Origin of the sequence: Methylobacter sp. S3L5C, assembly GCF_022788635.1 — a bacterium.
Taxonomy (GTDB): Bacteria; Pseudomonadota; Gammaproteobacteria; order Methylococcales; family Methylomonadaceae; genus Methylobacter_C.
Genome location: NZ_CP076024.1, coordinates 2,766,308 through 2,823,978 on the forward strand (window position 1 = coordinate 2,766,308; position 57,671 = coordinate 2,823,978).

At 45.6% G+C, this 57,671-nt stretch carries 48 protein-coding genes, 1 tRNA gene, 7 pseudogenes and 1 riboswitch (2 of these 57 running past the window's edge); of the genes and pseudogenes, 30 read left to right on the top strand and 26 right to left on the bottom strand.

Features of this window, described 5'->3' with window-relative positions; translation table 11 throughout:
• The 13 genes from cobJ to KKZ03_RS12410 form a co-directional block, all read right to left on the bottom strand.
• Window positions 1–1,198: the 5' portion of a precorrin-3B C(17)-methyltransferase gene (gene cobJ, locus KKZ03_RS12350; RefSeq protein ID WP_243217146.1), read on the bottom strand. 350 nt of this gene lie to the left of the window's left edge; 1,198 of the gene's 1,548 nt are visible here — the first part of the coding sequence; it begins with the start codon at window positions 1,196–1,198; the stop codon falls past the left edge of the window.
• A 189-nt stretch (window positions 1,199–1,387) separates the two neighbouring features.
• Window positions 1,388–2,134, bottom strand: a complete 747-nt coding sequence (locus KKZ03_RS12355; protein WP_243217147.1) for a cobalamin biosynthesis protein — start codon at window positions 2,132–2,134, stop codon at window positions 1,388–1,390.
• Window positions 2,131–2,913: a precorrin-4 C(11)-methyltransferase gene (gene cobM / locus KKZ03_RS12360; protein ID WP_243217148.1), complete on the bottom strand. Its 783-nt coding sequence runs from the start codon at window positions 2,911–2,913 to the stop codon at window positions 2,131–2,133. The genes KKZ03_RS12355 and cobM overlap by 4 nt, the downstream gene beginning before the upstream one ends.
• Window positions 2,910–3,644, bottom strand: coding sequence for a precorrin-2 C(20)-methyltransferase (gene cobI, locus KKZ03_RS12365; protein ID WP_243217149.1), 735 nt, complete (start codon window positions 3,642–3,644; stop codon window positions 2,910–2,912). Before cobI ends, cobM begins: the two co-directional genes overlap by 4 nt.
• On the bottom strand, window positions 3,641–4,786 hold the full coding sequence (gene cbiD, locus KKZ03_RS12370) for a cobalt-precorrin-5B (C(1))-methyltransferase CbiD (RefSeq protein ID WP_243217150.1): 1,146 nt from the start codon (window positions 4,784–4,786) through the stop codon (window positions 3,641–3,643). Before cbiD ends, cobI begins: the two co-directional genes overlap by 4 nt.
• Window positions 4,787–4,805: 19 nt before the next feature.
• Complete coding sequence (locus tag KKZ03_RS12375) at window positions 4,806–6,437, bottom strand: precorrin-8X methylmutase (protein WP_243217151.1); 1,632 nt, start codon at window positions 6,435–6,437, stop codon at window positions 4,806–4,808.
• 3 nt (window positions 6,438–6,440) lie between these two features.
• Entirely contained in the window at window positions 6,441–7,181 is a 741-nt protein-coding gene (locus KKZ03_RS12380) for a cobalt-precorrin-7 (C(5))-methyltransferase (protein ID WP_243217152.1), read from the bottom strand.
• Between the two features lie 89 nt (window positions 7,182–7,270).
• Complete coding sequence (locus KKZ03_RS12385) at window positions 7,271–7,876, bottom strand: HupE/UreJ family protein (RefSeq protein ID WP_243217153.1); 606 nt, start codon at window positions 7,874–7,876, stop codon at window positions 7,271–7,273.
• Window positions 7,877–7,958: 82 nt separating this feature from the next.
• Window positions 7,959–9,848 (bottom strand): magnesium chelatase subunit D family protein, encoded by a 1,890-nt coding sequence (locus KKZ03_RS12390; RefSeq protein ID WP_243217154.1) that lies wholly within the window; start codon window positions 9,846–9,848, stop codon window positions 7,959–7,961.
• Between the two features lie 7 nt (window positions 9,849–9,855).
• Complete coding sequence (locus tag KKZ03_RS12395) at window positions 9,856–13,905, bottom strand: cobaltochelatase subunit CobN (protein ID WP_243217155.1); 4,050 nt, start codon at window positions 13,903–13,905, stop codon at window positions 9,856–9,858.
• Window positions 13,898–14,209 carry a ferredoxin gene (locus KKZ03_RS12400; protein ID WP_243217156.1) on the bottom strand — a complete coding sequence of 104 codons (312 nt, stop codon included), beginning with the start codon at window positions 14,207–14,209 and terminating at the stop codon, window positions 13,898–13,900. The genes KKZ03_RS12395 and KKZ03_RS12400 overlap by 8 nt, the downstream gene beginning before the upstream one ends.
• Window positions 14,209–14,976 carry a CbtA family protein gene (locus tag KKZ03_RS12405; protein WP_243217157.1) on the bottom strand — a complete coding sequence of 256 codons (768 nt, stop codon included), beginning with the start codon at window positions 14,974–14,976 and terminating at the stop codon, window positions 14,209–14,211. Before KKZ03_RS12405 ends, KKZ03_RS12400 begins: the two co-directional genes overlap by 1 nt.
• Window positions 14,939–15,136, bottom strand: coding sequence for a CbtB domain-containing protein (locus tag KKZ03_RS12410; protein WP_243217158.1), 198 nt, complete (start codon window positions 15,134–15,136; stop codon window positions 14,939–14,941). The genes KKZ03_RS12405 and KKZ03_RS12410 overlap by 38 nt, the downstream gene beginning before the upstream one ends.
• 132 nt (window positions 15,137–15,268) lie before the next feature.
• Window positions 15,269–15,490: riboswitch (cobalamin riboswitch) on the bottom strand.
• 656 nt (window positions 15,491–16,146) lie between these two features.
• Here KKZ03_RS12410 and KKZ03_RS22050 point away from each other — a divergent pair.
• Window positions 16,147–16,314 (top strand): annotated as a pseudogene (locus KKZ03_RS22050) (ISAzo13 family transposase); the annotation flags it as partial.
• Here KKZ03_RS22050 and KKZ03_RS22055 read toward each other — a convergent pair.
• Complete coding sequence (locus KKZ03_RS22055) at window positions 16,315–16,494, bottom strand: Arm DNA-binding domain-containing protein (RefSeq protein ID WP_371744899.1); 180 nt, start codon at window positions 16,492–16,494, stop codon at window positions 16,315–16,317.
• Window positions 16,495–17,463: 969 nt separating this feature from the next.
• On the opposite strand from KKZ03_RS22055, the gene KKZ03_RS12420 reads away from it, so the two are divergent.
• The 5 genes from KKZ03_RS12420 to KKZ03_RS12440 all read left to right on the top strand — a co-directional run bounded on the left by KKZ03_RS12420 (window position 17,464) and on the right by KKZ03_RS12440 (window position 22,146).
• Window positions 17,464–18,492 carry a hypothetical protein gene (locus KKZ03_RS12420; protein WP_243217160.1) on the top strand — a complete coding sequence of 343 codons (1,029 nt, stop codon included), beginning with the start codon at window positions 17,464–17,466 and terminating at the stop codon, window positions 18,490–18,492.
• A gap of 24 nt (window positions 18,493–18,516) precedes the next feature.
• Window positions 18,517–18,804 carry a hypothetical protein gene (locus KKZ03_RS12425; RefSeq protein WP_243217161.1) on the top strand — a complete coding sequence of 96 codons (288 nt, stop codon included), beginning with the start codon at window positions 18,517–18,519 and terminating at the stop codon, window positions 18,802–18,804.
• A 104-nt stretch (window positions 18,805–18,908) separates the two neighbouring features.
• Window positions 18,909–20,651, top strand: a complete 1,743-nt coding sequence (locus KKZ03_RS12430) for a DUF262 domain-containing protein (RefSeq protein ID WP_243217162.1) — start codon at window positions 18,909–18,911, stop codon at window positions 20,649–20,651.
• Window positions 20,652–20,896: 245 nt separating this feature from the next.
• Entirely contained in the window at window positions 20,897–21,211 is a 315-nt protein-coding gene (locus KKZ03_RS12435) for a hypothetical protein (protein ID WP_243217163.1), read from the top strand.
• Window positions 21,212–21,417: 206 nt separating this feature from the next.
• Entirely contained in the window at window positions 21,418–22,146 is a 729-nt protein-coding gene (locus tag KKZ03_RS12440; protein ID WP_243217164.1) for a hypothetical protein, read from the top strand.
• 248 nt (window positions 22,147–22,394) lie between these two features.
• Here the strand turns inward: KKZ03_RS12440 and KKZ03_RS12445 are convergent.
• A pseudogene (locus KKZ03_RS12445) lies at window positions 22,395–23,550 on the bottom strand (IS630 family transposase).
• A gap of 633 nt (window positions 23,551–24,183) precedes the next feature.
• Between KKZ03_RS12445 and KKZ03_RS12450 the strand changes: the two are divergent.
• From KKZ03_RS12450 to KKZ03_RS12485, 8 genes are all read left to right on the top strand, one after another.
• Window positions 24,184–24,666, top strand: coding sequence for an MSMEG_0572/Sll0783 family nitrogen starvation response protein (locus KKZ03_RS12450; RefSeq protein WP_243217165.1), 483 nt, complete (start codon window positions 24,184–24,186; stop codon window positions 24,664–24,666).
• Window positions 24,667–24,740: 74 nt separating this feature from the next.
• Window positions 24,741–25,745: a Nit6803 family nitrilase gene (locus KKZ03_RS12455; RefSeq protein WP_243217166.1), complete on the top strand. Its 1,005-nt coding sequence runs from the start codon at window positions 24,741–24,743 to the stop codon at window positions 25,743–25,745.
• A gap of 7 nt (window positions 25,746–25,752) precedes the next feature.
• Window positions 25,753–26,865 carry an MSMEG_0568 family radical SAM protein gene (locus KKZ03_RS12460; protein ID WP_243217167.1) on the top strand — a complete coding sequence of 371 codons (1,113 nt, stop codon included), beginning with the start codon at window positions 25,753–25,755 and terminating at the stop codon, window positions 26,863–26,865.
• A 1-nt stretch (window position 26,866) separates the two neighbouring features.
• The gene (locus KKZ03_RS12465; RefSeq protein ID WP_243217168.1) at window positions 26,867–27,409 is read left to right on the top strand and encodes an MSMEG_0567/Sll0786 family nitrogen starvation N-acetyltransferase; all 543 of its coding nucleotides are present in this window, start codon (window positions 26,867–26,869) and stop codon (window positions 27,407–27,409) included.
• Window positions 27,406–28,392: a sll0787 family AIR synthase-like protein gene (locus KKZ03_RS12470; protein ID WP_243217169.1), complete on the top strand. Its 987-nt coding sequence runs from the start codon at window positions 27,406–27,408 to the stop codon at window positions 28,390–28,392. Before KKZ03_RS12465 ends, KKZ03_RS12470 begins: the two co-directional genes overlap by 4 nt.
• A gap of 3 nt (window positions 28,393–28,395) precedes the next feature.
• Entirely contained in the window at window positions 28,396–29,571 is a 1,176-nt protein-coding gene (locus KKZ03_RS12475; RefSeq protein ID WP_243217170.1) for an MSMEG_0565 family glycosyltransferase, read from the top strand.
• A complete protein-coding gene (locus tag KKZ03_RS12480) occupies window positions 29,564–29,851 on the top strand; it encodes an MSMEG_0570 family nitrogen starvation response protein (RefSeq protein WP_243217171.1) in 288 nt (95 codons plus the stop codon). The genes KKZ03_RS12475 and KKZ03_RS12480 overlap by 8 nt, the downstream gene beginning before the upstream one ends.
• Before the next feature lie 83 nt (window positions 29,852–29,934).
• Complete coding sequence (locus KKZ03_RS12485; protein ID WP_243217172.1) at window positions 29,935–31,212, top strand: MSMEG_0569 family flavin-dependent oxidoreductase; 1,278 nt, start codon at window positions 29,935–29,937, stop codon at window positions 31,210–31,212.
• 206 nt (window positions 31,213–31,418) lie between these two features.
• On the opposite strand, the gene KKZ03_RS12490 is transcribed toward KKZ03_RS12485, so the two are convergent.
• Window positions 31,419–32,852, bottom strand: a complete 1,434-nt coding sequence (locus tag KKZ03_RS12490) for a PLP-dependent aminotransferase family protein (RefSeq protein ID WP_243217173.1) — start codon at window positions 32,850–32,852, stop codon at window positions 31,419–31,421.
• Window positions 32,853–33,619: 767 nt separating this feature from the next.
• On the opposite strand from KKZ03_RS12490, the pseudogene KKZ03_RS22060 reads away from it, so the two are divergent.
• Window positions 33,620–34,296 (top strand): annotated as a pseudogene (locus KKZ03_RS22060) (hypothetical protein).
• Window positions 34,297–34,325: 29 nt separating this feature from the next.
• On the opposite strand, the gene KKZ03_RS12505 reads toward KKZ03_RS22060, so the two are convergent.
• Window positions 34,326–34,904 carry a tyrosine-type recombinase/integrase gene (locus KKZ03_RS12505; RefSeq protein WP_243217176.1) on the bottom strand — a complete coding sequence of 193 codons (579 nt, stop codon included), beginning with the start codon at window positions 34,902–34,904 and terminating at the stop codon, window positions 34,326–34,328.
• Window positions 34,905–35,493: 589 nt separating this feature from the next.
• Between KKZ03_RS12505 and KKZ03_RS12510 the strand changes: the two genes are divergently transcribed.
• From KKZ03_RS12510 to KKZ03_RS12535, 7 genes and pseudogenes are all read left to right on the top strand, one after another.
• Complete coding sequence (locus KKZ03_RS12510; RefSeq protein ID WP_243217177.1) at window positions 35,494–35,754, top strand: type II toxin-antitoxin system RelB/DinJ family antitoxin; 261 nt, start codon at window positions 35,494–35,496, stop codon at window positions 35,752–35,754.
• Window positions 35,754–35,909, top strand: coding sequence for a type II toxin-antitoxin system YafQ family toxin (locus KKZ03_RS21915; protein WP_305852349.1), 156 nt, complete (start codon window positions 35,754–35,756; stop codon window positions 35,907–35,909). Before KKZ03_RS12510 ends, KKZ03_RS21915 begins: the two co-directional genes overlap by 1 nt.
• Window positions 35,887–36,030, top strand: coding sequence for a type II toxin-antitoxin system YafQ family toxin (locus KKZ03_RS21920; protein ID WP_305852350.1), 144 nt, complete (start codon window positions 35,887–35,889; stop codon window positions 36,028–36,030). Before KKZ03_RS21915 ends, KKZ03_RS21920 begins: the two co-directional genes overlap by 23 nt.
• Before the next feature lie 156 nt (window positions 36,031–36,186).
• Window positions 36,187–36,768 carry a hypothetical protein gene (locus KKZ03_RS12520; protein WP_243217178.1) on the top strand — a complete coding sequence of 194 codons (582 nt, stop codon included), beginning with the start codon at window positions 36,187–36,189 and terminating at the stop codon, window positions 36,766–36,768.
• A gap of 143 nt (window positions 36,769–36,911) precedes the next feature.
• Window positions 36,912–37,544 (top strand): annotated as a pseudogene (locus tag KKZ03_RS12525) (transposase); the annotation flags it as partial.
• A 64-nt stretch (window positions 37,545–37,608) separates the two neighbouring features.
• Window positions 37,609–38,775: pseudogene (locus KKZ03_RS12530) on the top strand (IS3 family transposase); the annotation flags it as partial.
• Window positions 38,776–39,276: 501 nt separating this feature from the next.
• Window positions 39,277–39,441 (top strand): WGR domain-containing protein, encoded by a 165-nt coding sequence (locus KKZ03_RS12535; RefSeq protein WP_243217179.1) that lies wholly within the window; start codon window positions 39,277–39,279, stop codon window positions 39,439–39,441.
• Window positions 39,442–39,743: 302 nt separating this feature from the next.
• On the opposite strand, the gene KKZ03_RS12540 is transcribed toward KKZ03_RS12535, so the two are convergent.
• Window positions 39,744–40,397, bottom strand: a complete 654-nt coding sequence (locus tag KKZ03_RS12540) for a metalloregulator ArsR/SmtB family transcription factor (RefSeq protein WP_243217180.1) — start codon at window positions 40,395–40,397, stop codon at window positions 39,744–39,746.
• A gap of 106 nt (window positions 40,398–40,503) precedes the next feature.
• Between KKZ03_RS12540 and KKZ03_RS12545 the strand changes: the two genes are divergently transcribed.
• Window positions 40,504–42,009 (top strand): MFS transporter, encoded by a 1,506-nt coding sequence (locus KKZ03_RS12545; protein ID WP_243217181.1) that lies wholly within the window; start codon window positions 40,504–40,506, stop codon window positions 42,007–42,009.
• 817 nt (window positions 42,010–42,826) lie between these two features.
• Here KKZ03_RS12545 and ltrA read toward each other — a convergent pair.
• The 3 genes and pseudogenes from ltrA to KKZ03_RS12565 form a co-directional block, all read right to left on the bottom strand.
• Window positions 42,827–44,535 (bottom strand): annotated as a pseudogene (ltrA, locus tag KKZ03_RS12555) (group II intron reverse transcriptase/maturase).
• An 867-nt stretch (window positions 44,536–45,402) separates the two neighbouring features.
• Entirely contained in the window at window positions 45,403–45,582 is a 180-nt protein-coding gene (locus KKZ03_RS12560; protein WP_243217182.1) for a hypothetical protein, read from the bottom strand.
• A gap of 229 nt (window positions 45,583–45,811) precedes the next feature.
• Window positions 45,812–46,891: a DUF3047 domain-containing protein gene (locus KKZ03_RS12565; RefSeq protein ID WP_243217183.1), complete on the bottom strand. Its 1,080-nt coding sequence runs from the start codon at window positions 46,889–46,891 to the stop codon at window positions 45,812–45,814.
• A 94-nt stretch (window positions 46,892–46,985) separates the two neighbouring features.
• Between KKZ03_RS12565 and KKZ03_RS12570 the strand changes: the two genes are divergently transcribed.
• Complete coding sequence (locus KKZ03_RS12570) at window positions 46,986–47,750, top strand: helix-turn-helix domain-containing protein (protein ID WP_243217184.1); 765 nt, start codon at window positions 46,986–46,988, stop codon at window positions 47,748–47,750.
• Between the two features lie 278 nt (window positions 47,751–48,028).
• Here KKZ03_RS12570 and KKZ03_RS12575 read toward each other — a convergent pair whose 3' ends face one another.
• From KKZ03_RS12575 to KKZ03_RS12585, 3 genes and pseudogenes are all read right to left on the bottom strand, one after another.
• Window positions 48,029–49,234, bottom strand: coding sequence for a 2-isopropylmalate synthase (locus tag KKZ03_RS12575; RefSeq protein ID WP_256452027.1), 1,206 nt, complete (start codon window positions 49,232–49,234; stop codon window positions 48,029–48,031).
• Between the two features lie 77 nt (window positions 49,235–49,311).
• Window positions 49,312–50,837: pseudogene (locus tag KKZ03_RS12580) on the bottom strand (IS3 family transposase).
• Between the two features lie 15 nt (window positions 50,838–50,852).
• Window positions 50,853–51,410 carry a hypothetical protein gene (locus KKZ03_RS12585; protein WP_243217186.1) on the bottom strand — a complete coding sequence of 186 codons (558 nt, stop codon included), beginning with the start codon at window positions 51,408–51,410 and terminating at the stop codon, window positions 50,853–50,855.
• Window positions 51,411–51,581: 171 nt separating this feature from the next.
• On the opposite strand from KKZ03_RS12585, the gene KKZ03_RS12590 reads away from it, so the two are divergent.
• The 3 genes from KKZ03_RS12590 to KKZ03_RS12600 all read left to right on the top strand — a co-directional run bounded on the left by KKZ03_RS12590 (window position 51,582) and on the right by KKZ03_RS12600 (window position 53,397).
• Window positions 51,582–52,052 (top strand): Lrp/AsnC family transcriptional regulator, encoded by a 471-nt coding sequence (locus KKZ03_RS12590; RefSeq protein ID WP_371744726.1) that lies wholly within the window; start codon window positions 51,582–51,584, stop codon window positions 52,050–52,052.
• A gap of 296 nt (window positions 52,053–52,348) precedes the next feature.
• Window positions 52,349–53,104 carry an IS5 family transposase gene (locus KKZ03_RS12595; RefSeq protein ID WP_243217187.1) on the top strand — a complete coding sequence of 252 codons (756 nt, stop codon included), beginning with the start codon at window positions 52,349–52,351 and terminating at the stop codon, window positions 53,102–53,104.
• Complete coding sequence (locus tag KKZ03_RS12600) at window positions 53,092–53,397, top strand: hypothetical protein (protein WP_243217188.1); 306 nt, start codon at window positions 53,092–53,094, stop codon at window positions 53,395–53,397. The genes KKZ03_RS12595 and KKZ03_RS12600 overlap by 13 nt, the downstream gene beginning before the upstream one ends.
• A 629-nt stretch (window positions 53,398–54,026) precedes the next feature.
• On the opposite strand, the gene KKZ03_RS12605 is transcribed toward KKZ03_RS12600, so the two are convergent.
• Both KKZ03_RS12605 and KKZ03_RS12610 read right to left on the bottom strand, forming a co-directional pair.
• A complete protein-coding gene (locus KKZ03_RS12605) occupies window positions 54,027–54,815 on the bottom strand; it encodes an integrase arm-type DNA-binding domain-containing protein (protein WP_243217189.1) in 789 nt (262 codons plus the stop codon).
• A 181-nt stretch (window positions 54,816–54,996) separates the two neighbouring features.
• A tRNA-Leu gene (locus KKZ03_RS12610) sits at window positions 54,997–55,083 on the bottom strand.
• Window positions 55,084–55,174: 91 nt separating this feature from the next.
• On the opposite strand from KKZ03_RS12610, the gene queA reads away from it, so the two are divergent.
• From queA to mfd, 3 genes are all read left to right on the top strand, one after another.
• Complete coding sequence (gene queA / locus KKZ03_RS12615) at window positions 55,175–56,206, top strand: tRNA preQ1(34) S-adenosylmethionine ribosyltransferase-isomerase QueA (protein ID WP_243217190.1); 1,032 nt, start codon at window positions 55,175–55,177, stop codon at window positions 56,204–56,206.
• Window positions 56,207–56,265: 59 nt separating this feature from the next.
• Window positions 56,266–57,021: an IS5 family transposase gene (locus KKZ03_RS12620; protein ID WP_243217187.1), complete on the top strand. Its 756-nt coding sequence runs from the start codon at window positions 56,266–56,268 to the stop codon at window positions 57,019–57,021.
• 104 nt (window positions 57,022–57,125) lie between these two features.
• On the top strand, window positions 57,126–57,671 hold the 5' end (the start) of the coding sequence (gene mfd / locus KKZ03_RS12625) for a transcription-repair coupling factor (protein ID WP_243217191.1). Its footprint extends 2,925 nt past the window's final position; only the first 546 of its 3,471 coding nucleotides appear in the window; its start codon is at window positions 57,126–57,128; its stop codon lies off the right edge, out of view.

Sequence of the window (57,671 nt, forward strand, 5' to 3'; positions counted from 1 at the left end):
ACGTCGCCAAATCCTTGGAACCCGTAGACAGAAAAATGCGCCGACCCAGAGCCATGACTTGCTCAGCAGCCTGTTCCGTGGAGCTGCACAATAGTCCGGAATCTGTTGAAAAGGAACTGGCTCGTTCATAGCGCAAATAGGGAATGCCAAGAGTTTTCGACAGCCCCATCAATTGTTCCGACATTAAGCTGGCATAAGGATGGGTCGCATCGATTAATCCCCGCGCCTGATGTTGCTGCAATGCCTGCTTGCGCGCTTCAACGCCTTGCTGTCCGGCCCAGACGGATACGCCAGGACAATTCTGTGCCGCTATCTCACCACCATAGCCGGTGGCCGTGGACACCACAACGGGATAACCTTGATCGGCCAACTGACTGGCAAGCGCATTTCCATCACTGGTTCCGGAAAAAACCCACAGTGCCTGCTTTGGTAAATCCTCGGCAACCGGTTTTGCGGTAGTGGATTCCCAAGCGTTATAGCCGCGTGGTGTGAATATAAATCCCCGTTTACGTTGGGTAAAGCGATTGCCGATTACGATGGTGGTGAGCATATCAAACTGCAAGGACGGCAGATCCTCTAAATGATGAATGCTGACTTCCTGACCGGGGCGATAAGCGTTACGCACTACGCCGCACAGCGTTTTCGGTGATTTCGATTCCAGCATGATAGCCAGGATGCGATAAACGCCTTCCTGCCTAACCGCACTCTGCACGTTATAAAGTACGCAGGCCAAATCGGCCTGGGCAATATGCCTGCCGCGTTGCTCAATCCAGTCCCATGGACATAACAAATCGGATAAGCTCAGTGTGGCAAAGTCGTGTGACAACGGCGAGCCCAATAATGAGGCACAGGCATTGGCGGAGGTAATGCCTGGGATCACATTGACGTCGTATTCGTCATCCTCCCGCATTTCATCAAACGCCAGCGCCGCCATGGCATAAATGCCAATATCGCCACTGGAAATTAAGGCTACTTTTGCACCGCTACGGGCTTTTTCAATGGCCAGCAAGGCTCGCTCGCGTTCCTGAGTCAGTGGTGGCGTGTGAATTTCCTTGTCTTTTATCCAAGGTTCAATCCAGCGTAAATACAGATCATAAGCTACGATCACATCACTGTCCCGCAATGCCGCTTCAGCACGGGGTACGATCAAATCGCTAAATCCCGGTCCTACCGAAACCAAATTTAAAACACCTTTCATTCTTTTATCCACTAATTGTTAATCTGTAATATTTAAAAGCTATCACCACGAAAGACACGAAGAAAAAATATAAAACTTCGTGATCTTCGTGTCTTTGTGGTGAATTATTCCAGCCGGGTAGGGTGTGCCATGCGCGCCTTTTTCGATTCATGAATCCCTTGGCGCGCGAGGGACGCCCTACTCAACCATTTACTGATTATCTTCAATCACTGCCACGGCGACGCCGTTTAGAGCCATTTTAGGTACGATCAACTTGCCGCGCGGACTGGCAATCAACGCGCAAGGTTCGCATACTCCGGGCAAGCCGACATTCTGCTGCACCCAGTCTGAAGCTTTGGTTACCCACGGCCGTGCCGCCACGGTTGCACTTGCCAAGACGCGTAACGGCAAATCGTGCTGTTCGCAAAACTCCAGCAGACCGGGTTCATTTGCCTTTAAGTCTATGGTGACCAACTCACGCACTTCGATTAACTGCCGCTCACCCAACGCCTGTTTTACGGCTGCGGCAATTTGTTCGACTGATACGTTTTTACGGCAACCTATACCGACAACCAAGGGTTTCAAGGCTTCGGTTGCCGTAGTGATCACCGGCACCGCTCCGATAGCATTGGCGACACGATAAGCCAGGCGATTGGCGCCGCCTTCATGACCTGCCAGCAGCGAAACGGCAAAACGTCCGGCTTCATCCAGCACTACCACCGCCGGATCGGTGTGTTTGTCCTGCGCCAAACCATCAAGGAAACGTACCGCAATGCCGCTAGCCGCTATCATAATCCACTGTTTGTGTAATCGGTAGACAGCGGCGAACTGGTCTTTCTGCGTGACAGCCGGATTCAGCCAAGGCCGATAAAGCATACCCCCCAATTGGTTTTGTAGTACAGTTACAAGCGTTTCACTTTCCGGGCGGACTAGCCAAATTCCAAGTCGTGGATTCATTCCTCTGTCGTCGTTTTCTGCTTCTTTACTACCCGAAAAATATGTGTGTAATCCTTCGCATATAAGCGGGATTCTGAAGGTACATGATCACTCAGCGCTTCGCCTACCAGCAACATAGTCGTGAGATTCCAGTCACTGTTTTTGATCTCGGCAAGCAGTTGGCCTAGCGTGCTTTGGTGAGATTTTTCCTCCGGCCAGGTAGCCCGATAAACCAGGGCGACCGGCGTATCATCGGGGTAATGCAGACGCAGATCGGCAACTATCTTATTTAAATGCGGACCCGACAAAAAGATACACATGGTTGCACGGTGTTCGGCCAGCAGCGCAATCGATTCGCTGTCCGGCACGGCTGAGGCACGTCCTGAAACACGCGTTAGAATAATGGTTTGTGATACTTCCGGTTTGGTCAGTTCGGCTTTGATGGCCGCCGCTGCCGCAGTAAACGACGACACTCCTGGGATGATTTCATAATCAATAGCCAACGCATCCAACCGACGCATTTGTTCGGCGGTAGCGCCATAAATAGCGGGATCTCCGGAATGCAGGCGTGCGACATCGATGTCTTGTTCCAGTGCGCGTCGATAACAGGCTTCCTGTTGCTCAAGATCGAGCTGGGCGGTATCGATGATTTCGGCATCGGCGTGGCAATGCACCAACATGTCTTTCGATACCAATGAACCCGCATACAGAACCATGTTGACCCGGCCCAGAATGGCAGCGCCACGCAAGGTGATCAAATCTGCGGCACCGGGTCCGGCGCCGATAAAATAAACTTTCATGAATGTCTTTTCTCTCTGGGTGTTTTACGAATCAGTAACGTGGCAAGATAACCCATCGCGTCGGTTGCGTTTAAACCGCCTACATCGGTGGACAGCAGTTCATCCTCCAGGCCTATGCGACGGGCAAAAGCGCAGTGTTCGGCAATGCCCATGTTGCACAATAAATCCAGTACCCAAGGCAGACGTTTGCCTATTTTCATCAGTACGATAATATCATGGGTTTCGATGTCGCGGCGCAGACTGGCTGCATCCTCCGGACATGGTAAAATCAGCGTGCGCTCCTTGCCTTCGCCTAACGGCCAACTCATTGCTGCCGCTGCTGCCGCATAACTGGTGATACCCGGAAAGGTACGCTGCGGCAAGGTCGGCAACAGTTCTTGTAAAGCCGCCAGGATATAGCTATAGGTGGAGTAGGTCAGCGTATCGCCGATGGTCAGATAGGCAACATTAAGTCCGGCGCGTAACTCGACCGCTATCGTTTCAGCTAATTGAGCGTAATGCTCACTAAGCACCGAACGATCGGTATCCATGTGAAACTCAATTTCCCGTATCCGCTCCGGCGCAATGGCGATGCCTGTAAGACACCGCAACGCGACCGAGCTTTCGGAGGTTGTAGCGCGCGGTACAAAGACCAGGTCGGCCTGATGCAAGGCTTCAACCGCTGCCAAAGGAATGTAACCCACTGGCCCCGGTCCTACGCCGATGCCCCAAAATGTACCCAGTTTACTCATTGTGCTCCCAAGGTCTTGCCATTCAAATTAAATAAGCGCACTTCAACACGGCTTACTGCCGGAGTGCGTTGGTGTACAAGCACGGCGATACGCCGTTCAATTTCCAGCCATAACGCCTGCGCGCCGGATTCGTGCTGTGATCTTTCTATTGCCGCTTCCACGGTATTGGCTTGCGCTATAGCTTGTTCGAAATTGCTGTTAAATCCCAGCTCTGCTGCAACATCCGCTACCACACTCATGGCCATGTTGCTTTTGCTGGAATGCGTGTCCCAATCGCCTGCCAATACTTTGGCCAGTTTGCCCGGATGTCCCAGCAACCAAAGCACGTCCAAACCACGCTGTTCTTCTGACAAGGCTTGCTGCAGAAAATCCAACGCGTCACCCAGAAAATTGGCGATTTGCACGGCTCGCTGCGTAGGCAGTCCGAGCATTTCTTTGGCGTATGTACGGCCAATTTTCCCCGGAAGGAAGGCAATGCTTGGTGCATCACTACCCAGCGCAACACGCACATAGACTTCGATGGAGGCAATCCACGAGGCCAACGACAACGGCTCGACTATGCCCGACGTGCCAAGAATCGAAATGCCACCGACGATGCCGAGCCGGGGATTAAACGTTTTTTTCGCGATAATTTCACCGTTTTCGCAACCGATGGTGAGATCAAAACCGGTGTTCAGGTCGGCTGGCGCTTCATGTTCCAGCATTTCAGCGACGGCTGTTTGCATCATCAGACGCGGAACCGGATTGATGGCAGGCTCACCGACAGCTACTCTTAAACCCGGTTGTGTCGCAGTACCGACACCTTTTCCCGCAAAAAAACGAATCTGGCCAAGCTTGTTTTTTCGCACAATGGCAAAAATAATTGAGCCATGCGTGTTGTCGGGATCATCGCCGCCGTCTTTGATCACTTCGGCGCGTACTGAATGATCATCCAGCCAACGCACGGCCTGAACCGGGATTACTAAATAGTGATGATTATCGGGTAAAGTGACCGGCACCAGATTGGGGTATTCGCTACGCAGCATTAGATAGAGTGCGGCTTTAACTGCCGCTGTGGCGCAACTGCCGGTCGTGCGGCCGCGACGTAAACCGTTAGGCGCTAGCACATCAAGATCGAATTTTTCCGGTTCAATTTTATCCATAGATTACTTGCAGGCCGGGTTAGAGCAGCGTAATCAGGCTATCCCTGTCACTTTGTTTGGATAGCCTCTGGGGCACAAGCAAATCCGCACTTACAGAGGCCAGCTGATTCACCGCATCGATCATCAAACCGTTAATCACGCTGGCCGCCCAGGGCGAACCGCCGCGCGTGCCGCTATTGGTGATGCGCGGCACTTGCAAACAGCGTTTTAGTTCGGCTTTCGCTTCGCAGGTACCGACAAAGCCAACAGGCAAACCGATCACCAGTTGGGGTCGCCAGCCATGTTCGCGGATCAGACGTGTCGTCTCCATAATAGCGGTTGGAGCATCACCGATAGAGAGTACTATGTCGTTGCCAAACTTTTCCCAGGCACGGCGTATTCCGGCTGCGGAACGGGTGATACCTTGTGCCTCAGCCATCAGTGCGGTTTCGTTGTCATGCACACCGCACCAAGTTTCGATACCCAGTTGTTCCAACAGCGCCCGTTTCAGTCCAGTCTGCACCATCGTCACATCGGTCACAATCATTTTGCAACGTAACAGGGCGCGAATTCCGGTTTCAACAGCACCGGCTGAAAAATAGATGTCATCGACGGCATTAAAATCGCCGCTGGTATGCACCAGCCGTTGCAGAATGGTCAAATGGGCGGCAGGGAAAGTCGACCAATCACGTCCGGCCGCGATAATGCGGAAGCTTTCAGCTTCAATCGAATGCGGCACGTAAGGAGCAAATTCAGGATTAACATTGCCCGGCGTCACGTCTTTCTCCAGCAGACCTCGCACCTTAAGATGATGCGCGCGTTGCGGTTCGCCGACCTGTTCTTCAAATCCGACAATTTGCACCCGATATTTGCACAGGGCACAGTTCATCGCCGCACGACCTTCTACCGCTTCTTGTGCCCGTGCGATGAGTACATCAGCAACGAAAGGATGGACGCCCAGATAACCGGCTTTAAGGACTTCCAATGCTGGTTCCCGCTCCCGTAGAGCATCGGCGGCGGCATAAATCCGTTTAACCAAAACGCCATCAAACAAAAAGAAGGGGACAACAATCAATCGTGCATAGCCCAATTGAGCGGCGGCGCGCAAGCCATCGGCGACCAGCGGTTTAGCAGTGCCGGAGTAACACACAAAGGCAGTGCCAAAGCCCATGCCTTCTTCGATCATACGGGCGAATTTTGAGACTTCACCATTGGCATCGGGATCCGTTGTGCCGCGCCCAACCAGCACCAAACAGGTATCGTCACGACGAATCGTATGCGGCGATAGGGCTTCAACAGCGACAATGCGCTCCTGAACGACTTGCAACAACAGCGGATGCAGTCCCAGCGGTGCGCCAAAATGAAAGTCAATGTCGGGATGGGTTTGTGCAAAAGCCAGCAACTCGCTCGGCATGTCATTCTTGGCATGGCTTGCTGCCAGCAACACCGCAGGCACCATCACTACTTGTTGTGTACCTGCGTCAAGTTGAGCGATAATCGCTTGATCGATGGTCGGGCTGGCGAACTCCAGATAGCCATGACTGACGATATGTTGTGGCGCGCGTTTTTTGATCAACTCAACCAGTTGCTCAAACTCTTGAATGCCATCGGGATCCCGACTGCCATGTCCTGCGATCACGATACCGAAGGTGTTTTTATTATCTGCTGGCATTATTTAAGGTTCAATTTGGCTGGACATGGGACTCAAGGTGCGAATTAACATAATGCTCATATCGCTGAATTCTTTGTCTGCACAATCGGCCAGCGAGCCGTGCCATTCCGCCTCGGCAATTGCTCCCTGCATTGCTCTACCTCCTGCATCCATGCAGTCGTCGGCTCGGGTCAGGTTTTCCCAGACTTCGGTCGGATGCTCAGGCGGTACGCCCTGTTCCAACAGATAAGTGGCAATATGACGCGGCATGAAGGAACGCGCGGCATCCCACGGACAGGGAATCACGATAGCATTGCGCTGGTCTTGCAACACATGCACCAGATGACGCTTGAAAGGGCCAAGGTCACCACGACGATGAAAGGTAATAAAAGTAGTTTCATCAAAACAGACTTTGGCGCGCGAGGCGAGTATTTGCGCAGAAGATATGCCCGGTAATGTTTCCACCGGATGACCACAAGCCCGCTCGACCCGCTCCAGGTATTGAAAGCCGCTAAAATGGATATCGCCCATAAAAACCACCACACAGCGCTTGCCGGCATGATGTGCTTCGGCCACTGTTGCCAACTGTGCGGTCTGGTCGCGGTAATTCATCAGGACGGTTTGCGCCGTAACCGGAATCAGGCTTTGAATGACGTTAACCACAGCATCAAATCCGGCTACCACCTCGGCATTGCGAATTAACTCTGCACCGCGCAGGGTTAAATACCCAACATCACCAGGGCCTGCGCCTATGCAGATAATCATGGTTGGCCTTTAATATTTTTCTTTAAACTGTTGATCATAATTTCTTAAATAATTTTGTACACAGAGCTCGATGATTTTTAAAGATAGAGTTAATTGTTAATATGTTGGGTAGGCAGGCGGCGTAACAAGCTGTACAACATGGATTGGTGTGTAGCTGGTTTTAGCTGTATTTTTTCAGCAATCTTGGTACTTAACAAACCTGTCAAAATACCGAGACTATGCAAAATAGCGGTGCTTAACAAAAACCCGGAGGTATAACCCAATTGATCTGCGCCGGTTGCTATTTCAGAAGCATGTGCATAACCATGACACACTGCAAATGCAGACACTAAGCTTATCGCCATAACCGCTGATGCGCGAAGGTTAAACACGGTGATAATTGCAAATATAATCACTGATAAAGCAACTCCTTGTTCTGTAAAACTCAGCGTAAAACCTGCAAAATGTAGACCTGCGCCTGCGGACATTAGCATTAAAAAACTCAATGGCAGTTGCCACAATAGCTTGCCAGCCAACATACAGCCCCATAAACCAATGGCGAACATCACTAGAAGATGATCAAAACCTTGCCATGGATGAGCCAAACCAGTAACAAAATCATGGGTTGTACCCATGCCGGTATGTGCCAATGCAGGTGTCGCTAAGCCCAATAGCGTGACTGCCAGCGCTGTGTTTTTTAAACGTGATGTCTTCATGATTACCCCGGTTCTTATAATGTTGAATAAATTTATTTGATTAAAATTACCGACTTTGGTCGGTTAGCGTTAGCCGTCCTGTTTAGTTTGATTTAAAGCAGCCACGTATTGTTATCGCCAAATTTTCTGCTGACAACTCTTCCAATGTTAAGTATTCTGCCCTAAGTGCTTCTGCCAATTGACGGGCTTTTCCCAAGCGTAAATAACCGGTTTCGGTATCCAACACTAATGCAGGAATGCCCTGGTCGGTGAATAATTCAGCAAACTGTAGTGATTGTTGCCAAGGATCGCCACCCTCGTTTAAGGAAACATTGGCTTTGCCATCAGTTAACAATACCAGTAACGGTGGCAGTTCGTGAGCTTTACTTAATGTTTCCAAAGCCAGTTCCAGTGCGTGAGGCAACGGCGTTCGACCACCTGTCGGTAATTCACGTAACTGCTGTTCGGCAAGATCAACGCTACGGGTGGGTGGTAGTAACAACTGTGCCGAATCACCCCGAAATGAGATAACGGCAACTTGATCACGTTGCTGGTAGGCATCGGTCAGTAATGTTAGTACTGCACCTTTGACGGCTTCCATGCGCCGTTGTGCAGCCATAGAACCTGAGGCGTCAACTACGAACAATATCAAATTAGCACTTTTACCACTGCGAATTTGTTGATGTAAATCGTGTTTCGTTACCTTAAAATTGGCATCGCGTAATGCTGCACTGCGTAGTGTTGCACTAATTGCAAGGCTGCTTGGATTTTGATCCGGTACAACTTGTATAACCTGTCCACGGGGTGCTGCCATTGCCGCGTTGCGTTTACCAACAACGGCGTATTGACTATGAGTATCCACTAAAATTCGCGGTGCATTACCTGCGGCAGTTGCAACAAATACCTGCGGTTCTGTTGGGTTAGCATCCGGTTGAGGTGCTTCATCGTCCTGATCGACATTCGACTCCAAACCCGGTTCATTCGGTGCCTGAAGTGCTTGTTGCATCAATTCATCAAGACGCTCCTGATCCAGTCCAGGCTGTTCAAAAGGTTTTCGGCGGCGTCGGTGTGGTAACGCCAGCTCTGCCGCGCCACGCACGTCATCAGGGGTTACTTTTAAGCGTCCGGCTAAGGCAGCGAGGGCACGTGATGCTTTATGTATAACAATGTCGGCACGCAGGCTGGCGACTTCAAATTCACAACACAAATGACTGATGAGATCGAGTAAGGCATCATCTAATATGACTTTGGGTAATAAAGTTTGCGCAGTGGCAAGCTGCTCACATAGCGCCTCTTGTTCTTGACACCAGTTGGCGGCATAGCCTGCCGAATCGGCTTCGAAAGCGATACGGCGACGCACAACCTCAGCGCGTAAAGTTTTATCGCGCGGAGCGGTCACTTCAACCATCAAGCCAAAACGATCCAACAGTTGTGGACGTAAATCGCCTTCTTCAAGGTTCATCGTGCCGATTAAGGTAAAACGAGCCGGATGCACAACCGACAAGCCTTCTCGTTGTACCGAGTTGACGCCCATGGCTGCTGCATCAAGTAGTACATCCACCAGATGATCGGGGAGCAAATTGACTTCGTCAATATACAGTATGCCGCGATGTGCGGCTGCCAGTAAGCCGGGTTGAAAAACGCGTTTGGCACCTTTCAATGCTTGTTCCAAATCCAGTGTTCCCACTACACGGTCTTCTGTTGCACCTAAGGGCAAGGTGATAAAGGGAACGGGGCTGGCGAGTAACAGTGCATTTTCAGCACTACATATTTCGCAATGTTCAGAGGGCGCACCGGGAGCGCAATTAAACGCACACCCCGTCACTTTTTCTATAAATGGAAGAATCCCTGTTAGCGCCCTGGCAGCCGTACTTTTTGCCGAACCTTTGTCACCGCGTATTAATACACCGCCTAATGATGGATCAACCGCACACAGTAATAGCGCCGTTTTTAATTGCGGTTGTTCAACGATTGCAGAAAAGGGAAAAGTCATGGCTGTCTCAAGCAAGTCGCGGTGTTTCGCCGCGTGCTTCCAATAACGTTTCGCTCTGCAAATAAATAGCTTGCAATGCGTCCAGCGTTTGTTGTTGAGGTTCTGCCCACATGCCTCGACTGGCGGCTTCCAGAAGGCGTTCGGCAATGGCATTCTGCGCCCATGGATTCGCCTCTTGCAGAAAGCTCTGCATTTCGGGATCCATCGCATAAGTTTCGGCAACTTGTTCGTACATCCAGTCATCCATGACTTGCGCTGTGGCATCATAGCCAAACAGATAATCGACCGTTGCAGTTAGCTCCAAGCCACCTTTATAACCATGACGCTGAATACTCGCCAACCACTTTGGATTGACTACCCGCGAACGGAAAACGCGCAAGGTTTCTTCTTTTAAATCCCTGACCTGAGGATGGGACGGATCATGGCTGTCACCGAAATAGTGACGTGGCTGTTGACCCGTTAAGGCACGGATAGTCGCGATCATGCCGCCATGAAATTGCAGATAATCATCACTATCAAAAATATCGTGCTCGCGATTGTCCTGATTGTGTAACGCAACTTGAACGCCGGATAAACGAGTGCGAAACGCCTCGCGCTCATCTTTTCCTTGTTCACGGCGGCTATAGGCATAGCCACCCCAATTAATATAACTTTCTGCAAAGTCGGCATCAGTTTGCCAGTTCTTTTCCTGAATTAGCGGCAAGATGCCTGCGCCGTAACTGCCTGGTTTCGCACCGAAAATACGGTAACCAGCCCGCTGTGAAGCAGCCTCCTCCGTTAACCCGTTACCGATCAACTTATCCAATTCTGCCAGATAATGTTTACGGACAAAATTTTGTGATAGCGGTTCGTCCAGCGCAATAACCGCATTAACCGCATCATCGATTAAATCAATTAATTGCGGAAAAGCATCACGAAAAAATCCGCTGATGCGCGTCGTAACATCAATACGCGGTCGTTTGAGCTCCTCCAGTGGAATGACTTCAACACCGATCAACTGACGATTTTCGGGACGCCAAAGTGGACGAACACCCAATAAGGCCAAAATTTGTGCGACATCATCACCATGGGTACGCATTGCACTGGTTCCCCAGATACTGATGGCGACACTCTCCGGATAATCACCGGCTTCAATTTGATAGCGATTAAGCACTTCATGGGCAAGTTGCTGACCGACTCGCCATGCTGATTGGGACGGTACGCTACGTGGGTCAACCGAATAAAAATTGCGTCCTGTTGGCAGAATGTGCGCCATGCCGCGTGTCGGTGAACCGCTGGGGCCTGCCGGTATATAGCCGCCGGACAAGCCGCGCAACAGATTATCAATTTCATCTGAGGCACGCGCAAGATTAGGCACTAATTGATGGCAGGCAAAGCCAAGTACCTGCTGAATTGCGCTGAAGTCATTTGTGCAATGGATAAATATTTTCTTTAAAATAGCGTCGATAGCGGTTGCGTTATAAGCGTATTGTTTCAACTCACTAAACAAGTTCCGGCTAAAGGTTTCAATCATTTCCAGTGCGTCCGCATTGGTTACGATGGCTCGCCCTGCAAGTTGTTCAAGAAGGCTGCATGGTTTATCCAGACGACGTCCCGGATGTTCTAGCAGACTATAAATATCCAAATTGAACAGCGTGGCGATTTCCATTTGTAACCCCGGAATAGCCTGATTGGGCAAACGCGTGAGGGAAACCAGCATGTCAACCAGCTGTTCGTTCTCGGGCGATTGCCCCAAGATATGCAAACCATCGCGAATTTGTGCCGCACCCAGTTCGCACAGATAACCATCCAAATCTTCGATCAAATGGGCAATGTCTGACCCTGCCATTTTGGTTAAGACAGTAGGCAGCTTGTTTTGATCATGATCATGCGTGTGGGTATGAACCTGCTTTAAAGGTTGATTAAAAATACTTTTTCCGGTCTGAATCGGCTTAAAAATAGCGGGTTTTAAAGCGCCGGTTACTGGCGTATTCTTGGGAGAAAGAGGGGCGTGTGAATGCGAGTGCTCATGGTCATGATGGCTGTGCTCATGCTCGTCATGTGAGTGGTCGTGATCATGATGCAATAACCGGGCTTGCAAATCCGCATTCAGATTAGTCTCTTTCACCAACTCCCATATTTGCTGCTGCAATAGCGGCAGTTTTGCGGGATCGAGTATTTCTACCTGATAGTATTCATCCACCAGTTGCGTCAATTGCGCCAATGCGCCATAAGTATCAGCAGTAGTCATCGGTGGCGTCAGATGATCAACTACAACGGCATGGGCCCGGCGTTTGGCCTGCGCGCCTTCGCCAGGATCATTGATAATAAAAGGATAAAATAACGGCAGGTCGGCTAATAGCGCATCAGGAAAGCACTGCTCCGACAGTCCCACCCCTTTACCCGGCAACCATTCCAGCGTACCGTGTTTACCAACATGCACAATGGCATCTGCTTGCCATTCATCTTTTAACCAGCGATATAAAGCGTAGTAGTGATGCGTCGGTGGCAAGTCTGGCTGATGATAAATAGCATCTGGATCCATGCCATAACCGCGCGGCGGTTGTAGCATAACGATGGCATTTCCCAACTCAAGCCCGGCTAAAGCCAGTTGACCGTTATGCACATAAGCTTCACCCGGGGGCGCCCCCCATTGTGCAATTATTTTCTCCTGCATTTCACCAGGTAAATCAGCAAACCACTCGGCATATTGCAATGTGGAAACACGGCCGACCGCATTTGCCAACTGTTCGCCGGTGAGGTAGGTATTATCGTAAGCACAACGGTCTATCAATGCGTGGATAAGCGCAGTGCCGTTATCCGGAAGATTAGCTATGCAATAACCATCGGCTTGCATGGCGTTTAAGATGTGCATTAGCGAGGCAGGCGCATCCAACCCGACGGCATTGCCGATTTGCGAGGCTTTGCTGTTCGAATTGGTAAACACAAAAGCAATGCGTTTATTGGCATTATTGAGTCGTTTAAGTCGTGCAAACCGCGCGGCAATGCCTGCAATTCTGGTGACGCGATCCGGTATGGGCGCGTATTCAATCAGCTCATTCGGCAATCCGCTGGCACTGGCTTTAAACGATAGCGGGACTGTAATAATGCGTCCGTCGAATTCCGGCAAGACCACGTTCATGGCGGCATCCAGTGGATTTAATCCGCGCGGGGATAACTGCCACTGTAATTCTGTCATGCCGCTGGTAATTGCTTGCAACACGGGGACATTAAGCTGTTCCAATACCGACACTGACCAACCTGCGGGAGTTATTCCACCGGCTGTAATCTCACCCATGGCAAACGCGGTGGTATTAATCAACACGTCGATATGCGTGCCTTGTTCATTACTGAAATAGCGCAAGGCGGTCGGCAAGGTATAGCTACCGCCACCCGCACGCAAGGATGAAGTAAATACAGGCAAGACAGCCAGACCGAGCTTTTCCAGTGAGGTAATTAAGGCATCGACAAAGCGGGTATTACCACTCATCCAATGTGCACGATAGAAAACTATGCCGACACTGGGACATTCGATATTGCGGATAGTTAACCAGTCGTTAATGTCGGCATTTTGCGGTAAATCAGGGTGATAAATACCGTGTTCCGGTAACGCTATCGCAGGTTCAAATCCCAGACCTGTCAACAAAAAATGATCGGACAGATAGCGTAGAAGCTGCGCCATATTAATACTGCCACCGGCTTGAAAATAAGTGAGTACCTGATGCAGCACATCCATTGATACGGTTGAAGCTGCCGCTAATTCAGGATCAGGCTCGCCCGTGCCGCTGATGATAATTAAGTGCTGTCCACTGCTTTGCACTTGTTTTAGCAACTCCGGAAAGCCCGGTACGCTACCCAGTCCGCCTAATACGCGCAACACAATGATTCGCGCTGAAGCCAGTTGAGGGATAAGTGCCGCCGGTTGTTGCGCTTCACTTTCCAATGTCTGTAGGTTAAAACCGCTCACTTGCGCAAAATCTTCAGGCAGTTGCCCTAGCGCATTGTGTAACACGGTTAAATCATTGGCGGTATGGGTCAATAATGCAATTGATGCGCTCATCGCTTTAAGCTCAGACATCACCCACACCCAAGCGGTGGATAATATGCTCACTCACTTCGTTACTACCTTGCAGGTGTTCTTCGACTATACGCTCCAGCACCGACTCATTCGTGCAGCTATACCAAACCCCCTCAGGATAAACAACTAATATTGGACCGTTTTTGCAAACAGCAAAACAGTTCGAGCGAGTTCGTTTCACTTTTAATTCAGGGCGACTATCGATTTTTTCACCCAGCTTTTTAAACATTGCTTCGCTTTGCTTGCCGTCTTGCGTGCAGCGTGAACCGGTGCACATCAATACATGTTTGGAATAGGTACGCATTATTTGTTAGAGACCTGATGTTTGCTTGAAAAAAATGCCATTAAGCTACCCAGAACCAACCAAAATACCACGTTGGCAAAAGCAGTTGCCGCTATAAAGAGATGAGCCAACTCAGCGGGTGCGGCACTACTGTGAACGTCGGGTTGCGGTGCGCCTATCCAATGCGGCGATACCAGCAATACGAACCCCAGTAGTTTATTTAACCTGGTTTTAGAAAAAAACAACAGCCACAGTCCAACGGTAGTCATTAAAACAGTCATCAACCACCAAAGCTGTCGATCATGTAAATTAGCAGATTCAGTACCGGGAACTTCCGGAGGCAAGCCCAACGAGGGCGCGACAAAAAAAACAGTGTAACCCGCCAATCCCCACAGCAAACCGTTACGCCAATGACTAACCGGGCCGCGTAGATTAATGGTAGCGCCCAGCAATAGCGCAAAACCGACAGCCAAACTAATATTGGTCACTGCCGTATAAACTGTTCGCTCCCAACCATTTTCGGGTTGCCATTCTACGGCTTCATGATGATCATGTATTTTGGTCTCTTTACTATCATCATGAGTATGAGTAGTAATAACTGTGACCGTTGCTTGCTTTTCATAAGCTTCAGCTTGGATTAATACTGGAATAACTTGAATACTCTGAAGAGCCGTCAATAATAAACCTGTCCAGAACCCTGACCATAGCGCAGAGACTACAAGTATCTTGAAGGTAGACAGGTTAAGCACATTAATGGCACGGAAAACTGGCGGAATGACGACCGTCATGCGCTGCATTGTGAAATTGTATCGTTTCAGAAAAACCTGCACCATACAGAAGCGCCAAGCCTAATATGCCGGCAAGCAGGCTAGGTAAGATGCTATCTTTTAAAGCATTTGAAAGGGATGGTGTATCGACGTTAGCAGTTAATAAAGGTACTAAAGACATATTTTTCTCCTGTGAAAGGCAATAATAAGTAAATAACACAATATTGATCGTGTTAAAAAAATAATTTGCAGAAGGAGAAAACAAAAAGATGGACACGGGAACAGCAATCCATCTGAACGCCCTCCGCGTACAAATCTGACGATCACCTTAGGCCGGTCTCCGGGCTTACAAGCGGAAATTATTCCAAAAATTTACGCCTTCCCATGAATGACACAGTGGCTTATGCAAATTTTCTACTTGTTTACCGTTGCGGGGGCAGCGTAGGTTTTGTTAGCCTTTAAAGCAATCTCACCTACTTCCCGTTTAAATTCTAAAGACAGACTGTCCCAGAATACCTAATGCGATTTTTACAACCGGTAGTATAGGCACTGAATAAAAAACTAGCAAGATTAGTTCATTATTTCAACAGGTATTAGCTCAATGAATCAGAATTATCAGAATCATTGAACCACTTTAATTGTGTCCGTAAAATTACCACATTCCCAACAATAATAAGAGTTGGCGTCTGAATCGTAAGTGATTTTTATTATTTCAAACAGCGTAGTTAATGTTCCCGTAAATATTCTTTGTTGCACCATTGTCCCTCGCTCTATCAATGCGATTGGTAAATCCTTATCAGCCCCATGTAATATTAAGTTAGGCGATTTGCGAAGAAAATATTACCCTTTCAATGTAGGATGTCTTCTTTATTTTTCCACTGAGTACAATTACGCAATCCACTCCCAAGCCAATTCTATTGCTCTTAAGCGCATCTCAAATCGAAGATTTGAAGTTGGCGAGTACTAAAATGTCAGGTGCGGAGCGCAGGGCTTTTCAGGCGCTTATGACATTAAAATATTACACAGGTAACACCCGATTAGCGGAGGATATTTGGTTGGGGTCGTTATACCGTTCAGTTAGGACTTAATGATCAAAGCACCTGAATTATTTGTCAGGGAGTGCAAGCGACTTGCAGTGGAAATAAATTAGGGGAAGAAAAGCATCCTGATGTGGCCCAGGCACTATAGGCAATGGCAGATTCTTACAGCCAGCAAGATCCGACCTTTCATACTTCACTGTTATATACGCGACTGACCGCAGCGAAAGCTTTGGAACAGTTAACTACCCAAGGCTTCCAAGCGGATCAACTACCATCACCCAGCACCATGGCGGAGGTTTTGAACCGCAATAGTTACCGACTACAAACTACCAAGGGCCAGTTTTTGCCTTGTCTTATTAAACGTATAAATAAACCGCCACAACTTAGCGCCATTTTTGCCCACAAACAAAAACAGTCCATCACCATCATTAATCATGTAATTTTTTTCTTTAGACTTGGCTGCCTTGTAGGTCACGTCTTTATTGATATTCTTAGCCATAGTGTGTCCTTTATTGTGTCTTTTTTTTGACACTATAGCAAAGGACACAATAAAGGACACACTTTTAGGTGAATACGGTTGTATCTGGTACCATTTCGTTGGACAATAAAAAACCCGCTAAGCCTTACGACTTGCGGGTTTATGTATTTCTTTGCACGGTAATAAATCCTCGAATGGTACCGAGGGCCGGTATTGAATTTATCCATAACTAATTGTTTATAATTAAGATATTATTTGAAATTTATAAAAGGTAACGATTAAGGTAACGTTTTTATTTTTTACCCCTCCCATCAAATTGTCTAAATTTGTTTCCAGATTTGGATATGAATTTGATATATCCATATTCTTAATTTTATTTATTTTCAGACTTAATCTGACGATTTAAGAGCTAAACCTAACTTTACCCGTTTTTGACTGCCTGTTATCGACCCAGACCAGCCATAGGACTTTAGTTTTTCACTCCCCTAAACCTGCCATTCGCGAAGATCAGTAAACGACCTACGAGAGTCAATCTTTCCAGATTTTTCAAATATAGACTTTCAGAAATTAAATTTCCAACTTATGTCGCTGTAAGCCCATACAGATAACATCCCTTGAAGGGATGGTATCTGTCAACATTGAAATTATTTATCTGAAAATCTATAGCAACATAACACCAGAAAGCCGACAATCGATTCTAGAAAACCCTTTAATACATATCATATAGAGGCCTTCGCAATTACGCTACATAAAACTGCTTGCCAATTAGCTCATACGTTTGCGGTGTCGTTTAATCAAATAGTCTTCTATTAAATAGTTTTCTCTCACTACTAATCTCTATTAAAAAGCATCAGAGAAGGTAAAAATAATGCCAACTCAAACTTTTCGGGATAAATTGATAAATAAGTTCCCTACAAAGAAAGAATAGTGATATACTTCTTTTCGTCGGGACATATTTAATCCTGCGTTCATTTATAGGCGAGGTGAGTTATGGTAGATTTGGCAAAAATAACAAAAGATGATGCAAAAGAAGCCGCAATAAAGTTTTTGGGTATTTTAGCTATGTGGACAGATTGTCTTTTTGATGGGAAGGCAGGTGCTCGACTATTAAATATTGATCAACTGGGTTATGAGGGTGGAGATATTCATTACGATGGATCTACAGAAGCTCTTGAGTCGTATATATTGAGTAGCAATTTAGCTGAAGCTGTTTTTGTAACAAAAATCGAACAGATTTTTGAATTTGCAAAATGGGGGACTGGGTCAATAAAAAATGAACTTGGTGATCACTTAATAGATGGAAATCACTTAATAGATTTATTAACAGAATTTGGATCGTTCCGTAATGTTTTTGAGCGTAAATCTGGCCGTAGATTAGGACAAACGACTCTCCCGTTTCTACCTTTTAAAGATGATGGAGTGAATAATCTTGAAGTATTTAATATCAAAGGGAATTTGATTTTAGATATTTTGCTGACCATTACCGATGCCGCCTATGCAAGGTGGAAGCTTACAGATTATCATCAATTGACACTCGAGGAAATAGCATTACTTGCAGGAGTAGGTATAAAAACTGTTAGAAATGCAGTGAGCTCTAAAGGACATGATCGATTAGTAATAGCAGCAGGCGAAAAATACATTGATCATGACGAGGCTTATAGGTGGTTGCTCACTAAGAAAGGTTTTACAGGTCCATTTTCATACGATGCGGAACCAAGTTATGAGTCTTATGAAACATTGGGGCAATTTAGACACCACTGTTTTGTTTTACGAAAGCTAGCAAATCTTGAAATTACGGATTTATCTAAGAGCATGGGTTGGGATGAATTGTTAACAGATGCCTACACAAACCTTGAAAATCTAGTCGCAACGGAATCGCTAGAGTTATTAACACCAGTATTACTAATGGCGCTGGGAAATTTTTATCAATCCCTATACCTAACGACCTTTGTGGTTGAAGGAAGCAAAATATTAGCATCAGTAGTCGCTGAACTTCGCGCTAAAACATTATTTAACTGACCTAAATAAATTAAGGGAACTGTCATGATTTTAACAAAACACACAGAAGTCCGAATACAACAACGTTGTATACCAGAGCTCGTTTTGGATTTACTCCTTCAATATGGAGAAGTTGAACATCAGCATGGAGGGACGGATTTGGTTTATTTTAAATCTAAAAGCTTTACCAAGGCACGCAAACACTTAGAAAATATGCTGAAGGAATTCGATAAAATGAAAGACACTTATTTGGTCAGGAGCAAGCAAGATGAAAACAATATCATTATTACGTCAGGTTATCTAAAGGGCAGTCCGAGGACAAAAACCAAGTGAATGTTAAAAATCTTGTTATCAGAATAACCTTAATTTAATCAAGTAGCATATATTTATTCTGCTATCCAAAAATCTAATTTTGTAGTAACAATAAGGAAGATATAGTGTCGTACGATTCAACAACAATAGCTAATGTACTTGGAAAACTTAACAAATCATATTTTTTACCTGATATACAACGTCCATTTGTTTGGGATACCGATCAAATTACTCGTCTATTTGATTCATTGATGCAGAATTATCCGATCAGTTCTTTCTTATTTTGGGATGTGAATGAAAAAAATACAGAAGAGCGAGAAATCTATAAATTTATAATAGATTTTAGGTGTGGCGAAAATCAAGATGAAAAAATAGATTTGCTAAAAAATGACAATATAACTTTAGTTATGGATGGGCAGCAGCGACTAACCTCACTGATGATCGGTTTAATAGGATCCTATTCAGATCGCCCAAAGAATCAGCGTAAAAACCCAAATGGTCCGATTAAAAAGGCACTTTACCTGGATTTACTTAAAGATCCATCGGCAGAAATGGAAGATGACGATAATCCTAAACAGACTCGCTACGGATTTGATTTTTTTGAAACCCCACCTTCACGTTATAGTTCTACTAAATTTTGGTTTAAGGTAAGTGATATTCTTGATTGCAATAAAGATACATATCGAAAACGTCGGCATGCTTTAGTTGAGCAAGCAGGATTACTATCAAAAGAACAACTAGATGTTTTTGAAACTAATTTTGAAAAACTTTATGATGTTATTTGTCAAGATAAGTCAATCTCTTATTACACAGAAACAAGCCCATCTTATGACAAGGTTGTCGAAATTTTCATTCGAGCAAATGATGGCGGCACAAAGCTCAGTAAGTCAGATATATTAATGTCAATGCTTACCAAGAACTGGACTACAAATGCACGGGATGAAATAAATAATTTGGTTCTATATTTGAATTCAGAGCTTGAAAGTAAAAATGATGTTAATCGAGATTTTATTTTAAGAACAAGTTTAGTGTTCTGTTTAAAAACAGATTTTTCATTAAAGACTCAAAATTTTACCAAAAAAAATATCAAATTAATTGAAGCTAATTGGCTAAATATAAAAAATGCATTAGAGCTCTCATTTAGAACAGTAAATTTTTTTGGAGTAGACAAGCGTAATTTGACGAGTGTAAATGCGATTATGGTAATAGCCTATTATTTTTACGGACTGCCTAATCTTGATCATGCAAAAAAAATGGCAATTGACCCTGAAAATCAAAAATCAATTAGGCAATGGTTGGGTAGCGCACTTCTTAACGGTATTTTTACTGGTCAATCTGCAAATACTATTGGTATGGCAAAACGAGTAATTGACGATGAAATAGGTTCGTCTAATTATTTTCCTGCAAAATCATTAGTCACTAAAATGACTTTGAGGGGTCGTCTAGTCTTAGAGTATGACAATGTTGCCATAGGGAAATTTATGGATATCAGTTACAGTAAAAAACTTGGTTTTGTAGCATTATCAACTCTTTATGATAATAACAATTGGGCAAATGACCATTATCAAAAAGTTAGTCTTTTTCCGAAAAAATTATTTGATAATGAAAAGTTGCTCAGTCTGGGCGTTTCTGAAAATGAAATAGACTTACATATAAGTCGTATGCCTAATTTATTACTACTATCGCGGGATGAGATCATCGAAAAAGAAGAAATGGATTTTAGTATATGGATTCAATCACGCAATGATAATTTTTTCGATCAGCATTTACTTCCCAAAGACATGGCTTTATACAGGCCAGAAAAATTTTTGGGATTCATTAAACATAGAGAAGAACGGATTGAAAATCGGTTAAAGTCATTGTTTTAATTGGCAATGGCTATAACTGCGTAAAACAGATAGTTCTGCTTATAACTATACATTTTCAGATAAATAATTCCTATGCCAACAGATACCATCCCTTGAATGAATGGTATCTGTTGAAGATTTAAACGACGTTTCATGGAAATTTAATTTCTGAAAAACTATAGCTTAAATATTCTTAATCTAATTATCTTTTGTTTACAAAAAGTCACCTATAAATTTCCTAATTTCAAATAACTGGAGAAAACCGCATGAATACAGCAGATTCAAATATTGAACAGCCAGGTAGAACGTTCTTGAAATCGACCTCACACGTTAGGGTTTTGGTTAGTCGAGGTAATTATCTTCGGTCAGTCGCGGTAGGCTTGCAATTCGGAGTGATTCACTTTCCTGGTGAGATTATTTCCGTAGTTGTATGGCCTTTAGTTACAAACATAATAGGCTCTCTTTATATGGCAATAAGCAATCTGACTTTCGTAACTAGAGCTGCAATTGAGGCTATCTATGTAGGGTTTACTGGTCACCTTGACGCAACTGATGAGCCTATCGAGTATGAAGATGAATAACATTCACGCATTGTATTGGTAAGAAATATTTTTAGTTAAACAAATTCAGTGACTTTCGATTATGGTGAAACATCTAAGCAGCAACCAGAACGCTTTCATGGTGTATCTTAGCGCTGTAATGACGTAACTCAAAGGGTGGCCTATGCCACCTTCTTTTTAAATTGGCTAGCAATTTTAGACGCTAAGCATTTTTTATGGAATAAAACATGTTACCTAAGCACGGAAAATTACAATGTAGTGAATGTTACACATCTATGGATAACGAATTAATCCAACCACATCCTGAGTGGAGAATGATTAACGACCCTGGAGCATGGGGGGGTGATATTCCTGAATATTTAGTACTCGGTTTTTCAAAAGGCGCAACGCAAGCAGGTATATATAAAAAAGGTAAATTTGAGGATATAGCTTTTGCAGGAATGCGGCCAAGATTAACACAAGCACTACAAGCTTTAGGTGCCTTAAAGGTTCATGAAACAGCAGACGAAAAGATCAATGACCCTAATTCTAATATAGGATTCGGCTCATTAATTCGTTGCAGTGTATCTCGCATAGATAAAAAAACCTCCGATAAGACAGGAAAAGATGTATATGCTTGCACTGGACCTTTAATTACAAAGTCTTTTAAAGAGATACCACACATAATTAAAAAATGTTCCAACAAGTACCTAACTAGCATTCCTATTTCTGTAAAAGTTGTATTCTTCTTAGGAAATACTGATTCATATGTACAAAGTTGCCAATCACTTATTAAGGAACTATTCCCTAGAGATTTCATGGCAATAAACCCCATGGCTGTTAATGCTGACAATCGTTTATGGATACATTTAGCTCATCCATCAGGCTTAAACGGACACTTTAAAACGTGGCTAACTGAAAATGCAGGGTCAGGATTAAAGCGCATTCACGCAATAGATGCCATGAAAAATATTTAGAGTAATCAATTAAATTCGTTCGAAAAATGCATGCCAGCAATATTACATAGCTTGCGCAACTATTATTTATTGTACTCTGACGGTCTTTGAATGACAGTTTTAGAAGCAGATATGGATCTCTTTTTGGCAGATTGTTGAACTTTATTCTGCTTTATTCATCGCCCTAAAACTGCCGGTCGCCACTGGCGAGAAATGGCCGTTCTGGGACCGCCAAGTTTGATAAACAAATGAATGGAGCTAGTACTCAGTCAATCTGATAATGTCGGATAAAGTTTCTTCAGTTTTATCCGTGCATCCTCCGTGGTAAACCGCCATTTCATAGGCCGAGCAATAGTATTTCTTTTTTCTTGCCACGCAGAAATTTCTGTTTTTAAAATTTCTTGATCTGGAATGCGGCGATCCATACATTGCCGTGACAGGATGCTTAATTCTATCTCGGCCATATTTAACCAACTGCCATGCTTGGGCGTGTAGTGTATTTCTAGTTTTTCAAGAATTCTTCTCGCCTCTTTTGGCTCAAATGCCTTATATAAAGAGGCACCAGTATGGGTATTCAGATTATCCATAACCAGGGTAATACGTTTAGCCTGCGGGTAATACGTTTAGCCTGCGGGTAATGGACATCAACCAGGTTACGAATTTGATGCGCCCAATCAATGGCCGTTCTTTGATCGGTTACCTCAACAAACCGTTTGCCCTGCAAGGGTTCAAAAAACATAAAAATATTGCTCACTCCATTACGCTCATATTCCGTGTCGTACCGAGCGACCGTGCCAGGCTTTGCCGGTATTGGTGTTCGCGTGTCTTTAATCTGTTGCTTGCTGCTTTCATCCATGCAAATCAGTGGTTGCGCTTCATCATAAGGTCGCTTGTAAACCTCAAGCGTATCTTCCATAGCACAAACAAACTCAGCATTTTTTTTAGCCGGAATACACCACTCTTTATTTTGCCAGGGTTTTAATTCGTTTTTTTTAAGGTTTGCCGGATAGTTTCATGCGATACACTTTCAATATAACCCAGCTCAACCATCTGCTGTCCAAGTAAACGTAATGTCCAGCGGCTACGCCCTTCAGGTGCATCGCCACAACTTAACGCGATCAAACGGGCTTCATTCTCTCCATCAATAGTACGACTTCTAACCCGAATTGACTTTGCCCGGTTTAAAGCCGATTCCAAGCCTTCTTGAACCAGTCGCTCCCGGACTCGTTCAACGGTACGTCTTGAAATACCAAAAGCTTCACTTATTGGCCGGTCCAGCCATTTTTCTCCTAACTCGCTAATATCCGCTTTCAGCAGTATTTCAGCGTGTAACCTTTTATGAGCGGCCACTTTTCCGGTATGAATCAAACTTCCCAAATAAGCGCGTTCATCTTCCGTTAGTCGTACTATGTATTTCTTTTTCAATGGTGTTTATTAATGGCAATGTAAAGACATTATATGGGGGCTATCATTCGACATATCAACGCTGACTGAGTACTAGCTCTTTGTTCAATGAGCAGTTTCGACCCAGTCATTCGCTTCTGATCTTCGAATGACCGCCTACCAATGAAATGCGGCCAGTCAGTTCTAGCGAACTATACTCCGCGCGGTCACGTATGTGGAAAACAGAAACATATTAACCCCTTGTAATATATAGTATTCAATGCTTTAAAAAACCTGCAATCTTGACCGCTTGGAGTATAACTAATATTCAGTCGGCATTGGTATGTCGGATAAAATCCGCGTTACCATCTTGAAATTGTTGATAACTCCCTCTAAAAGCACCTCTTTCCAATCATCTGAAAAATTTTAAAAACTAAGTATTTCGGATTCACTGCACCAAATTATCCATAACAGTTGCCAGGGTTATTAACCATAACAGATTGATTAAATGATGATCTGTACTTGAAAAATTGTTTTGTTTTGAATCTGTTATCAATTCTGTCTCGCTTGTAGAATTATAGCCGTCAGTCCCCTCATGGATTGACGTTTATAGAGCTTCCCTGTATCACACCTTTTTGATGCAGGGGTTTTTTCACTTATAGTGAGGAGTATTCCATGCCAGTAGTTCAAAAAGCGGCCCACGTCAAAGGCGATTTTTTTGTTGATTATGAAGAAAAAGTATTTGAGGATGTAAAAGCCCAACCCGGTGAAAAAGCACTGGTAAAGTTTCATACTGTGGCCTTTGAAGGCTCCATTGGTTTTTTAAATTTGTTACAAGCAACACGGCTGCAACGCAAAGGTTTTGAAACCTCAATCCTGTTATATGGGCCAGGTGTAACCTTAGGAATTCAACGAGGTTTTCCACGCTTGGGCGATGAAGCTTTTCCCGGACACCAAAATTACACTACCCAGATTAATAAGTTTATGGAGGAAGGCGGTAAAGTTTATGCCTGTAGATTCGCGCTACAAGCCATCTATGGTCTTGGCGAACCAAACCTTATCCCGGGCGTTCGAGCTATTAGCCCCCTTGATGTATTAGACATTGCGTTGATCCATAATCGTGAAAACGCCTTCATTCTGGATACCTGGACTCTATAAGTCTTTGCTAATTACTGCCAGCGCCCGGAATCGTTTTCGGGCCTGGTATAAAACCAGTAACAGGAGCACAAAGTATGACATCGCAAAAAATTGTTAGGGCTGCAGCGATACAGATTGCACCGGTGTTTGATTCCGCCGGCGGCACCCTCGAAAAAGTTTGCCAAGCCATTGCCGATGCAGCCAAAAAAGGCGCTCAATTGGTCGTATTCCCGGAAACGTTTATACCTTATTACCCTTATTTCTCTTTTATACTGCCACCGGTTGCTTCGGGCAGTGCTCATATGAAACTTTACGAATATGCCGTCGTAGTGCCGGGACCTGTAACCGATGCCGTGGCCGCCCAAGCACGCTCATTGGGTATCGTGGTGGTATTGGGTGTTAATGAGCGAGATCATGGGAGCCTTTACAACACCCAGCTAATTTTTGATGAAACGGGTTGTTTGGTGTTGAAGCGGCGTAAGATTACCCCAACCTTCCATGAACGCATGATCTGGGGGCAAGGCGATGCTTCAGGCCTCAAGGTAGTTGAGACGGGTATAGGACGTATTGGTGCACTAGCTTGTTGGGAACATTACAATCCGCTGGCTCGTTACGCATTGATGGCACAGCATGAGGAAATTCATTGCAGCCAGTTTCCAGGATCCTTGGTGGGACCTGTTTTTGCCGAGCAAATTGAAGTGACCATCCGCCATCACGCGCTTGAATCCGGCTGTTTCGTTATTAACTCCACCGGCTGGCTAAGTGATGAGCAAATTCAATCGGTGACGCCTGATCCGGCCTTACAGAAGGCTTTACGGGGCGGTTGTTGCACGGCCATTATCTCCCCCGAAGGTCAACATCTGGCCGAACCTTTGCGCTCTGGAGAAGGCATGGTCATTGCTGATTTGGATATGTCCCTGATCACCAAACGTAAACGCATGATGGACTCCGTCGGTCATTATGCCCGCCCCGAACTGTTAAGTCTGATGATTAACGACAAACCGGCGGTACCGATGTTTAGTGAGACCCCGCCATCTAACCAGTACCCAACCGAACCGTTAGTATTTACGCCATTTTCATCTACCCACAGCAGCGAGTAATCCGCCCATGAATCAATCATCCAGCGTTGAATCCCTATCCTCACAGCTGATCACCGACCTACAATCATTGGGTTTACGGTTGGTGGAAACCGAGTATGGCGTAGCTGGTCGTCGCGGCGGTGCTGGTCCTTCAGATCATAAAGCAGTGACCTTGGGTGGTCGAACCGTTATGATCCCGATTTCCACCGCTTCGGCCAGTCTATCGCCATTCGTTGCCGATAGTCCGGATGCGCAGGGTAACAGCCTGATTCGTCGTGACGGTCATACCGTGGCGACCATTACGTTTCCTCGCCAACCGCGTTTTTATGGTTTACAAACCCTGGATGGCATCCCTTATTCCCATATAGCCACCTTACATGCTGCAGACGTGCTGGCTACTACAGTATTGCAATCCTGTATTCGTTATAGTAATCGTCAAAAATCCTGTCAGTTTTGCGCCATAGGACAATCGCTGGAAGCGGGGCGAACCATCCTTCGTAAAACCCCTGAGCAATTGGCCGAAGTTGCCCGTGCCGCAGTGTTATTGGATAACGTCAAGCACATGGTAATGACCACCGGCACGCCTAACATTACTGATCGTGGTGCCGCTATTCTATGTGAAAGTGCAATAGCCGTGAAAGCAGCCGTCGATTTACCCATTCAAGGACAATGCGAACCACCGGATGACGATAGCTGGTTTGAGCGCATGAAAGCGGCAGGCATCGATAGCCTGGGCATGCATCTTGAAGCGGTTACTCCTGAAGTTCGCGCCCGTATCATGCCAGGCAAGGCCAGCGTAACGCTGGATCGCTATATGAATGCTTTTGATGCCGCAGTTGCAGTATTTGGCCGAGGTCAAGTTAGTACTTACATACTTGCAGGCCTAGGCGATACAGCGGAGGCAATTTTAGCTGTTTCCGAACAATTAGTGAACAAAGGGGTTTATCCTTTTGTAGTACCGTTCATACCCATTACCGGTACGCCGCTTGAACATCATCCATCCCCTGATCCGCGCTTCATGCGGGAGCTTCTGCAACCATTAGGCGTTATGTTGAAGCAGGCAGGATTGCGCTCAGTTGATGTGAAAGCGGGTTGTGCCAAGTGCGGTGCCTGCTCTGCTCTTTCCAGTTACGAGGACTGATATGTTAAATGAACTTATCAAGCCGTTTGTTGCCAGCGAGTACCTTGTTAAATGGGCAACTCAGAACTGGGAGCATCAGCAAATGTTGCGTTTGCGACAGGCCGTGTTTTGTGAGGAACAAGGGGTTTTTTCAGGCGATGATCTTGACGAAATCGATCGTATTGCGATACCTATCGTCGCCATCGCCTGTGTCGCAGGGCTGCCTGACGAAGTGGTCGGAACTGTTCGTATTTACCAGTCAGAGCCGGGGATTTGGTGGGGGTCAAGGCTGGCTGTGGCAGTTGAATACCGTAAACAGGGGCACTTGGGGGCTTCGTTAATTCGTTTGGCGGTTACCACCGCCCATGCTCAAGGTTGTCGTACCTTTTTAGCTCAAGTGCAACGTCGTAATGTTCCTTTGTTTCGTCGTCTGCATTGGCATTCCCAAAAAGAGATTGAGCTGCATGGGCGGCCACATAATCTGATGCAGGCTGATCTGGATAAATATCCGCCTTATGACGGTGGTGCCACCGGTTTTGTAGCCACCAGCCGGATTATGTCATGAACGAGTTAGCCCAACTGACACAAACTATAAGCCAAAGCCTTGGTCTGGCTCATAAGCGTGATATCGCTGCTGTGATCACTATACTATCCAGGCAAATGCCATACCGGGAAGCTGGAGATATTATTTTTGGTGACGATTGTGCTGCTATACCTGATCAGAACGGATTTTTGTTATTGGCGGCAGAGGGTTTCATGAACGAATTTGTCGACACTCAACCATGGTTTGCCGGTTATTGCGGTGTGATGGTAAACGTCAGCGATATTTACGCGATGGGTGGACGTCCCATTGCTGTAGTTGATGCGTTATGGAGTAATGGCGAAGAAAAAGCCCGACCAGTACTGGAAGGTCTGGTCGCTGCCTCCGATATTTATAAGGTCCCCATTGTGGGTGGACATAGCAATACCCGCAACGACCATTCTCAGCTTTCGGTAGCGATTCTCGGCCGTGCGAACAGGTTACTTAGTAGTTTCTCCGCGAAGGCAGGACAAAAGCTTTTAGCAGCGGTCGATCTGCGAGGACAATTTCGTGAGCCTTATGCGTGGTGGGATGCCAGCACTCAGGCTCCGGCTGAACGATTGCGAGAGGACCTTGAAATATTGCCTCAAATCGCCGAAGACGGGTTATGCGATGCTGCCAAGGATATCAGCATGGCCGGCATGATTGGTACAGTACTGATGCTATTGGAGTGTTCTGCTTTGGGTGGTGTAATTGATGTGACCGCCATACCATGTCCACCTGAAATACCTTTGGAACGCTGGCTTTGCTGCTTTCCCAGTTACGGCTTTGTATTGAGCGTGGAAGCTGAAAATACCTTTGCCGTTATTGAACATTTTTCCCGACGCGATATCGCCTGCGCTGTCATTGGTGAAACCGATGTCTCCGGTCGTCTACGTCTTGCTGATGGTAACAGTGAGGAACTTTTATGGGATTTACACGCCAGTCCGTTAACCGGATGTGGCAAAAAACTTAACAGCGCGGCTTAAGTCATGTCCAGTTTACGCATTGCCATGCTGACTCATTCCACCAATCCCAGAGGCGGAGTAGTACATGCCTTGGAATTGGCCGAAGCCCTCTATTTACGTGGACAAAAAATCACGCTGATGGCTGCGGACGAGCCCGGTAAACAGTTTTTTCGTGCGATTCAGTGCCCTGCTTCAGTAATATCGGTGCCAGCTTTGTCCGGTGATTTTATCACACGAGTAGGGCAGCGCATCCAGGCCTATATTGATTATTTTTCCAAACCGAATATACCTGCTTACGATATTTACCATGCCCAGGATGCCATCAGCGGTTGTGCCCTGGCAACATTAGTCGAGCGAGGCATCCTGGCCAGCTTTGTCCGTACGGTTCATCATCTTGATAGCTTTGAAAGTCAAACGTTGATGGCATGGCAAACCCGTTCATTTAAAGAGGCACAGCAAGTTCTGTGCGTCAGTCGCGGTTGGTATAAAAATCTCGCCAATGATTATGGTATTAACGCCATTCAAGTGAATAACGGCGTTGATACTCTGCGCTTTAATTCGGTACTTCAACCGGATGATCAGATTCTGCTCAGTCGCCTGGGTCTGGATTGTGGTGGTCCACTATTTCTTGCCGTAGGTGGCATTGAGGCGCGCAAGAATACTTTGCGCATTTTTACCGCTTTTTGTGTCGTACTCAAACAGCTTCCCCGCGCGCAACTTATTATCGTTGGCGGAGCCAGTCTGCTCGATCATGGTCAGTATCGGGATCAATTCGATAAGGCCGTCGCAGACAGCGGTATTGAAGTGGGTTCCGGTAAATCGTTGGTCTTGACCGGGCCATTGCCTGATCAGGACATGCCGCCACTATTTCGCTTGGCAGATGCTTTGGTATTTCCATCGCTAGCGGAAGGTTTTGGTTTGGTGGTTCTGGAAGCCATTGTTTCAGGTACGCCGGTCATCGTTTCTCGCCAAGAGCCTTTTACCGAATATCTGCAGATGCAGGACTGTCTTTGGGTCGACCCGGAAGACAGTGACGCGATTGCAGTTGCTATGCTGCAAGCGCTTACTGCATTTCCCAACGCTGGCTTGCAGGCTTGTGCTCAGCGTTTGAGTGACGAATTTTCCTGGGAAAATTCAGCCCACACGCATTTAAATATTTACCATTCATTGACTACTCCAAGAGGTGTTACCCATGCCTGAAATGCATTTTCGCGTCCGTTGGCCGGACCAATCTACCAGTCTTTGTTATTCACCCTCGCTAGTGATTAAGGATTTTTTAAAGCCTGGAGAAACTTATGAACTGAACGATTTTGTTAGCCGTAGCCGAACAGCGCTTGATATCGCTAGTGAGCGCGTCCGCCAAAAATACGGTTATACCTGTTCCAGCGCCATGAGCCAGTTGGCTGAAATTGAAACCATAGCTGCACGATTTTCTAATGCTGAAAATCCCAAGGTATGGGTGGACGAATTTATTGAGTAAGCGTCTGCAAAATCAGACGACATCAGAAATTATCAACAGCTATAGAACTACCAACCGTTACCCAACAAGAAAGAGAAGACTGCATGAATAATCACCAGGAAAACAATCAACGCCCACATTATCAGGTCATCATTGTCGGTGGCGGTCAAGCCGGTTTGTCAGTAAGCTATTATCTGAAAAAATTACATATTAGTCATATCGTTTTTGAAAAAAATCGAGTTGCCCATTCCTGGAGAAACGATCGTTGGGATACCTTTTGCCTAGTGACTCCAAACTGGCAATGTCGTTTGCCGGATTTCCCTTATCAAGGCGATGATCCTCAAGGTTTCATGCTTAAGGACGAGATTGTTGAGTACGTTGAAGCCTTTGCCAAAAAAATTAACGCACCGTTAACTGAAGGTGTCGCGGTGACTCGTGTTCATAGAGATAGCCAAGGTCGACTTGAGGTCGCGACTAGCAAAGGCGAGTTCACTGCTGACCATCTGGTTGTGGCTACCGGTGGCTACAACATTCCGATTATTCCTGATTATGCACAAAACCTGCCGGATCATATTACCCAGATCCATTCCGTGCAATATCGTAACCCGCAATCGATTCCTGCGGGTGAGGTGTTGGTTGTGGGTACCGGACAATCCGGCGTACAACTAATGGAAGATCTGCATCTGGCAGGCCGTAAAGTGCATTTGGCCGTTGGCAACGCACCCCGTTCACCACGCCTGTATCGTGGCAAAGAAACCACGGAATGGCTATATGATCTGGGTTTTTACCAACTGACCTTGGACAATCATCCAATGGGCGATGCGGTTCGTCACAAAACCAATCATTATCTTACCGGACGTGACGGCGGTCATGAAATCAATCTGCGTAAATTTGCACTGGAAGGTGTTCGCTTATATGGCAGCATGAGCAATATATCTGGTACTAACCTGGAGTTTCGGCCTAATCTGACCGACAACCTTGATGAAGCTGACGAAGTCTATGTGAATATTCGTAACGATATTGACCGCTATATCGCTAATAACCATATTGATGCACCGGTTGAACCGCCATTCCAGAAGGTCTGGGAACCGGAATTTGATCCCTTGACTGTCGATGCCGATGTAGCAGGTATTACCTCAATCATCTGGGCGATTGGTTTTCGACCGGACTACAGTTGGATAGAGCTTCCTGGTTTCGATGACTACGGGCATCCACAATTCCAGCGTGGTGTATCCAATGTCGAGGGGCTCTATTTTATCGGCTTGCCTTGGCTTAACACCTGGGGTTCAGGCCGCTTTCTGGGAGTTGCTGAAGATGCTCGCTATTTAGCGGAAGTCATTCAGGGTAAGTTGGAGGCTGCAAAGGTTGACAGTGTGTTGTAAGGACTATTAAAACGGGCTGGATCAAGACGATTATGTAGACAATGCATTAATAATAAAACTATCCAAAAATTCGTCTATAAAAGACAAAAGGCACGAAAAATTTTATATTTTTCGTGCCTTTCTGAGCTTGTTTTTGCTATAAATCATATTGTTGATTGGGTATTATTGCTTCGGAAACCGGTTAAGCTATAAAGTCCCAACCAAAATTAAACTACCCGTTCCATTATCAAATCCCTAACCATATCCCCCAATTTCTTTAGCGCCCGCTCCACTTTATCAGACCACGGAACTGCACAACTGAGTCGGATAAAATTACTGTATTTTTTTTGCGTAGTCGAGAATAGTGGTCCGGGGGCGATGATAATGCCTTCCAGGCTTGCACGCCGGTGTAATTCCATGGCATCTATACCTTCCGGTAATTCGACCCATAATGCAAAACCGCCTTCCGGTTGCGTCATCCGGGTGCCATCAGGGAAAAAAAGGCTCACTGCTTTCACCGTACGGGCGACACTACGGGCATATTGTTGCCGTACCTGTCGCAGATAACGATCGTAACCGCCGTGTTCCAGAAAATGGGCAATAATAAGCTGGTTGAGTGTCGGCGTGGCTTGGTGCAACATATATTTTAAGTTTTCTACTTTTTCCTTATAACGTCCCGGCATCAACCAGCCGATTCGCAAGCCAGGTGACAATGTCTTGGCAAAGGATGAGCAGTAAAGTACCTCACCCTGTTGACTCCAAGACTTGATAACAGACGGCCGTTTTGAGTCAAAGCAAAGATCGCCATAAACATCATCCTCAATCAAGGGGATTTCGTGTTTTTCCAGCAATGTTACCAGAGCTTTCTTACGTTCATCGGGCATGCAGGAGCCGAGCGGGTTATTAAAATTGGAAATGACCAGACAGGCTTTGATCGGCCACTGTTCAAGGGCCAGTTGCAGTGCTTCCAGGGAAATACCCGCTCGCGGATGCGTTGGTATTTCAAGTGTTTCCATGCCGCAAGATTCGATCACTTGCAACAAACCGTAGAATGTGGGAGATTCAATAGCGATAACATCGCCAGGTTCACAGGTCGCCATTAACGCGAGCCTAACGGCATCCCTGGCACCTTGGGTAATGATGATGTCGTCAGGGCCATCAGTGCAGTTCAGTTCGACCATACGTTTTGCTATCTGGCGTCGGAGTTCTTGATTACCTAGCAATTCATCGGTATCAAAACTGTGTTTACCAAACAGGCGTATCACTTTGTTGGTTGTTTGTTGCAGAGGCCTTATCGGTAAAAAATCAGCATCAGGCATGGAAGCCCCCAGATTGACTTGACCAGGATTTTTAGCTGCCCAGAGTATTTGTCGAGTTAGTGATTGCCCTGTTACTCTGGAGGGTGTCGCGGGTGGATCAGAAATATCCGGTTCAGCGATAGCTTGTCGATGATAGGCGCTGACATAATAGCCCGACCGCGCACGAGCCTGAATTCGCCCTTGATCCTCCAATAGTCGATAGGCTTCAAGGGCGGTTGAGACACTGATATTCATTTGCTGACTTAAGCTACGTACGCCAGGCAATCGATCACCCTGACGATAAACCCCTTGTTCGATATGGGCAACGATGTTGTCTGCTACGGTTTCGTAAAGATATTTCATAAACTTTTATCTAATTGCTGCTTTAAATATTTAGCAGAACAAAATTAATTAAGGCATAACTGTACCGGTTAAGATTATATAATTTTTTCATCTGATAGGGTACTCAATCCCTCTTTATTTGAACCATTTCCAACTAAAATTACCCTGCTGTAAAACTCTAAATTAACTTTTATCGGAATTACTCTCACTTGGCACGAGACGAAGACGCAGATAGTGGGACAAAATTCATGCGTAGCCAAAGAGAAAAAAGGCTATCAAGCCATTTTGTGATTTGGGTGGCTAGAGTAAATTATGAGAGCGCGGAGCATATTCTCTGTTTCCCTCAATGACAGCTTAGTATCTGTGACCTGTCATTGGCCAATAGTTGCCGGTCGTCTATGATTTTACGCTTCCTTATACCTGACATTCGCCATGTAGCACTATCGACCCTGAGCCGACGATCAAGGCGATACCTTGATTCCCCCAAAAAGCGGACTCTAAGAAATCGTCGCATCCTTGGATGGGGATTAATCATTCTTGACTATATCACAGAGCATGGCTAAAATTATGAACGGTTGCCCACCTTACTTGCACACGAGTAAAAAAAGGTATTTATCACTTATAGAGTAATACTGCTACCGCAAATGTAATTAATCTATAAATTACAGTTAGATACGCAAATAATAAGATAAAGATCAAGCACTATTCTGGTAGAATTTTGAGTATTACAAAGTCTGATCAATATTTTAACCATGCCAGCTATTAAAAAAAACCGTATTCAGCAGTAAATTGACCGCTTCAAAAAGTCATTTTTGCAATCCCAAGGACTAGGTGTTGAGGATTTTTTTCAGCCGGCAGCATTACCAACATTATCGCCAATACCCCGCATAAACGCTCCTCGGTGTTCTTGCCCTTAGTCACGCTTAAAGCTTTCATTTTCCAAGTATTAAGTGATGACCGTTCCTGTAAACAGGCAGTGGCAGGCGTATTGATTTACCGTATCGTCGATGGACAATCAGCCAATACGGTTAACACGGGACCTTACTGTAAAGCCCGCAACGCTTACCACTAAAGGAACTCAGAGCAGCCACCACAGCTGCTGGTTTGCGTCTTCATAACCAGTCTCTGGCCGCGTGGCGATGGAAGGGTTATAACGTTGTCCTTACACTTATTGGCATACAACATCATTCGTGGCAATTTGGCACAGGCAGCCAGCCTGCATGAGAAGATACCCCGCCAACTGAGTTTCAGGTCAGCAGTGCAACTGGTCATTCAAGCCGCCAAGCAGATGGTAGGCTTGACAGGGAACCAACTCATAAGCGCCTTGCGTGAATTATTAAAAGCGATGGCATCAACGGCCATTGGAAAACAAAAACGTAAGAGCCAGCCAAGGGCAGTCAAACGCCGACCAAAACCCTTTCCTTTGCTGATGGTGCCAAGAAACGAGGCATGTTTAAGCCTCTGACTTTGTTTTTTATATTTGCGGTAGCAGTATTAGTATCTGACCGTGCTTTCAAGTTTAGTATGACCTAGCAAAAGTTGAACCGCTCGCAAATTTTTCGTTCTCCGGTAGACGAGTGTGACTTTTGTTCGCCGCATAGTATGCGTCCCATAAGACGCTGGGTCGAGGCCAATAGATTTCACCCAGTGTTCGACAATACGAGCATATTGCCTGGTTGATAGGTGAGGTGAACTATGAATTCGACTTGGGAACAGATATTGGTCAGATTTAAGCTTTGTTTGGTTAATCCACGCTTCAAGCGAATCTCTGGTTTGTTCTGTTATCTCGAACTGTACAGGACGATGAGTTTTCTGTTGCATAATAATGGCCCGCGATGACACCCGGTTATTCTGGGCTACGTCGATTATTCGAAGTTTGACCAGATCGCAGCCACGTAATTTGCTGTCAATGGCCAAGTTGAACAACGCCAACTCCCGAGTGTTTTTAGCCATCTGCAAACGAATCCGAATTGCCCAAATCTCTTTCAATTTGAGCGGTGATTTCTGACCAATCAATTTGCCCTTGTTCCATGGGACTTGATAGTTCTTTTGATCGTTGGTATCTTGCTTCATAACAATCTCCTAAAATTAGGTAAAGGAGTCTTATTGTCATACTGTTTCCAGTAAGCAGACATGAGAGAAAGTGTGGTATGAGTATCGGTCACCGCATATTTGTTGTAGAGGAAGATGCCGTCTTTTCAATTTCACAAAAGACTTTCACTGCATTGTATTCTGGTAAAGTCGGAGCCTTTTCGAAGTTCGCGGGTCAGACCGTTCAAATTGCTGTAGTCGTTTACACAGTACATCAGCGAAAACCAAAAACAATTATTCAAATCGATTGTGAATGAATCAGAATTCTGGGTGACGGTTCAATCGATGATAATTATGAACACGAAGGCCTGCATCTGGCCGCAAACCGTATGTGGCCATCAGAGATTAACCCGAAATTGTCGATGCAAAAGCTCGATTTGAAGAAAGGCAATGGAATCAACGTCATCCGAAATTATCAGGGCCGTCTCATGAGCGAATATTCAAGGCACTGTTCAAATAAAAACTTACAGCTCAAAATTGACTATTTACCACTTTAAGGTCTGTTTTACGGATTAGTATATTGTAGTTCATTTGGGCTACAATATACCCTTAACTACAAAGGAGCAAGAATATGGCCGCCACCGCTTATGTACGAGCAAGAATCGACGAAAAACTTAAAGAAGAAGCCACCGCTGTGCTGGCAGATATGGGGCTTACCGTATCCGATGTGGTACGTATTGTTTTGACCAAGGTTGCAAAGGAAAAAGCACTGCCTTTCGAGATGCGCGTTCCCAATAAACTGACTGCTGAAACGCTCGCCAAGAGTGAACGCGGTGAAGATATTCATCATGCTAAAGATGCTAATGAGCTCTTTGAACAGCTTGGCATCTGATGCGGCAGCCCGACTACTCCGGCCAGTTCAAGCGTGATGTGAAGCAATCTCAAAAGCGAGGTAAAGACATGAGTAAGCTCAAAACATTATTAGGCTTACTGATTGAAGGCCAGTCGTTGCCAGCAAGCTATCTTGACCCATCCACTGAAAGGTAGCTGGAAAGGGTTTAGAGATGCCCACATTGAGCCGGATTGGTTGTTGATATGCAAAATCATGGGCGATGTAGTGCGCTTTGAGCGTACAGGTAGACATGTGGATTTGTTCGATGAATACTAACGCAGCTTACTGTGTAAATAACCACCCTGGGCATTCATGACCCGTCAATTCAAAAAAAAGCGCCCATCTTTCACTGCTCTGCCTCGGCATAAACGCAGCAATGAGGTCATCCGTCTCAAAGGACGAATTAAGCGCGACTCTGACGAATATGGTGGGATGTTCACAAGTCACTTGGTTCTCGATGAACCTGGTAGACCGGATTTATACAATCAGTGGTTTGACTTCTATTTCCCCGGTCAAGATCGGTTCACCATCTGGAATGCGGAAATTGTGATAGCACGCAAGGCATTTTGGGATGCGGCCCATAAGCTTGCTTACCAACGCACGACGGCAATGTTGACGCCAGAAGAACGCGCTGCCGAGTCCAATATAGAGTTTGAGCCAGCGGATTTTTCCAGCACCGGCAAAGTCTTGAGTTACAAACTTGTTGTGCGTAAGAAGATGCAGTACGAGAAATTCAGTGGACTGACTTTTTACGAGCAGTTGGAAAAGCTGGAGTCCGAGATAATCCGTGAAACGCCACCCACTATTCATGAGTCTTTCCGGCTTGATCCTAGCTATGCCTACGGTATTGGGCTATTCATCATTCTTGATGTAAATGTGATCGACCGTGCAGCGATTGAACAAGCCATCACCAAATTTCGATTAATTAGTGAAACCGATTGGCATGCTGCTATTCCAGTACTGCGTGAGCGACTGCCCGTTGTGAGCGAAAAAGAAGTTTTGGCAGCTATTTAGGATTAGTTAAAAAGAAAAATCGTTTGCCGAACCTGTCCATAAAACAACCGCTTGACGGAGCCGGTGACAGACAGCTCACGGCCCAGACTGTGTGAAAACTACAATCCAGCTATAATTATATTTTCAATTGAAAGTATATCAATATGAGCGGATTTATAACGGGCGAAGCTCGCACTCATGCGACTTTGTTTCCAGAAAAACTCGATGATTACATCTCGGCAGACAATGTCACCAGAGTAATCGATCTATTCATTGATGGTATTGATCTGTCGGCTACGGGGTTTAAAACCCTAGCGGCTGCCACTGGTCGACCTGGATATCATCCTGAAACCCTGCTAAAGCTTTATGTGTATGGCTACCTAAATCGCGTTCAATCATCGTGCCGATTAGAACGGGAAGCCGGACGTAATGTTGAGCTGATGTGGTTACTGAAGCGCTTGGCTCCGGATTTTAAAACCATTGCTGATTTTCGCAAAAAGAATACTAAAGCCATCAGATTGGTTTGTCGTGAGTTTGTTATTATTTGCCGTAAACTCAAGCTTTTTAGTGAGGCGTTTGTTGCCATTGATGGTAGTAAATTTAAGGCCGTCAACAACCGTGACCGGAATTACACGCAAGCTAAATTAAAGCGCAGACTCGAATTGATTGATTAAAGTATTGCCCGCTATCTGGGGCAAATTACCAGCGCAGATCGACTGGACGATTCAGTTGCTAAAGGTAAAACAGAGCGACTGGAAAGTAAGATTGAAAAACTAAAAAAGGAAATTGAGCGACTATAGTGGCCCCCAAAATCCGGACAGTCGATTAAGATGGTGTCTTCCATAAAAAAGGTAGACAGGAATGAGTGAAAAAAAACGTAAGATTTTGACGGGGGCACAAAAAGCTAAAATAGCGTTAGAAGCTTTGAAGGAGCAAAAAACGGTAAATGAGATTGCTCAAGAGTATGGCGTTCATCCTACCCAAATTGGTTTATGGAAGAAGGCCTTATTAGAAAATGCCAGCCAACTGTTTGAGGTGAAGCGTGGCTCCAAGCCCCTTGATCCTCAGAGCGATCCGGTACGATTGTATGCCAAGATTGGTCACCTTAATAGGGAACTGGACTGGCTTAATATCCGCACGGGGCACTAGAAAAAAGTCAGGAATCAGTTTTTAAGCGAAAGACAGAGCTGGATCGATCCCCATGATGAACTGGCGTTGGTTCGGCAGTGTAAATTAGCGAGTATTGCCCGATCCACCGTCTACGCTAACAAGACAGTAGTTGTGAATGAATACGAGCTGTTATTGCTGCGCTTGCTGGATGAAGAATATACCCGCCATCCTTTTTATGGCAGCAGGAAAATGACAGTCTGGCTACGCGGACAAGGGCATGGCGTGAACCGAAAACGAGTGCAGCGTTTGATGCAAATACTGGGGTTGGTTGCCATGGTGCCTGGTCCTAATACCAGTAAAAAACATCCGCAACATAAGGTTTATCCGTATTTACTCAGAGGATTAGCTATTGTCCGACCGAATCAGGTCTGGAGTACGGATATAACTTATATACGACTCGCGCATGGCTTTATGTATCTGGTCGCAATCATTGATTGGTACAGTCGTAAAGTGTTGGCGTGGAAGGTTTCAAACACCATGGATGTTGGTTTTTGCCTGGACTGTTTGACTGAGGCGCTTAATCAATATGACGCACCAGAAATTTTTAACACCGATCAGGGATCGCAGTTTACCAGCACCTTATGGGTCAATAAATTACTGGAACACAGCTGTAAGATTAGTATGGACGGTCGGGGTCGTGCCTTGGACAATATTTTTGTTGAACGGCTATGCCGTAGTGTCAAATACGAGGACATTTACCCGAAAAACTATGTCATTGTGCCTGAACTGTTGTTGGGTCTGACCGCGTACTTTATATTCTATAACAGTGAGCGGTTTCACCAGGCATTGAGCTATAAAACGCCCAATGAAGTTTATCAGACAGGCATCGGCGGCGGCGTAAAAGTAGTTGATCATTTTAGTGACAAACGGGTTTCTTCAAAAGAAGAAGTGGGACACGGAATCGATGCCCTCTTAATTAGGCTTAAATATTGTCTGGACAATGGGGTCCACTTTAAGTTATCAGAAATGAAACAGAAACGTGCTGATGGTGTTTTAATAAAAAATCTAATGTCTGAATACGCACTCAGTAAAGCGTCAGATTATCGACTTTTATCTAATGATGCTTGATTTGTTAGTTCGTAAAAAAAACCAACAACAGGCAAATATTCCGGCTGCGCAAAGCCAAGATGTTTGGCTAAATGAGATACAGCCATAGACCGAATATTTGTGAATGAATCGGCGCGGGTTGATTACCGGGATGAATCATTACAATAGTCGTGACATGTAAGAGGTAATTAACGCCTACGATAGTTGATCTGCGTTGCAACGTTCTATAAACAAAGGTGAGTTATGAAGCATATTTATCTGGAAAGGCATGACCCGGACAAAAATCTACACCGGTTTTATTAGTTGTTTATAATGCCAGGCCTTTTTGGTGACTGGTCGTTGGTTAAAGAATGGGGCAGGGCAGGCTCACCCGGAACGATTCGGAAGGATTGGTTCGATACTGAAATGGAAGCGCAGCTAGCGGGACAAAAATTATGCGCAGCCAAACAGAAAAAAGGCTATCAAGTCATTTTGTGATATGGGTGGCTAAAGTAGATCACCTATATATAAGGTGTACGCGTAAACTCTATCGAACACGACACTCTTGAGCAATCTGATTTATCATTTTCTGCTCTTTCAATATTTCTAACGTGTGTTAGCTTTTTGTGCCCCGTCAAAATATTACGCTTTTTTACTCATTTCTGCCTGCCTTTTTATGGAATACATCCTTTTAATCGACTGTCCGGGATTTTGGATCCACTATAATAACAGTTGAGGCGACAACTATTCTGACGCAGCGGGGTCTAGACACAAAGCGGACATACTCGACAACGGCAAATTTAATCCATGCTTTCCTCATTTTTACTGATGCGATAAACGCAGCGACGCGCGCCTGTGAAGAGGTGTTCTTGCCTTGTGATCAAGACCTGGCCTCCCAGTGTTTCCTGAAACAGCTGGAGTTCAGAGCGGCAAAATTTCTGACAACTTTGTGCCGCTGCGCAAATTGGGCAATGATCTTCAATCAGTAGCCAATCTTTGCCCTGTTTTTCTACCCTCGCCATATAACCTTCCTTCAAGCGTATGGCAGCGATTCTTTTCAGCTTGCCGGCGATGCTGCTGACTCCCTGGCAGGCTTGCCGGTACTCATGCAACATCTCTGTTTCACGTTTGGTGATGAGCCGATTAAGACCTTCTTCGCCAAACAACTGCTGGATCGAACCGATCAGCTGTACCGTCAGATAGGCATGCGAGTCGGGAAAGCGTGCATTGCCTGCGGCGCTTAATTTCCAGCTCTGCTTCGGACGCCCAACCCCCATCGAGGATTCCTGCAATCCCTCAATCAGATCATCAGTCAGCAGTTTTTGTATTTGCAGTCGCACAGCTTCCACTGTGATGTTGAGCTCTTGTGCCAGGATGGCGGTTGACGCCGCGCCGTGGGTCTTGAAGCGCAACAAAATACGTTCGGCAGTTGACCTGCTTTCTTTATTAAGCAAGTTTTCTCTTGTATATTTCATGATGGAGACTTAGTATTGGAGCTGGAAAATATCCAACTTAGTTCTTGCATAATATGCTTTCTTCTTCTGAATGTCGAGGTCCACGATGAATGTCAAACGCCCTACAAATACCCACGCCGAGCCGATCAAAGCGCCCCCTGCCGCTGTTGCTGCATCCTGGGGGGAGCTGCTGTCTGGCCGTAATTTGTTGCCTGCCATAGCACTCACTGGTGGTGTGGCGCTACACGCCATCAATGTACATATAGTCACAACCATCTTGCCGTCAGTAGTGCGAGATATTGGCGGCCTTGAGTATTACGCCTGGAATATCACCTTGTTTGTGGTGGCCTCTATCTTAGGCGCTACCCTGACTAACAAGCTGCTTGATGTAATGGGTCCGCGCCGTACCTATTTACTTGCGCTGGCGGTATTCGTGCTCGGCTCCATCTTGTGCGCTACTGCAACAGGTATGTTCTGGCTGCTGTGCGGACGGAGTGTGCAAGGGATTGGCGGCGGCTTGCTGGCCGCACTCAGTTACGCCTTGATTCGTATCGTTTTTGTTGAACGTCTATGGTCACGTGTAGTGGCCTTAGTGTCTGGCATGTGGGGTCTTGCTACGCTGTTGGGGCCGGCTGTTGGTGGATTATTTGCTGCCAGCGGCGAGTGGCGTTTGGCTTTCTGGAGTTTGCTGCCGGTAGCACTGGTACAAGCCTTGATCGTTTCCATGCAGCTTACTGGGAAATCGCCGGTACCCGACAAGGCATCGCTTGAGCCGGTACGCATCCCCTTCCTTAAAATCAGCTTACTGATGACCTCGGTGCTGCTGGTTGCGCTGGCCGGGCAGGTGAAGGATGATGCGGGCAAAGTGCTGTGTATTACGGTCGGGGTGAGTGTAGGTTTGCTGCTGGCATGGCTGGATCGTCGTCCGGGCGTGGCCTTGTTACCAAGCGGCGCTTATACACTGCGCAGTCCGATGGGAAAAATATTTGCGTGTATCGGCTTGCTGATGATCGCCAGCATGAGTGAAATTTTTATCCCTTATTTTTTGCAGCTATTGCACGGCTATTCGCCTTTGCAGGCTGGCTATATGACAGCGGTGATGGCGGGCGGCTGGAGTATGGCATCGCTAGTGAGTTCGGGGCGTAGTAGCCGAAGTACCGCACGCCTGATATTCGCCGGTCCTGTCCTGATGACCTTGGCCTTACTGGCCTTGCTGGTTTTACTACCTGGCGATATTGTCCCGGCGTATCAGGGCGCATGGTTGTGTATCGCACTGGCCGGTGTGGGTCTGGGTATCGGGCTTGGCTGGCCGCATCTGCTCACCGGGATATTCAAAGCGGCCTTACCAGGCGAAGAAAACATTGCTTCGGCGGGTATCACCACGGTGCAATTATATGCCATGGCAATCGGTGCCGCGCTGGCTGGCTTGACAGTGAATGCTGCGGGTCTGTCTGACCCGGGTGGTGAAGAGGGCGCGCGTACTGCTGCATACAGTCTATTTGGATTTTTTGCGCTGGCACCGGCTGCGGCGATGGTACTGAGTTACCGACTGTCACACTGTACCGATCGCTCCGGGCTTGGCGATCCAGATCAAAACGATCCAGATTCATGACCTTGGTCCATGCTGCGGAGAAGTCCTGGACCCCTTGCCGTCACCAAAAATTTGAAAATCGAGGCCGCCTCGGGCTCCGAGGGTAATACTGCTACCGCAAATATAAAAAACAAAGCCAGAGGCTTAAACATGCCTCGTTTCTTGACACCATCAGTAAAGGAAAGGGTTTTGGTCGGCATTTGAGTGCCCTTGGTTGGCTCTTACGTTTTTGTTTTCCAATAGCGGGTGCGTTTAAACAAACGACACCAAAGTCCCATAGAATTTATTGAAAAGCCACAGATGGCGTGGCTTTATGCCATTTTCAAGCTTCCTAACTTTAACCATGTTTAACCGGCCATTTTTTGGGAAGCCTTAACTATCATTACTCAGTAGCTCGGAAGGCATACAAAAAACGAACATTTAAACAATAAGGAAGATTAGATAAAAACGTCTGATATTCCTATATGTTTTCTTATCGAATAAGCTGAAATTTCCGGTATTCATCGAATAATTCAGCAACGGCAGTAGTGCGCGGCAATACACTGGAAGTTTACGACTTGTCACCGCTCAAAATCCTATGGGACTTTGGTGTCGTTTGTTTAAACTTACCCTACTAAAATAAGACTATGTACGAAAGTCATTTATCCTACTTTCGTACACCATAAAAACCACCTGTACGGAACCGTTCGGTTTTGGACATATATGTCACAGTAGGAACGATGTTAATTCAGTATTTATGGGCACTGTAGGTCACTACTATCAAATGTCGGGTAGGAACAGTGTATTACTACGCCATTCCCCCCTAAGAACCGTGCATGCAACTTTCGCTGCACACGGCTCAAGCCTCTAAAAACCCTGTTTTACCAGAGCCGGTAGTTACCTTCTTATCGTGGTTATGAATTTGTCTATGACAGTTTGGATGTAATAACATGAGATTGAATAGGTTATCCTTACCGCCGTCTGTTTTACGTTGGATGTGATGAATATTCCATCCTGTTTCCTTCGTAATTTTTCATTGCAGTTCGGACAGACTCCTTCTTGCATATACCAAAGACTGAGCAATTTGTTCTTCCCTCTGAGATTTTCCTTCATTTGTAGGCCGAGCCTCTTTTCAAAGTATTCTTCCCAAATTGGATTAAACGGATGTGCTTCTGCTCTTATTTTGATATGTCGGCGAATTGGCGTATCACTGGCATTAACCAGCTTAACCATTTTTACGTCCCCTTTCTCTGTTCTTAGCATCGTACCAAATACCCAATTACGCAATCCTTCGCGTTTAAAATATCTGTCCTTTATCCATCGAAGTGGTTTATTTGGATGTCTTCGACAAGCCCATTGCCAAAGCTTTTTCCAGATGAAATGATCTACCTTTGAAAAGGTTTCCTTTGCCACCTGATTTTGATGATAATTAGCCCATCCGCGTATGACTGGGTTTAGAAGCCTAATTACATTTTCCTGCTTTGCCGTATGGTTTCCTTCGATTATCTGTCGAGTTTTTCGTAAGAATGCTTGCACATTCTTTTTCGCCGGTTTGATAAGAAGTTTCCCACCATATTTACGAATGTTCCACCCTAAGAAATCAAAGCCTTCATCAATATGCACAATCTTGGTTTTTTCTTCGGAAAGCAATAATCCTCTATCCTTCAAAAAGTCCGCAATAATTAATTTTGCCTTTTCCAGCGTTTCTTTCGTAGCGCCGGTGATAACAAAATCATCCGCATATCGAATGAAGTTAACTTTTTCTTTCCATCTCTTCGTACTGTTTTTTGTGCCAAAGTGCTTAGCCAGTTCGAGTTCCATGCCGTCTAAAACCATATTAGCCAACGTTGGTGAGGCAATACCCCCTTGAGGAGTGCCTGCTTGCGTTGGATACCAATTTCCTTTTTCAACAAAGCCACTTTTCAGCCATTTTTTGAGTACTGTTTTATCCATAGGTATATTAGCCAGTAACCAGTCATGACTGATATTGTCAAAGCATCCAGATATATCTGCATCTAAGACCCACTGAGCTGAATTTTTACTGACTAATGCCGCGAAGCCTTGTGCCGCCGCATCTCTACACGCTCTCTCTGGACGAAATCCATAAGAGTTGTAATCAGCTGTTGTTTCAGCAATGGGTTGTAAGGCAAACAGATGTAAAGCCTGCATTGCCCTATCCAACATAGTTGGAATCCCTAATGGACGCAATTTACCATTTGCTTTGGGAATATGGACTCTTCTCAATGGTTGCGGCTGATAGCCTCTTCGTTTGAGTGAGTTAATTGCCTTAGCTTTTTGTTCAGGAGTATTCCAAGTCTCCCCGTCTACTCCTGGGGTTTTCTTACCGCGATTTTCAGTTACTCGTTTTATTGCGACTGCTTTGCCGTAAGACGAATGCGTTAGCAGCCATTGTAAAGCTTTCGCTTTATTCCAGCGGCCTTCGCTTACTGCCTTTGCAATACGTACTTGCAGCCTTCTCACCATTCGAAGAGCTGGGCCCCAGTCAATACTGTGCCAACTAATTTCATAGTGGGAGGATGCACCGACTGCACAGGGTGTAGTCGTCATTTGCTTTTCCTCCTTGTGAGGGTTCTATAAGTTATCTTGCAATTTGAGACCAGTTGGAAGTCTGCACTCTTTCGAGCAAAATGTTGGCATTAAGCCTTAATCTCTATCTATTCCGTTACAGAATAGCCTTCGCTTTTTCCAACCTCCTATGCCCGCACTCCCAACGGTTTCCCTTACGGTCAACTTGCCTAAATAGGCAGGAATACGGGTTTACCGTGTTCCGTATAAATAACTAATGAAAGGGTTAGGTGCCAACTATCTCCCGATGGTTTTATTATCCCCGTTTGGTTATTCGCAAAAACCAAAACCAACCATTTTGCCTTTTGGCTAGAGTCTATCAGCATTTTTGACTCCTCGGATTTAACGAGATTTATCGTTGATTCACAAATGTTCACCTTACCTCTAAGCCTAGTTCCCTACCGCGTAATGCTCGCAGTTCTGCTTTGCCCTCACGGGTTCAACTTCATCTTTCGATTGGGTTACATTGTTAGAGTGGCTTCAAACATCACATTACTGTTAATGCCTGCACTCCTAGGCTACTGCCGGAAGAACGGCAGGTTTAGTCATTATTACTCAAGCTAAACAATTACTTATACGACTTCACGTCGCACTACGAAGTAATCCTTACGGTCGGCCATGTAGTCGAGCAATTGCGTACCACATTCGAAACTTTTTCCGATCGGCGAACCGGCAAGAATGCGAACTATAAGATGATTGATGCTGGACTATAGACTTTCAGATAAATAACTTCCAATTAGCATCCAAAATCACATTGATTTTAAAAGCTTTTTTCTGTTAGATTTGGAAATTTAATTTCTGAAAAACTATAAGTGCATTTTCGGCATTTTTATGTGAAGCCCGTCATTTTTATATTTTCATCGGATCATGCAGGATACACAAGGGAGAAACAATGCACAAACACTGTTCGGTGTTTTTAAGATTCCAACAGACAATAGCATCCTGAGCCTGCTTGATGCGGTAGAGCCTGCGACGTTGCGGTTTTGCTTCACTGGACATTTGCTGCATAATGGGTTCTATTAAGTGCATGGAAGCCTTTAGCGTGTTGGGCTGTTATCGTCGTTGACTACATCCCACGCTGGAGGCTTCCAGACTATTTTTAATCAAATCAAAACTGTCCGAAGTATTGCAATAATGAAGTGATATCATTTAACTCAAAATTTAAAACGGCAATGCGCCGAGTCGCATTAACTGGAGGACTAAAAGCTAGATAAATAGCCACTCTTGAGTCCTTAAATTTCATTAAATTCACCCCTAATTATACAGGTATTACACGACCATCACTCAGGAGGCTGATGTCTGCAAATTGACACACACCTTCTTCATGTTGAAAAAGACTGAGGGCAATCAACCAAACCTTTACGATATTATCTGGAATAACTCCGCTTATTGCGTCGCTGTAATCTTGATATATGTCCCGCTCCTCATTCAACCATTCGCCCAAGCCTTGGGAACCAGAACGGATGACAACATGGGTTTCGCGGGCAGTCCAGGTTGGAATTGGGCATCGATATACTGTTTCTGGCGGCAGTTCGGCGCTCCAGTAATAGGTAATATCTTGACCATTATCGAATTCGACCGCAATGCTTAAATAATCGTGGGTTGGCAGCGTATCCTCACGCACAGTGGAAGGTAGGGTGTCTATTTTCCATGACCAACGCAATCGGGTATTCGGTTTAAAGGGCAGAGAAACCGATCTTTGCAACAACCCGCCGTCATTGTGCGTATGACAGCAGATTGCCGGCTCTTTCATCGGTACTGCACGAGATTGGTAAACTTCCGCAGGCCCTGTAAACCACAGATAATCCCAGCCATCCGGCGTAATAATCGGCGAAACCAACCGATCTATTTCTCTTGCGATCAGGTTATTTGCGTCGCCGTATTCGACAAGACTTTTTAATCCATCCAACGTATCGCCTTGCCAGTGTATAAGTAACACGGCTAGATTGCCTGTTACCATATCGTACACTTCATCCGGGGTTGCCAATTCACCGGTTTTGCTAGACCATTCTCCTGGAAAATAACTGGCCAGATAAAGTCGCCCCGATTGCTCTACCGTAAAACTATGGCTATCGCGGGTGCCACGGAATATTTCGCCGTCTTGGCCGATACGAAACCAAAGCTGAAAGTTGGGTTCCAGGGTTATGGGCAGGTCTTTAAACTGGGTTTTACCAGCCGCGAAAGAGGTTAAATTATCATCGGCTTCAACATCAAGGCCAGTATCAAACCAAGGCTTTTGGTCGGATGGAATATCAAAAAAACGATGGTCATCAATAACGTTTTTTGCAACATTACCCAGTAATTCTGTAAAACGCGATTTAAATTCAATAACATTCATAGTAGGTTCCTTGATTATGGTGGGTGAAGCTCATGAAAATCAGCTGGAAGGATTATAATCTGATCATCACACTAATATCTTGTATGAACTAGCTATGTTAAAACTTTATCCTGCTTATATGCGCTTGTTTATCTGGCGAGGCCGATCGCTTTATTTCGGTCCGTCAGTACATTTGAATGCGCACGCCTATGCCACGGTGGTATTACATGTGGGCATCTACCGGCCTTTCAGGATAAAAATTGCAAACGGTGCATGGCAAAGTTGCCGCTGTGCGATTGTCCCCGCAGGTACCCAGCATGAGCTTGATTTTGAAGGCGGTATACATGGAAAAATATTTATTGAAAGAGACAGTTCCGATTTTTTGTATTTTAAGCGCCGCTTTACTTGCCCGGAACAATCGCTGTCATTTTTTCAGGACTTTGAACTGATCGATAAATTGCGCTGGATTTATGAACTCGATCCCGATAAATCCGTTATTGAAAACTGCCTGGATAGCTTGTTGCAATGTGATGGAGATCTGAATTTAGTGGTCGATCCACGCGTACAAGCGGCTATCAATCTGATTTGCAATGAGCCGGATTGCAATTTCTCGCAAGAATATCTAGCCGAAAGAGCTGATTTATCGTCGTCCCGATTTTTGCATTTGTTTAAAGAGCATACCGATGTCCCTTATCGACGTTTCAGGACATGGAAGCGCTTGTTTTTAGCATTGGAAAATTTAAACGCTATTGATAATATGACTATTGCTGCGTTAAATGCCGGATTTTCAGATGCAACCCATTTCAGTCACTGTTTTCGCGATAACTTTGGCATAAACCCGGCTTATGTATTCCGAGGCATTAATCGTTTTGAGGCTTGAGCGCTGAATACGCGTGAGTTCCTGCATTAAAAACAGTATAGGGGCTATTTGATAAATGATGAGAAGAGTATATTTTGATTGATTTGCTAAAACTTATGACCGTCGGCTGTTGTTAAGGCTTGTCCGACGCCTGCCCCCAGAGTTCTGGTGCATTCGGATAGTCCTGTGTTTTAAGGCAGGCATCTGACAAGCCTTAACATCAAGAGACGGTCGCGAGTGGCAGCTTTATGGCGATGAATATCGCAGAATAGAGTTCGGAAATATGGGCCAAGAATCGGTTACCTTTCCTTGGGTTGGAACTCATCGTTTCTGATACCCGCCAATCGATTGATGCCACTGATTAAGGCTTTAATCGATGCCGTGACTATATTGGTATCGATGCCTACACCGTAGCACTCGTAGTTGCCTTTAGAGTAAGTGAGCTCCATAAAAGCACAGGCTTGAGCATTGCCGGCCTCGCCGCTGGCACGGGTGGAGCGTTCTTCATAACTGCGTACCTGAACAAAGATGCCGATGCACTGCAGGGCATGAATAGTCGCATCGATAGGGCCATTTCCTACGCCTTCGAGTTGATATTTTTCGCCATCCACTTCGACGTTAAGTTTTATACCTTGGGCACTGCTGTGTTCAAATAGATGATGTTCCTCGTAACGCACGGGGTGCTCGCTTTCAAGATAGGTGCGAGAAAAGAGTTGCCAGATAGCGCTAGCGGTCATCTCACTGCCCTGCTTGTCAGTATCCCGTTGCACCTCGCCAGAAAACTCCACCTGCAAGCGGCGCGGCATGACTATTCCGTATTCGGTTTCAAGCAGGTAGGCCACTCCACCTTTGCCCGATTGGCTGTTGATACGGATCAGCGAATCGTAACCGCGTGCAACATCGGCCGGGTCGATAGGCAGATAAGGCACATTCCAGAAAGTATCGGGCTGCTGAGCGGTTAAGCCTTTCCTAATTGCATCCTGGTGAGAACCGGAGAATGCGGTGAAGACAAGGTCACCCACATAAGGGTGGCGAGGATGGATAGGCAACTGGGTGCAATGCTCTACAGTACGTGCGATGGCATTGATATCTGAGAAGTCCAGACCCGGCGCGACACCCTGCGTATAAAGGTTAAGTGCCAGCGTAACAATATCCACGTTGCCGGTACGTTCGCCATTACCGAAGAGACAGCCCTCGACCCGATCCGCACCGGCCATGAGGCCAAGTTCTGCTGCGGCCACGGCCGTGCCTCGGTCATTGTGTGGGTGCAGACTCAGAACCACACTATCTCGACGATCAAGATTGCGGTGCATCCATTCGATCTGATCGGCATAGATATTAGGTGTCGCAACTTCAACGGTAGCAGGAAGGTTAATGATGACCTTGTTCTGCGGGGTTGCGCCCCAGGCTGCTGTTACCGCGTTACAGATCTCAAGGGCGAAGTCTAGTTCGGTAGCAGTGAAATTCTCCGGGCTGTATTCGAGCACCCATCGGTAATTGTCAATGTAGTTGTCGCCTCGACGGTTAAATCTTACTCTGGTTTGTTTTCTAAATAATCACTTCCTTGGTAGCATTTTTTTGTTTAGACCTTGTCTGGGTTAAGGTGGGCTGTCTGGATTTTTTCCCAATTACGGGAACTTCCAGTCCAGCGTTGCGGATGTTTAGCACGTGCTGCTTCGTAGACGACTTTACGGTTATCCAGAAGCTTGTCGTCCAAGCCTTCATGGCGTTGCGCTGGAGTAATAAACCGAATAGCGCTGTGACGATGCTCATGGTTGTACCATTCCACTAAGCTTGTGACCCACTGACGCGCTTCCGTAACATCGGCGAACGGCTTTAGCGGATAGTTAGGACGATATTTCAAGGTCTTAAACAACGATTCTGAGTACGGATTATCGTTGCTAACCGATGGCCGACTAAACGAAGGCATGACACCCAGTTGTTGCAAGGTCGCCAGCATAGTCGATCCCTTCATCGGACTGCCGTTGTCAGAATGCAGGATAAGCTGTTCTGCCTGTATCCCTTCACGATGACAGAGATCACGTAACAATTCGCCAGCCAAGGCGCTGTTTTCTTCTTCATACACCTGCCAACCGACGATCTTTCGGCTGAAAATATCAACAAATAGATACAGATAGAAAAACTGTCCACGGATCAGTGATGGCAGATAAGTAATGTCCCAACTGTACAGTTGATTAGGTGCTGTAGCACATGCCGCGCGTGGCTTTGTTCGTGTTTGAGCCGGACGTTCGCTACGCCGATGGGTAAGCTGTTTTTCCTCGCGCAGGATGCGATAGAAGGTCGACTCAGACGCCAGATAGCTACCTTGGTCGGCCAGTCGTGGCACGATCTGACTCGGTGGCAGATGACCAAATTCATCTGAATTAGCGACGATCAGCACCTCGGCACGCTCGATTGCTGTTAGTTTGTGTGGCGGTTGATAGTCACGCAAGGGGCGTTGATCGCAGTGAATCGTCTCACCTGTCTGCCAGCGTTGTAAGGTACGCTCACTAAGTCCTAATACTTCACAGGCTTTAGCTTGACGTGCTCCCGCAGTTACTGATTCATTAAGTAAAGCAATCACTTGTTCGCGCTCTTCGTGGCCAGTCATTCGACCTCTCCCCCCAAGAGCGCCCGGAACTTTTTTTGCAGTACCAACAGCGCTGCGGCTTCTGCTAAGGCTTTGTCTTTACGCAATAAATTGCGCTCAAGGCTTTGGACTTCTTCTTTCAATATACGCAGGACCCGCGCTTCTTCACGCTTGTCTACTAAGTCATCCTGGCGGCAGAAATCAGCTTTCCATTGTTCCAACTGATGAATAAAAACGCCGCGTTCACGACACCAGGCATTTAAGTCTTCACCGATCAAATTATAGGTTTTTTGTAAAGCAGTAAAGCGTTCTTCAGAGCTCCAATCTTCGGGACGCTTTGATTTTAGCGGTGCAAGTTTGACGTCCTGTTCCTTCTGTTTCATCCAAGCCTTCAAGGTTGTTAAATGGATATTCAATTCGTTTGCGACGGACTGAACTGATTGGTCATTACTACGATTGTATACTTTTACCAGGGCCTGCTCTCTGAAGCCTACTGAATACCTTTTATATTTTTTCATTTCTACTCTCAAATTTTATTTTTTCTTAAAAGTTGAGGCGACAACTATTCTGACGCAGGGGGCCCATTCTGTTTCTAGTTGCTCACTGGCGAGCTGTTTCACCAACAGGACAGACGCAACCGCCATGTCGATAACTTCAGCTTTGCTAATGCCAAAGACTATTTCCCTAAATGGTCGTGATGTGGCGTTATAGACATGGACAATGGCTCTACGGGCACCGCGCAACGAGTCCATGGTACGCCGAATAAGGTGCTCGCGTGCCTGAGTGAGTACCTCGATAGTTACATCTGAAGGAATGTGGTTGCCGTTGATCAAGATCTGAACAAAATCGAAATCGGTCTGTGAGGCGGAAGGAAACGCTACCTCGATTTCCTTGAAACCGATGTCATAAAGGCTGCGGAACATGCGCATCTTGCGTTCGGAATCCATCGGTTCAAAGAGGGCTTGATTGCCATCGCGCAGATCGGTGCTCATCCAGATCGGTGGAGCAGTGATAGTTCGGTTCGGCCACTGACGGTTTGCAAGATCGACGGGGAGGAACGGGCGGTACTTGGTATTGGGATGTTTTAACATATTGGCGGCTCCAGTTTTGCATTGCTGTTTTGATGAGGATTATTTTAGCAAAGACTAAGCGGCATCTTATTGCGTTATGTGGCTTAACAGCGTATTGTTTTAGCAGAATATTTCAATATTATGTCTATATGGGCAATTTTGTATCACTTATAACTAATCCAAAACAATATAATGGAGCTTGATCGTTACGACAGTCAGATTCTTCGCGTGTTGCAGGAGGACGGACGAATCAGCAATCAGGATCTGGCCGACCGCATTGGTCTATCGACGTCACCCTGCCTACGGCGCGTTCGGGCTCTGGAGGAATCCGGCCTGATTATGGGTTATCGCGCCTTGGTCGATGCAAAGGCTTTGGGCTTGTCGTTACTGGCCTTGATTCATATTTCGATGGATCAGCATACGCCGGAGCGGTTCAGTCACTTTGAAGCGCAGATTTGCGAGATTCCAGAAGTGATGGAGTGCCTGCTGATAACCGGCCAGTCGGCCGACTATCAACTCAAGGTCGTTGTCCGGGACATGGATGCTTATCAGGAGCTGTTGCTAAACCGCATTACCCGGATCACGGGCGTTACCGGGGTGCATTCGAGCTTTATTCTGCGCCGGGTGGTGAACAAGACCGCGCTGCCAATTGAAGAAGCATAGGCCTTCATCGTCTTTAATCGCTTGCTTTCGAACATCCCTGATGAAGTTATCGCCACTGTCTTCACAAAATTTATTAATTCCACCACGAATAAAGATCATTTAACAGCCCTGCTTGGATGAAGTAAGGTTTCAACTGATTTTTTCAATTTGGAGTTATTTATGAATACCCTTGTTAAACTCGCAACCATTTTATTCATGTTCGCATTCGAAGCGGCATCGGCTAACGAATAAAAGTTCGCCATCCTAGGTTCTGTTGACGTTTCACCAATCCGGTAGAATAAGTCGTTTTGAATGAAATGAAGCGGATAACATTAAGTGATGAAGAGTGGACTCGTATTTTGGCAAGCTTAAAAAAATTGCCTGGAGTTCATATCGGTTTACCCGATATTTGCAGGCAGTTTGTTAATGCCATTTTGTGGATATTACGTACGGGAGCACAGTGGCGTGTATTACCGTCAACGTATGGTAAATGGAATAGCATCTTCAAGCGTTTTTCACGTTGGTGTATCAATGGCATATGGGGTGAAATTCTCTGTCATCTTGCTGAAGACGCTGATTTACAAGATGTTTCCATGGATGGTTCAGTTATTAGAGCACATGCCTGCGCAGCTGGAGCGGCATATAGTTCTGCTGAGAATGAAGCACTTGGGCGCTCCAAAGGTGGATTTGGTTGTAAGATTCACGCGCTTTGTGATGGCTTGGGCATGCCCATCAAATTTATCCTGACAGGCGGGCAGGAGGCTGAATGCAAGCAAGCCATATCTTTATTGGAAAATGTTAATGCTTCAGCCGTTTTAGCAGACAAAGCCTACGACACGAACGAGTTGCGGGAGTGGTTAGCCAGTCGTGAAATAAAAGCGGTTATCCCACCTAAATCGAACCGAAAAGAAGATATTGAGTGCGATTATTGGCATTATAAGGAGCGGCATGCCATTGAATGTATGTTCGGTAAGCTCAAGCACTATCGCAGAATTGCTACACGATATGAGAAAAAAGCTATTAATTACATGGGGATGCTATCATTTTCCTCGGTGCTTTTATGGCTGAGGTGAAACGTCAACAGAACCTAGTCAATCTCGATACCGGATCGGGCAATGTCACTATTACCAACCAGGGTCGCATCATCATGAGCGTGCATAAGTTTTATCTGCCGAAATACACGGTGGTCGAGTATAAAAATAAAGTGCTGGTGCCGTTTCCTAATAAAAAATTGGCAGATGCTGATTCCATGTCAAAGCTGAAACTTGATTCCGTACTGGGCATCCGCAGTGATGCCAATGGCATCGTCTGGATGCTGGATAATGGCATGCGTAGGGGTGTAACCCCTAAGCTAGTAGGGGTTTGAAGTCCAATGGTACGAAAACGTACGTTAGCGTCTATGTTAAGTTGCATTTCAATAAATCATAAAGCCGGCGATTCTATTTCAACTTATTCGAGTAGATGTCTTGTTTAGAAACTTAGCATGATCATTCTTTGTATTTAGATAAGCCAACCGATGTAAGTATGCCCACGGGAAAAAAGTAATAGAAAATAAACTCATTAGTTTACCTATAGATAGAGCACTAGTAATCAGTCAATCTGATAATGTCGGATACCATGTCAGTAATTTCGTTATTACAGGGCTACTTTTATCCGACATATCAACGCTGACTGAGTACTAGTACTCAGTCAGCATTGTTATGTCGGCTCATAGTCCCCATATAATGAGTTTATTCATTAATAGCGCTGGCACAATTGGCAAAGAAATATATTGTAAGACTAACGAAAGATGAGCGTCTTTATCTGGAAAGTTTGATTCATACCGGAAAAGTCGCTGCCCACAAAAGGCTTCACGCTGAAATTCTATTCAAAGCAGACATTAGTGAGTTGGGCGTAAAATGGGCTGATAACCAAATCAGTGTAGCCTTTGGCATTTCAACGCGCACAGTTGAACGGGTACGGGAACGTTTAGTTCAAGAAGGTTTGGAGTCCGCCTTAAATCGAGCGAAGCCAATCCGTGTTAAAAGTCGGGTTATCGATGGTGAAAAGGAATCTAAAAGCACACTGCACCACAAAGGTTCCTTGATAACAACCTATGTCTCTCAACAATTGCGCCACGTCTTTAGGCTCGGTTAAAGCGGCTCTGTGTTTTGCTTTCTGTGCGGGTATCTGTGTCGCTACTGCTTGGGCTGGGTCGTAATCAGTAAAGCCGTGTGCTATTGCGTAGCCAAAGGCGGCGGCTATATCACTACAGACTCTATGAGCGGTTTCCAGCCGGTTAAACAGTGGCTTAATCAAACTGAATATGTCTGGTGATTTAACTGCATTAATAGGCATGCCACCAATGACAGGGAATACATGAACTTCAAAGCGTCTGATTTTTTTACTGTGGGTTATCTCTCTGACAAGATGGGTAGTAGATGCTAACCATTCGCGGGTGATGTGCTCAAAGCTGTTAAGGATGGGTAACCCTGCATCAGCACGGATTATGTTTTCAGTCGCCAATTGTTTAATGGCCTTTTCTTCTTTTCTAGTGTCGCTGGGGTCTATGCCTTTTGCAATAGCTTCACGCGCTTTTACTCTGGCATCGCTTAATCCAGTGGCAGGATAAACACCAAGGGATAGTGTTTTACGCTTATTTGCGGATGTGTAATCAAAGCGCCACCATTTAGCGCCATTGGATTTAACGAGGATATAAAGCCCCTCACCATCATTAAGCCGTTTGTCTTTATCTTCCAGCTTTGCGTTACGGATAGTCACGTCTTTCAGTAAGTCTTTAGCCATTTGCAGTAACTCAGGTAATTTGCAGTAACTTTTGTTACTGCTTCAAAGCTACTGTAAAACTTACTGCATAAAGTGTCGAGTGTTACTGTACTTCCTAGTACATCGCCGGACAATAAAAAACCCGCGAAGCCTTACGACTTGCGGGTTTATGTATTTCTTTGCACGGTAATAAATCCTCGAATGGTACCGAGGGCCGGAATCGAACCGGCACGAAGTTACCCTCACCGGATTTTGAATCCGGCGCGTCTACCAGTTCCGCCACCCCGGCAAAGAAGGGTTATTATAAGAACAATTTTTCAAAAAAGCCAGTTTATTTTTTAAGGTGTATTCATTGGCTTAACCTGTTACTATCGCAGGCTATGAAAAAAAGTGATTTTAACTACCTGTTACCCGATGCGTTAATTGCGCAAAAACCCTTGGCAGAACGTGATGCCAGTCGCTTGTTGTGTATGGATAGAAACACGGGTGAAATAACTGATCGGTTATTTACCGATTTTATTGATTTAATACAGCCTGATGATTTGCTGGTTTTTAATGATACCAAGGTGATCCCGGCCCGACTGTTTGGTAGTAAACAGTCGGGCGGTAAAGTCGAGATTCTGATTGAACGCATTGTTGACGATCACCATGCTATTGCTCATGTTAGAGCCAGTAAATCGTCAAAGCCGGGCACATTGATCAAGCTCGATGAGGGTTATTGTTGTGTCGTGCAGGGCAGGGTAGATGATTTATTTGAGCTGGAGTTTGCTGATGTAAACTTACTCTGGCTTTTGGAAAAAATCGGTCATATTCCGCTGCCACCTTATATTACCCGCGCCGATGATGAATCCGATTTAACGCGTTATCAAACAGTATTTGCCAAAGAATCAGGTGCGGTAGCGGCACCGACAGCCGGTTTGCATTTTGATCTGGCGATGATGGATAAAATTAAAGCCAAAGGTACACAAACGGCTTTTGTGACCTTGCATGTTGGTAGCGGTACCTTTCAACCTGTGCGAGTGGAAGAATTATCCGAACACCTGATGCACAAAGAATATTTTGCTGTGTCTCAAGCAACGGTTGATGCGGTACAGCAAACCCGCGCAAGAAGCGGGCGGGTCATTGCCATTGGTACGACGGCAGTCAGGGCATTGGAGTCAGCTTCTAACAGCGGTCAACTGGAACCCGGTTTTGGTGATACCGATTTGTTTATTACCCCCGGTTATCAATTTAAGTCAGTCGATGCCATGCTGACCAATTTTCATCTCCCTGAATCCACCTTGTTGATGCTGGTTTCAGCGTTTGCGGGTTACGATTCCATTATGAACGCTTATAGCCATGCGATTGATCAGTCTTATCGGTTCTTTAGTTACGGTGATGCGATGTTTTTGAGTTGGCGCATAGGTAGATAAAGTTTGTTAGGTTCTGTTGACGTTTCACCAATCCGGTAGAATAAGTCGTTTTGAATGAAATGAAGCGGATAACATTAAGTGATGAAGAGTGGACTCGTATTTTGGCAAGCTTAAAAAAATTGCCTGGAGTTCATATCGGTTTACCCGATATTTGCAGGCAGTTTGTTAATGCCATTTTGTGGATATTACGTACGGGAGCACAGTGGCGTGTATTACCGTCAACGTATGGTAAATGGAATAGCATCTTCAAGCGTTTTTCACGTTGGTGTATCAATGGCATATGGGGTGAAATTCTCTGTCATCTTGCTGAAGACGCTGATTTACAAGATGTTTCCATGGATGGTTCAGTTATTAGAGCACATGCCTGCGCAGCTGGAGCGGCATATAGTTCTGCTGAGAATGAAGCACTTGGGCGCTCCAAAGGTGGATTTGGTTGTAAGATTCACGCGCTTTGTGATGGCTTGGGCATGCCCATCAAATTTATCCTGACAGGCGGGCAGGAGGCTGAATGCAAGCAAGCCATATCTTTATTGGAAAATGTTAATGCTTCAGCCGTTTTAGCAGACAAAGCCTACGACACGAACGAGTTGCGGGAGTGGTTAGCCAGTCGTGAAATAAAAGCGGTTATCCCACCTAAATCGAACCGAAAAGAAGATATTGAGTGCGATTATTGGCATTATAAGGAGCGGCATGCCATTGAATGTATGTTCGGTAAGCTCAAGCACTATCGCAGAATTGCTACACGATATGAGAAAAAAGCTATTAATTACATGGGGATGCTATCATTTTCCTCGGTGCTTTTATGGCTGAGGTGAAACGTCAACAGAACCTAGTACATGAAACTTTAAGAAACGAGTGATAAACTTGATTCAACTTAAAATAATGCTTAACTTAACAACTCACTTATAGCTGCTACCGAATGGCTGATACACTCATTTTTTCTCTTACTGTTCCTCAAGCAAAAGATCAGCCGGTCATTTGGACCGGTTTAACCGGATGCGGTGATTCTCTGGCGCTGGCTTCGGCCATTAAAAATGAAAATCGTCTGTTTGTCATTGTTACCCCTGATAATCAAACGGCCTTACGTCTTGAGCATGAGTTGGCGTTTTTTTTACAGGGCGAGCATCCTATTTTGCAGTTTCCCGATTGGGAAACGCTACCTTATGATGTTTTTTCACCGTTACCGCAAATTATTTCGGAGCGCTTAAAAACGCTGGCTTTACTGCCTCAGGTGAAACGCGGTGCGCTAGTGGTATCAGTGACTACGTTAATGCATCGACTGGCACCAAGAGAGCATGTTTTAGCCAATAGTTTTTCTATTAAAATCGGTGATGATTTTAATCTGGATCTTAACAGGCTCAAGCTTGAAAGTGTCGGCTATCAGTGCGTGTCGCAAGTCTATCAGCATGCTGAATTTGCAGTTAGAGGCGCGATTGTCGATTTATTTCCGATGGGCAGTAAAGTG

What these genes read in the sequence shown, in the direction of transcription:
- KKZ03_RS12355 (WP_243217147.1), bottom strand. Translation starts at nt 2,134, where the DNA reads ATGAATCCACGACTTGGAATTTGGCTAGTCCGCCCGGAAAGTGAAACG.
- cobM (WP_243217148.1), bottom strand. Translation starts at nt 2,913, where the DNA reads ATGAAAGTTTATTTTATCGGCGCCGGACCCGGTGCCGCAGATTTGATC.
- cobI (WP_243217149.1), bottom strand. Translation starts at nt 3,644, where the DNA reads ATGAGTAAACTGGGTACATTTTGGGGCATCGGCGTAGGACCGGGGCCA.
- cbiD (WP_243217150.1), bottom strand. Translation starts at nt 4,786, where the DNA reads ATGGATAAAATTGAACCGGAAAAATTCGATCTTGATGTGCTAGCGCCT.
- KKZ03_RS12375 (WP_243217151.1), bottom strand. Translation starts at nt 6,437, where the DNA reads ATGCCAGCAGATAATAAAAACACCTTCGGTATCGTGATCGCAGGACAT.
- KKZ03_RS12380 (WP_243217152.1), bottom strand. Translation starts at nt 7,181, where the DNA reads ATGATTATCTGCATAGGCGCAGGCCCTGGTGATGTTGGGTATTTAACC.
- KKZ03_RS12385 (WP_243217153.1), bottom strand. Translation starts at nt 7,876, where the DNA reads ATGAAGACATCACGTTTAAAAAACACAGCGCTGGCAGTCACGCTATTG.
- KKZ03_RS12390 (WP_243217154.1), bottom strand. Translation starts at nt 9,848, where the DNA reads ATGACTTTTCCCTTTTCTGCAATCGTTGAACAACCGCAATTAAAAACG.
- KKZ03_RS12395 (WP_243217155.1), bottom strand. Translation starts at nt 13,905, where the DNA reads ATGTCTGAGCTTAAAGCGATGAGCGCATCAATTGCATTATTGACCCAT.
- KKZ03_RS12400 (WP_243217156.1), bottom strand. Translation starts at nt 14,209, where the DNA reads ATGCGTACCTATTCCAAACATGTATTGATGTGCACCGGTTCACGCTGC.
- KKZ03_RS12405 (WP_243217157.1), bottom strand. Translation starts at nt 14,976, where the DNA reads ATGACGGTCGTCATTCCGCCAGTTTTCCGTGCCATTAATGTGCTTAAC.
- KKZ03_RS12410 (WP_243217158.1), bottom strand. Translation starts at nt 15,136, where the DNA reads ATGTCTTTAGTACCTTTATTAACTGCTAACGTCGATACACCATCCCTT.
- KKZ03_RS22055 (WP_371744899.1), bottom strand. Translation starts at nt 16,494, where the DNA reads ATGGCTAAGAATATCAATAAAGACGTGACCTACAAGGCAGCCAAGTCT.
- KKZ03_RS12420 (WP_243217160.1), top strand. Translation starts at nt 17,464, where the DNA reads ATGGTAGATTTGGCAAAAATAACAAAAGATGATGCAAAAGAAGCCGCA.
- KKZ03_RS12425 (WP_243217161.1), top strand. Translation starts at nt 18,517, where the DNA reads ATGATTTTAACAAAACACACAGAAGTCCGAATACAACAACGTTGTATA.
- KKZ03_RS12435 (WP_243217163.1), top strand. Translation starts at nt 20,897, where the DNA reads ATGAATACAGCAGATTCAAATATTGAACAGCCAGGTAGAACGTTCTTG.
- KKZ03_RS12440 (WP_243217164.1), top strand. Translation starts at nt 21,418, where the DNA reads ATGTTACCTAAGCACGGAAAATTACAATGTAGTGAATGTTACACATCT.
- KKZ03_RS12450 (WP_243217165.1), top strand. Translation starts at nt 24,184, where the DNA reads ATGCCAGTAGTTCAAAAAGCGGCCCACGTCAAAGGCGATTTTTTTGTT.
- KKZ03_RS12455 (WP_243217166.1), top strand. Translation starts at nt 24,741, where the DNA reads ATGACATCGCAAAAAATTGTTAGGGCTGCAGCGATACAGATTGCACCG.
- KKZ03_RS12460 (WP_243217167.1), top strand. Translation starts at nt 25,753, where the DNA reads ATGAATCAATCATCCAGCGTTGAATCCCTATCCTCACAGCTGATCACC.
- KKZ03_RS12465 (WP_243217168.1), top strand. Translation starts at nt 26,867, where the DNA reads ATGTTAAATGAACTTATCAAGCCGTTTGTTGCCAGCGAGTACCTTGTT.
- KKZ03_RS12470 (WP_243217169.1), top strand. Translation starts at nt 27,406, where the DNA reads ATGAACGAGTTAGCCCAACTGACACAAACTATAAGCCAAAGCCTTGGT.
- KKZ03_RS12475 (WP_243217170.1), top strand. Translation starts at nt 28,396, where the DNA reads ATGTCCAGTTTACGCATTGCCATGCTGACTCATTCCACCAATCCCAGA.
- KKZ03_RS12480 (WP_243217171.1), top strand. Translation starts at nt 29,564, where the DNA reads ATGCCTGAAATGCATTTTCGCGTCCGTTGGCCGGACCAATCTACCAGT.
- KKZ03_RS12485 (WP_243217172.1), top strand. Translation starts at nt 29,935, where the DNA reads ATGAATAATCACCAGGAAAACAATCAACGCCCACATTATCAGGTCATC.
- KKZ03_RS12490 (WP_243217173.1), bottom strand. Translation starts at nt 32,852, where the DNA reads ATGAAATATCTTTACGAAACCGTAGCAGACAACATCGTTGCCCATATC.
- KKZ03_RS12505 (WP_243217176.1), bottom strand. Translation starts at nt 34,904, where the DNA reads ATGAAGCAAGATACCAACGATCAAAAGAACTATCAAGTCCCATGGAAC.
- KKZ03_RS12510 (WP_243217177.1), top strand. Translation starts at nt 35,494, where the DNA reads ATGGCCGCCACCGCTTATGTACGAGCAAGAATCGACGAAAAACTTAAA.
- KKZ03_RS21915 (WP_305852349.1), top strand. Translation starts at nt 35,754, where the DNA reads ATGCGGCAGCCCGACTACTCCGGCCAGTTCAAGCGTGATGTGAAGCAA.
- KKZ03_RS12520 (WP_243217178.1), top strand. Translation starts at nt 36,187, where the DNA reads ATGTTCACAAGTCACTTGGTTCTCGATGAACCTGGTAGACCGGATTTA.
- KKZ03_RS12535 (WP_243217179.1), top strand. Translation starts at nt 39,277, where the DNA reads ATGCCAGGCCTTTTTGGTGACTGGTCGTTGGTTAAAGAATGGGGCAGG.
- KKZ03_RS12545 (WP_243217181.1), top strand. Translation starts at nt 40,504, where the DNA reads ATGAATGTCAAACGCCCTACAAATACCCACGCCGAGCCGATCAAAGCG.
- KKZ03_RS12560 (WP_243217182.1), bottom strand. Translation starts at nt 45,582, where the DNA reads ATGCACTTAATAGAACCCATTATGCAGCAAATGTCCAGTGAAGCAAAA.
- KKZ03_RS12565 (WP_243217183.1), bottom strand. Translation starts at nt 46,891, where the DNA reads ATGAATGTTATTGAATTTAAATCGCGTTTTACAGAATTACTGGGTAAT.
- KKZ03_RS12570 (WP_243217184.1), top strand. Translation starts at nt 46,986, where the DNA reads ATGTTAAAACTTTATCCTGCTTATATGCGCTTGTTTATCTGGCGAGGC.
- KKZ03_RS12585 (WP_243217186.1), bottom strand. Translation starts at nt 51,410, where the DNA reads ATGTTAAAACATCCCAATACCAAGTACCGCCCGTTCCTCCCCGTCGAT.
- KKZ03_RS12590 (WP_371744726.1), top strand. Translation starts at nt 51,582, where the DNA reads ATGGAGCTTGATCGTTACGACAGTCAGATTCTTCGCGTGTTGCAGGAG.
- KKZ03_RS12595 (WP_243217187.1), top strand. Translation starts at nt 52,349, where the DNA reads ATGAAGCGGATAACATTAAGTGATGAAGAGTGGACTCGTATTTTGGCA.
- KKZ03_RS12600 (WP_243217188.1), top strand. Translation starts at nt 53,092, where the DNA reads ATGGCTGAGGTGAAACGTCAACAGAACCTAGTCAATCTCGATACCGGA.
- KKZ03_RS12605 (WP_243217189.1), bottom strand. Translation starts at nt 54,815, where the DNA reads ATGGCTAAAGACTTACTGAAAGACGTGACTATCCGTAACGCAAAGCTG.
- queA (WP_243217190.1), top strand. Translation starts at nt 55,175, where the DNA reads ATGAAAAAAAGTGATTTTAACTACCTGTTACCCGATGCGTTAATTGCG.
- KKZ03_RS12620 (WP_243217187.1), top strand. Translation starts at nt 56,266, where the DNA reads ATGAAGCGGATAACATTAAGTGATGAAGAGTGGACTCGTATTTTGGCA.